The 57,671-nt window shown below is 43.9% G+C and carries 47 protein-coding genes, 2 tRNA genes and 3 rRNA genes (2 of these 52 running past the window's edge); 13 read left to right on the top strand and 39 right to left on the bottom strand.

Translation table 11 applies throughout. The annotated features are described in order from the left end of the window. The 6 genes from cysN to cysJ all read right to left on the bottom strand — a co-directional run. Positions 1 to 1,318, bottom strand: the 5' portion of a protein-coding gene (gene cysN, locus HFU86_RS15285; protein ID WP_187129605.1) for a sulfate adenylyltransferase subunit CysN. 125 nt of this gene lie to the left of the window's left edge; 1,318 of the gene's 1,443 nt are visible here — the first part of the coding sequence; it begins with the start codon at positions 1,316 to 1,318; the stop codon falls past the left edge of the window. A gap of 24 nt (positions 1,319 to 1,342) precedes the next feature. Continuing rightward, on the bottom strand, positions 1,343 to 2,251 hold the full coding sequence (cysD, locus tag HFU86_RS15290) for a sulfate adenylyltransferase subunit CysD (protein ID WP_036955774.1): 909 nt from the start codon (positions 2,249 to 2,251) through the stop codon (positions 1,343 to 1,345). Positions 2,252 to 2,265: 14 nt separating this feature from the next. After that, positions 2,266 to 3,678 carry a siroheme synthase CysG gene (gene cysG / locus HFU86_RS15295; protein WP_036955777.1) on the bottom strand — a complete coding sequence of 471 codons (1,413 nt, stop codon included), beginning with the start codon at positions 3,676 to 3,678 and terminating at the stop codon, positions 2,266 to 2,268. Positions 3,679 to 3,981: 303 nt separating this feature from the next. Further along, entirely contained in the window at positions 3,982 to 4,716 is a 735-nt protein-coding gene (locus HFU86_RS15300; RefSeq protein ID WP_132496794.1) for a phosphoadenylyl-sulfate reductase, read from the bottom strand. Further along, complete coding sequence (cysI, locus tag HFU86_RS15305; protein WP_132496795.1) at positions 4,713 to 6,458, bottom strand: assimilatory sulfite reductase (NADPH) hemoprotein subunit; 1,746 nt, start codon at positions 6,456 to 6,458, stop codon at positions 4,713 to 4,715. The genes HFU86_RS15300 and cysI overlap by 4 nt, the downstream gene beginning before the upstream one ends. After that, positions 6,458 to 8,263 carry an NADPH-dependent assimilatory sulfite reductase flavoprotein subunit gene (gene cysJ, locus HFU86_RS15310; protein ID WP_187129606.1) on the bottom strand — a complete coding sequence of 602 codons (1,806 nt, stop codon included), beginning with the start codon at positions 8,261 to 8,263 and terminating at the stop codon, positions 6,458 to 6,460. Before cysJ ends, cysI begins: the two co-directional genes overlap by 1 nt. A gap of 265 nt (positions 8,264 to 8,528) precedes the next feature. Here cysJ and queD point away from each other — a divergent pair, with 265 nt between their 5' ends. Then, positions 8,529 to 8,894 carry a 6-carboxytetrahydropterin synthase QueD gene (gene queD / locus HFU86_RS15315; RefSeq protein ID WP_036955790.1) on the top strand — a complete coding sequence of 122 codons (366 nt, stop codon included), beginning with the start codon at positions 8,529 to 8,531 and terminating at the stop codon, positions 8,892 to 8,894. A 53-nt stretch (positions 8,895 to 8,947) separates the two neighbouring features. Here the strand turns inward: queD and queE are convergent, their stop codons facing one another. Beyond that, complete coding sequence (gene queE, locus HFU86_RS15320; protein ID WP_187129607.1) at positions 8,948 to 9,619, bottom strand: 7-carboxy-7-deazaguanine synthase QueE; 672 nt, start codon at positions 9,617 to 9,619, stop codon at positions 8,948 to 8,950. A gap of 177 nt (positions 9,620 to 9,796) precedes the next feature. Between queE and HFU86_RS15325 the strand changes: the two genes are divergently transcribed. Continuing rightward, positions 9,797 to 11,164, top strand: coding sequence for an amino acid permease (locus HFU86_RS15325; protein ID WP_187129608.1), 1,368 nt, complete (start codon positions 9,797 to 9,799; stop codon positions 11,162 to 11,164). 102 nt (positions 11,165 to 11,266) lie between these two features. On the opposite strand, the gene megL is transcribed toward HFU86_RS15325, so the two are convergent. The 11 genes from megL to gmhB all read right to left on the bottom strand — a co-directional run bounded on the left by megL (position 11,267) and on the right by gmhB (position 22,613). Further along, the gene (megL, locus tag HFU86_RS15330) at positions 11,267 to 12,457 is read right to left on the bottom strand and encodes a methionine gamma-lyase (protein ID WP_187129609.1); all 1,191 of its coding nucleotides are present in this window, start codon (positions 12,455 to 12,457) and stop codon (positions 11,267 to 11,269) included. Between the two features lie 15 nt (positions 12,458 to 12,472). Continuing rightward, on the bottom strand, positions 12,473 to 12,865 hold the full coding sequence (locus HFU86_RS15335) for a hypothetical protein (RefSeq protein WP_154627625.1): 393 nt from the start codon (positions 12,863 to 12,865) through the stop codon (positions 12,473 to 12,475). A 13-nt stretch (positions 12,866 to 12,878) separates the two neighbouring features. Then, positions 12,879 to 14,066, bottom strand: coding sequence for an NAD(P)/FAD-dependent oxidoreductase (locus tag HFU86_RS15340; RefSeq protein ID WP_187129610.1), 1,188 nt, complete (start codon positions 14,064 to 14,066; stop codon positions 12,879 to 12,881). Between the two features lie 243 nt (positions 14,067 to 14,309). Further along, positions 14,310 to 14,843: a DUF1287 domain-containing protein gene (locus HFU86_RS15345; protein ID WP_243699010.1), complete on the bottom strand. Its 534-nt coding sequence runs from the start codon at positions 14,841 to 14,843 to the stop codon at positions 14,310 to 14,312. Between the two features lie 116 nt (positions 14,844 to 14,959). Continuing rightward, positions 14,960 to 15,751 (bottom strand): endonuclease/exonuclease/phosphatase family protein, encoded by a 792-nt coding sequence (locus HFU86_RS15350; RefSeq protein ID WP_187129611.1) that lies wholly within the window; start codon positions 15,749 to 15,751, stop codon positions 14,960 to 14,962. Positions 15,752 to 16,362: 611 nt separating this feature from the next. After that, positions 16,363 to 16,478, bottom strand: a 5S ribosomal RNA gene (gene rrf / locus HFU86_RS15355). Between the two features lie 142 nt (positions 16,479 to 16,620). Further along, positions 16,621 to 19,526 (bottom strand): 23S ribosomal RNA (locus HFU86_RS15360). A 201-nt stretch (positions 19,527 to 19,727) separates the two neighbouring features. Continuing rightward, positions 19,728 to 19,803, bottom strand: a tRNA-Ala gene (locus HFU86_RS15365). A 133-nt stretch (positions 19,804 to 19,936) separates the two neighbouring features. After that, positions 19,937 to 20,013 (bottom strand) — tRNA-Ile (locus tag HFU86_RS15370). 65 nt (positions 20,014 to 20,078) lie between these two features. Further along, positions 20,079 to 21,618: ribosomal RNA gene (locus HFU86_RS15375) — 16S ribosomal RNA — on the bottom strand. The 16S, 23S and 5S rRNA genes sit together here with 2 tRNA genes alongside, the layout of an rRNA operon. A gap of 428 nt (positions 21,619 to 22,046) precedes the next feature. After that, positions 22,047 to 22,613, bottom strand: a complete 567-nt coding sequence (gene gmhB, locus HFU86_RS15380; protein WP_132496491.1) for a D-glycero-beta-D-manno-heptose 1,7-bisphosphate 7-phosphatase — start codon at positions 22,611 to 22,613, stop codon at positions 22,047 to 22,049. 169 nt (positions 22,614 to 22,782) lie between these two features. Here gmhB and metN point away from each other — a divergent pair, with 169 nt between their 5' ends. The 6 genes from metN (at position 22,783) to proS (ending at position 28,481) form a co-directional block, all read left to right on the top strand. Continuing rightward, positions 22,783 to 23,814, top strand: coding sequence for a methionine ABC transporter ATP-binding protein MetN (gene metN, locus HFU86_RS15385; protein ID WP_132496492.1), 1,032 nt, complete (start codon positions 22,783 to 22,785; stop codon positions 23,812 to 23,814). Beyond that, entirely contained in the window at positions 23,807 to 24,460 is a 654-nt protein-coding gene (gene metI / locus HFU86_RS15390) for a methionine ABC transporter permease MetI (RefSeq protein ID WP_132496493.1), read from the top strand. Before metN ends, metI begins: the two co-directional genes overlap by 8 nt. Positions 24,461 to 24,551: 91 nt before the next feature. Beyond that, a complete protein-coding gene (locus HFU86_RS15395) occupies positions 24,552 to 25,373 on the top strand; it encodes a MetQ/NlpA family lipoprotein (protein WP_187129612.1) in 822 nt (273 codons plus the stop codon). A 134-nt stretch (positions 25,374 to 25,507) separates the two neighbouring features. Then, positions 25,508 to 25,915 carry an Rcs stress response system protein RcsF gene (rcsF, locus tag HFU86_RS15400; RefSeq protein ID WP_036956388.1) on the top strand — a complete coding sequence of 136 codons (408 nt, stop codon included), beginning with the start codon at positions 25,508 to 25,510 and terminating at the stop codon, positions 25,913 to 25,915. Between the two features lie 7 nt (positions 25,916 to 25,922). Continuing rightward, positions 25,923 to 26,642: a tRNA (N6-threonylcarbamoyladenosine(37)-N6)-methyltransferase TrmO gene (gene tsaA / locus HFU86_RS15405; RefSeq protein ID WP_187129613.1), complete on the top strand. Its 720-nt coding sequence runs from the start codon at positions 25,923 to 25,925 to the stop codon at positions 26,640 to 26,642. A gap of 120 nt (positions 26,643 to 26,762) precedes the next feature. Then, complete coding sequence (gene proS / locus HFU86_RS15410; RefSeq protein ID WP_132496495.1) at positions 26,763 to 28,481, top strand: proline--tRNA ligase; 1,719 nt, start codon at positions 26,763 to 26,765, stop codon at positions 28,479 to 28,481. A gap of 106 nt (positions 28,482 to 28,587) precedes the next feature. Here proS and HFU86_RS15415 read toward each other — a convergent pair whose 3' ends face one another. Next, positions 28,588 to 29,244, bottom strand: coding sequence for a copper resistance protein NlpE N-terminal domain-containing protein (locus tag HFU86_RS15415; protein ID WP_036956383.1), 657 nt, complete (start codon positions 29,242 to 29,244; stop codon positions 28,588 to 28,590). Between the two features lie 324 nt (positions 29,245 to 29,568). Here HFU86_RS15415 and rof point away from each other — a divergent pair, with 324 nt between their 5' ends. Continuing rightward, positions 29,569 to 29,832 carry a Rho-binding antiterminator gene (gene rof, locus HFU86_RS15420; RefSeq protein ID WP_006658392.1) on the top strand — a complete coding sequence of 88 codons (264 nt, stop codon included), beginning with the start codon at positions 29,569 to 29,571 and terminating at the stop codon, positions 29,830 to 29,832. A gap of 83 nt (positions 29,833 to 29,915) precedes the next feature. Here the strand turns inward: rof and tilS are convergent, their stop codons facing one another. The 18 genes from tilS to rpsB form a co-directional block, all read right to left on the bottom strand. Further along, positions 29,916 to 31,283, bottom strand: coding sequence for a tRNA lysidine(34) synthetase TilS (gene tilS / locus HFU86_RS15425; protein WP_187129614.1), 1,368 nt, complete (start codon positions 31,281 to 31,283; stop codon positions 29,916 to 29,918). A 124-nt stretch (positions 31,284 to 31,407) separates the two neighbouring features. Next, on the bottom strand, positions 31,408 to 32,367 hold the full coding sequence (gene accA / locus HFU86_RS15430; RefSeq protein WP_187129615.1) for an acetyl-CoA carboxylase carboxyl transferase subunit alpha: 960 nt from the start codon (positions 32,365 to 32,367) through the stop codon (positions 31,408 to 31,410). Positions 32,368 to 32,379: 12 nt separating this feature from the next. Further along, positions 32,380 to 35,862 carry a DNA polymerase III subunit alpha gene (gene dnaE, locus HFU86_RS15435; RefSeq protein WP_132496497.1) on the bottom strand — a complete coding sequence of 1,161 codons (3,483 nt, stop codon included), beginning with the start codon at positions 35,860 to 35,862 and terminating at the stop codon, positions 32,380 to 32,382. Between the two features lie 29 nt (positions 35,863 to 35,891). Next, the gene (gene rnhB / locus HFU86_RS15440; protein WP_132496498.1) at positions 35,892 to 36,482 is read right to left on the bottom strand and encodes a ribonuclease HII; all 591 of its coding nucleotides are present in this window, start codon (positions 36,480 to 36,482) and stop codon (positions 35,892 to 35,894) included. Further along, entirely contained in the window at positions 36,482 to 37,636 is a 1,155-nt protein-coding gene (gene lpxB, locus HFU86_RS15445) for a lipid-A-disaccharide synthase (protein WP_132496499.1), read from the bottom strand. The genes rnhB and lpxB overlap by 1 nt, the downstream gene beginning before the upstream one ends. Before the next feature lie 52 nt (positions 37,637 to 37,688). Then, entirely contained in the window at positions 37,689 to 38,486 is a 798-nt protein-coding gene (lpxA, locus tag HFU86_RS15450; RefSeq protein WP_132496500.1) for an acyl-ACP--UDP-N-acetylglucosamine O-acyltransferase, read from the bottom strand. 1 nt (position 38,487) lies between these two features. Then, on the bottom strand, positions 38,488 to 38,940 hold the full coding sequence (gene fabZ, locus HFU86_RS15455; RefSeq protein ID WP_006658399.1) for a 3-hydroxyacyl-ACP dehydratase FabZ: 453 nt from the start codon (positions 38,938 to 38,940) through the stop codon (positions 38,488 to 38,490). A gap of 130 nt (positions 38,941 to 39,070) precedes the next feature. Further along, entirely contained in the window at positions 39,071 to 40,108 is a 1,038-nt protein-coding gene (gene lpxD, locus HFU86_RS15460; RefSeq protein WP_108478502.1) for a UDP-3-O-(3-hydroxymyristoyl)glucosamine N-acyltransferase, read from the bottom strand. A gap of 3 nt (positions 40,109 to 40,111) precedes the next feature. Then, positions 40,112 to 40,606 (bottom strand): molecular chaperone Skp, encoded by a 495-nt coding sequence (skp, locus tag HFU86_RS15465; RefSeq protein WP_036956365.1) that lies wholly within the window; start codon positions 40,604 to 40,606, stop codon positions 40,112 to 40,114. 87 nt (positions 40,607 to 40,693) lie between these two features. Next, positions 40,694 to 43,108 (bottom strand): outer membrane protein assembly factor BamA, encoded by a 2,415-nt coding sequence (gene bamA / locus HFU86_RS15470; RefSeq protein WP_132496501.1) that lies wholly within the window; start codon positions 43,106 to 43,108, stop codon positions 40,694 to 40,696. Between the two features lie 41 nt (positions 43,109 to 43,149). Continuing rightward, the gene (gene rseP, locus HFU86_RS15475) at positions 43,150 to 44,502 is read right to left on the bottom strand and encodes a sigma E protease regulator RseP (protein WP_187129616.1); all 1,353 of its coding nucleotides are present in this window, start codon (positions 44,500 to 44,502) and stop codon (positions 43,150 to 43,152) included. A gap of 8 nt (positions 44,503 to 44,510) precedes the next feature. Further along, positions 44,511 to 45,377 (bottom strand): phosphatidate cytidylyltransferase, encoded by an 867-nt coding sequence (gene cdsA / locus HFU86_RS15480; RefSeq protein ID WP_154599812.1) that lies wholly within the window; start codon positions 45,375 to 45,377, stop codon positions 44,511 to 44,513. A gap of 6 nt (positions 45,378 to 45,383) precedes the next feature. Continuing rightward, on the bottom strand, positions 45,384 to 46,136 hold the full coding sequence (gene uppS / locus HFU86_RS15485; RefSeq protein WP_036956360.1) for a polyprenyl diphosphate synthase: 753 nt from the start codon (positions 46,134 to 46,136) through the stop codon (positions 45,384 to 45,386). Positions 46,137 to 46,317: 181 nt separating this feature from the next. Next, the gene (ispC, locus tag HFU86_RS15490; RefSeq protein WP_132496504.1) at positions 46,318 to 47,511 is read right to left on the bottom strand and encodes a 1-deoxy-D-xylulose-5-phosphate reductoisomerase; all 1,194 of its coding nucleotides are present in this window, start codon (positions 47,509 to 47,511) and stop codon (positions 46,318 to 46,320) included. A gap of 149 nt (positions 47,512 to 47,660) precedes the next feature. Continuing rightward, a complete protein-coding gene (gene frr, locus HFU86_RS15495; protein ID WP_036956356.1) occupies positions 47,661 to 48,218 on the bottom strand; it encodes a ribosome recycling factor in 558 nt (185 codons plus the stop codon). Positions 48,219 to 48,326: 108 nt separating this feature from the next. Then, positions 48,327 to 49,055, bottom strand: coding sequence for a UMP kinase (pyrH, locus tag HFU86_RS15500; protein WP_006814045.1), 729 nt, complete (start codon positions 49,053 to 49,055; stop codon positions 48,327 to 48,329). 206 nt (positions 49,056 to 49,261) lie between these two features. Then, the gene (tsf, locus tag HFU86_RS15505) at positions 49,262 to 50,113 is read right to left on the bottom strand and encodes a translation elongation factor Ts (RefSeq protein ID WP_036956353.1); all 852 of its coding nucleotides are present in this window, start codon (positions 50,111 to 50,113) and stop codon (positions 49,262 to 49,264) included. 134 nt (positions 50,114 to 50,247) lie between these two features. After that, on the bottom strand, positions 50,248 to 50,973 hold the full coding sequence (gene rpsB, locus HFU86_RS15510) for a 30S ribosomal protein S2 (RefSeq protein WP_036956352.1): 726 nt from the start codon (positions 50,971 to 50,973) through the stop codon (positions 50,248 to 50,250). 675 nt (positions 50,974 to 51,648) lie between these two features. Here rpsB and map point away from each other — a divergent pair. The 4 genes from map (at position 51,649) to HFU86_RS15530 (ending at position 56,974) form a co-directional block, all read left to right on the top strand. Beyond that, positions 51,649 to 52,446, top strand: a complete 798-nt coding sequence (gene map, locus HFU86_RS15515; protein ID WP_036956350.1) for a type I methionyl aminopeptidase — start codon at positions 51,649 to 51,651, stop codon at positions 52,444 to 52,446. Positions 52,447 to 52,552: 106 nt separating this feature from the next. Next, positions 52,553 to 55,192: a bifunctional uridylyltransferase/uridylyl-removing protein GlnD gene (gene glnD / locus HFU86_RS15520; RefSeq protein ID WP_187129617.1), complete on the top strand. Its 2,640-nt coding sequence runs from the start codon at positions 52,553 to 52,555 to the stop codon at positions 55,190 to 55,192. Positions 55,193 to 55,252: 60 nt separating this feature from the next. Next, complete coding sequence (gene dapD / locus HFU86_RS15525) at positions 55,253 to 56,080, top strand: 2,3,4,5-tetrahydropyridine-2,6-dicarboxylate N-succinyltransferase (RefSeq protein WP_132496506.1); 828 nt, start codon at positions 55,253 to 55,255, stop codon at positions 56,078 to 56,080. 507 nt (positions 56,081 to 56,587) lie between these two features. After that, positions 56,588 to 56,974 (top strand): DUF3461 family protein, encoded by a 387-nt coding sequence (locus HFU86_RS15530; protein WP_036956344.1) that lies wholly within the window; start codon positions 56,588 to 56,590, stop codon positions 56,972 to 56,974. Between the two features lie 62 nt (positions 56,975 to 57,036). On the opposite strand, the gene HFU86_RS15535 is transcribed toward HFU86_RS15530, so the two are convergent. Continuing rightward, positions 57,037 to 57,489, bottom strand: coding sequence for a flavodoxin (locus HFU86_RS15535; RefSeq protein ID WP_132496507.1), 453 nt, complete (start codon positions 57,487 to 57,489; stop codon positions 57,037 to 57,039). Positions 57,490 to 57,512: 23 nt separating this feature from the next. After that, on the bottom strand, positions 57,513 to 57,671 hold the end of the coding sequence (gene truC / locus HFU86_RS15540; protein WP_187129618.1) for a tRNA pseudouridine(65) synthase TruC. Its footprint extends 600 nt past the window's final position; only the last 159 of its 759 coding nucleotides appear in the window; its start codon lies off the right edge, out of view; it ends in the stop codon at positions 57,513 to 57,515.

The raw sequence follows: 57,671 nt of genomic DNA on the forward strand, positions 1-57,671 counted from the left end.
GAACTAGCCCTGCCCCCACCGTCACGTTTGTTAGCCTATCAATCAAAATCATCCCACCGGTATCCCCATTATTTTGGTAATTTTCCAGTAGTAACGGTTCATCGAATGAAAACTCCACCAAACCTATGCCGTTCAATGGCAGTTCAGTGGCCACTTTCTGAGTTAAGTTATTCACATCCACTTGATACTGAATGTTTTCAACTTTTCCTCGGCTTCGCTTGCCTGCCACTTTAATATCCACTTGTTGACCTTGCACCAGCGGCTGTTCTGACATCCACACCACATCCACTAATGCATGCTGACTCGCAAGCAGCTCCTCATTTTCAGCGACAATTAAATCGCCGCGACTGATATCAATCTCATCGTTTAGTACTATCGTAATCGCCTCACCCGCAATGGCTGAAGGCGGATTACCGGAAAATGTCACAATCTCTTTGATGGTTGAAACGCTTCCCGAAGGCAGCACTTTCACTCTTTGCCCTACCTGTACAATCCCCGATGACACGGTGCCACTGTAGCCACGAAAATCTAAGTTTGGACGATTCACATATTGCACAGGAAAACGCAATGGCTGGTCAGCGGCCGTCTGAGTGACTTGCACCGTTTCCAGTAACGACAATAACGTTTCCCCTTGATACCATGGCAAATTCTCGCTTGGCGATACGATATTATCCCCATCCAGTGCAGAAATTGGCACAAACCAGACGTTTAAATCTACCGGAAGTTGCTGCGCAAATTGCTGGTAATCTTGCTGGATTTTATCAAACACGGACTGACTATAATCCACCAGATCCATCTTATTCACCGCGACGATCAAATGGCGGATCCCCAAGAGCGTACTAATAAAACTGTGACGTCGCGTTTGCTCTTGAATGCCTTTTCGAGCATCGATCAGCAGAATAGAGAGTGAGCACGTTGATGCACCTGTCGCCATATTGCGAGTATATTGTTCATGTCCCGGGGTATCCGCGATGATAAACTTGCGTTTTTCCGTCGAAAAATAGCGATATGCCACATCGATGGTGATCCCCTGCTCGCGTTCAGCCGCTAATCCATCCACCAGCAATGCCAGATCCAATTTCTCGCCTTGAGTTCCTATCCGCTTACTGTCGCTTTGTAAAACTGACAATTGATCTTGGTAGATTTGTTGAGTGTCATGCAGCAAGCGTCCAATCAAGGTACTTTTCCCATCATCCACATTGCCACAGGTAAGAAATCGCAATAATCCCTTATGTTGCTGAGCCTGCAAGTAAGCTTCTACGCCACCTTGCTGTTGAATTTGATGCGCCATTGCGTCGTTATACGCTAATTCAGCCATGATGTTGCTCTCCTCACCGATTGATTAAAAATAGCCTTGGCGCTTTTTCAGCTCCATAGAGGCGGATTGGTCACTATCAATCAAACGCCCTTGGCGTTCACTGGTGGTGGATAGCAACATCTCTTCGATAATTTCAGGTAGTGTGCTGGCATTCGACGGCACAGCCCCCGTCAATGGCCAGCAGCCTAATGTCCGAAAACGTACTTTTTTCTTGGCGATGACCTCTCCCGCTTTTAGCTCTATACGCCCATCATCCACCATGATTAAGGTGCCATCACGCTCAATCACAGGACGTTCATCCGCAAAATAGAGTGGGACAATATCGATGTTTTCTAAGTAGATATATTGCCAAATATCCAGCTCAGTCCAATTGGATAATGGGAAGACGCGGATACTTTCCCCTTTATTAATTTGCCCGTTGTAATTATGCCAAAGCTCCGGCCGTTGGTTCTTCGGATCCCAGCGATGCGAGCGGTCACGGAATGAGTAAATTCGTTCTTTTGCGCGTGATTTTTCTTCATCACGCCTAGCACCACCAAACGCAGCATCAAAGCCATATTTATCTAGCGCCTGCTTTAAACCCTCGGTTTTCATGATATCTGTATGCTTAGCGCTACCATGAACAAACGGATTGATACCGAGACGCTCCCCTTCAGGATTTCGGTGGATCAATAATTCAAAACCGTATTTTTTCGCCGTCTCATCACGGAACTGGTACATTTCACGAAATTTCCATCCGGTATCCACATGCAGCAAAGGGAAAGGGATCGTCCCAGGGTAAAATGCTTTTCGAGCCAAATGCAGCATCACGGATGAGTCTTTACCAATGGAATAGAGCATCACAGGGTTAGCAAATTCCGCCGCCACTTCACGAATAATATGAATACTTTCCGCTTCTAATTGCTGTAAGTGGGTTAATTTTTTTTCGTTCACGATTTACTCCTCGATTAAGCCAATTCCAGCACGGCTGAGCGCCATTGGATGGTTTCTGGTTGCTGACCAAACCACGCCAGCTGTTGATGTAATGCCGCCACTTCACCAATGACAATTAATGCAGGCGCTGGCGCTTGCTGAGCCAATGACTCCAATTCATGCAACGCTCCCACAATCACTTTTTGATTTTGCCGAGTTCCACAACCAATCACAGCTACGGGGGTATCTCGATGACGTCCATATTGAATAAGCTGCTGGCGAATATTGGCGGCTGTCACAGTGCCCATGTAGATAGCCAGTGTTTGGTGACCGCGAGCTAATGCTTGCCAGTCCAACTCTGCTCCTTCTTGTCGGCAATGTCCGGTAATAAAGGTAATACTCTGAGCGTGTTCTCTGTGGGTCAGCGGGATCCCCGCATAAGCCGCCGCACCAATAGCGGCGGTGATACCGGGTACAACTTGAAAAGGAATGTTGGCCTCGGCAGCAACTTGCAACTCTTCGCCACCACGACCAAAAATAAACGGATCCCCGCCTTTTAAGCGCACTACCTTTTTGCCTTGCTGGGCATAGTTGACGATCAATTGATTAGTTTCCTCTTGGGAAACGCTATGATTTCCTGCTCGCTTACCCACACAGACTTTGTCTGCATCACGGCGAACAAGATCAAGGATTTCCGTGCTCACCAGATGGTCATACAGCACCACATCCGCATTTTGCAGAACTCTCAAGCCTTTAAGTGTTAACAGTCCCGCATCACCCGGTCCTGCTCCCACTAAGGTTAACTCCCCTTGGTTATCCGGCTTCGCTAGCTGTTGCTCCAGCTGCTTTTCTGCATCATCCAGCTGCCCGCTTTCCACCAAAGAGGCAAAGCGCCCGCTAAAACTCAATTCCCAAAAACGTTTACGCTCACTGAGCTTGGTCAAATTCTGTTTTACGCGCTCACGCCAGCGCCCTGCAATCTCCGCCATTTTTCCCAACGATGTTGGCAGCAAGGTTTCCAGTTTTTCCCGTAATAATTTTGCTAACACAGGCGCGGTGCCACCCGATGAAATCGCCACCATAATGGGAGAACGGTCGATAATCGAGGGAACAATAAAGGAACAGAGGGGCTGGTCATCCACCACATTGACAAAAATATGGCGCTGCTGCGCATCATGAAAAACTTTCTCATTGAGCGCTTGGTCATCCGTGGCAGCAATCACCAAGTAAGCATCATCAAGGTGATAAGCTTGATAAGGTTGCTGTACCCAGTGCAATTGTTTTTGTTGATAAGCCAACTGCAAGCTTTCGCAAAGTTCAGGGGAAATCACCACCAGCGAGGCATGGGCTTTCAATAATAATTCGGCTTTACGTGCGGCGACCACACCGCCGCCAATCAAGACAACTTGTCTTTCTCGCACACTCACAAATAAGGGTAGGTAATCCATAAATCGCTTCCATCCAACATTTTAATTATAAGAGCAATGAAATTGACTATATGGCGTGAATTGGTCACTTTGAAATGACAAAAAAGCATGAATAGGAACAGAAAGGCATAAGCTAAATAAAGTGGGAAAAACCCAGTAAATTAAGCCTATCTTCCGCGATTTGACTTAAATAAAAAATAAAGGGACACCCTTATTTTAGATAAAGGCATCCCTTTGTTATTACACAAATAAATTAACTTTCTACTTATTAGTAATGTAAGTAATTAATTATTTAAACGAAATCTTTAGTTTTTTAAAAAAGCATTAATTTTCATGTAGCCCGCATTCACGCTTTAAACCAAAGAAACGAGTTTGCTCTTCACTCATCCCGGGTTCCCATGGACGACTGGTATGAGTATCTCCCACCGATAAATACCCTTTTTCCCATAATGGATGGTAGGGTAAATTATGTTTGGTCAGATACTGATAAACCTCTTTATTATTCCAATCAATCACTGGCAGAATTTTAAAAATCCCGCGCCCAATACTCAGCACGGGTAACGCCGCTCGGCTCGCCGATTGTTCTCGTCTTAATCCTGAAAACCAGCTTTGCGCCTCCAATTCATGCAGCGCCCGCGTCATAGGCTCCACTTTGTTTAATTGGTTATAACGCTCAATTCCTTCAATCCCTTGAGTCCACAATTGCCCATGAATGGCTTCTTGCCAAGCTGGGCTGGTTTCCGCTCGATACACTTTCAAGTTTAAGTTTAACCGTTCCGTTAACTGCTCAATAAACTGGTAGGTTTCAGGAAACAGATAACCCGTATCCGTTAAAATCACAGGAATATTGGGGACCACTTGCGTGACTAAGTGCAGCGCCAAAGCACCTTGGATGCCAAAGCTTGATGACAACACGAATTCAGCAGGAAGATGTTCAACCGCCCATTCAACGCGAGCTAGCGCAGTCATTTCTTCAAGTTTCGCGTTGAATTCCGCTAAATAAGCAACTTGAGCCTGTTTATCTAACGGCTGAACTTGCGCTAATTGAAGTCGGCTCATACCGCCTCCTTGACCTCGTAAAAGTCGATAGCTGAGTTGAGTACCGGCTTCACGACGTTAGCGCGGATCAGGTAATCACCAAAACCTTCATTCGGTTGACGTTCAGCCGCCCAGCGACCAATCAGCTCATCCATGATGGCTAAAATCTCTGCGCTGCTGATATTTTCCTTATACATTCTAGGGATACGCGTACCGATGCGATTTCCGCCTAAATGTAGGTTATAACGATCGAGGGCTTTACCCACCAATCCCACTTCCGCCAGCATCGCGCGACCACAACCATTTGGGCAGCCTGTTACACGTAAAACAATATGCTCATCTGCCACGTGATGCGCCGCCATGATGTTTTCAACTTGCGTGACGAACTCCGGCAAAAAGCGCTCCGCTTCTGCCATCGCTAGCGGACAGGTTGGGAAAGAGACACACGCCATCGAGTTTTCACGCTGACGCGTCACTTCATTGCTCATCAAACCGTGCTCAATAGCAATTTTCTCTATTGCCGCTTTGTCTTCTTCCTCAATCCCCGCCACAATTAAGTTCTGATTGGCTGTCAGGCGAAAGTCCCCTTTATGGATTTTAGCGATCTCGGCGACGCCGGTTTTTAACGGTTTATCCGCTAAGTCGATTAAGCGCCCATTCTCCACAAATAAGGTTAAATGCCAGCGGTTATCAATGCCTTTTAACCAACCAATTTGGTCGCCACGCTCCGTAAATTGGTAAGGACGAATAGCGTCAAACTGCACGCCAGCTCGTTTTTCCACTTCCGCTTTAAACACCTCAATCCCAACTCGCTCAAGGGTGTATTTGGTTTTGGCATTTTTACGATCAGTCCGGTTTCCCCAATCACGCTGCGTAGTGACAATCGCTTCAGCAATTGCCAAGGTTTTATCTAAGGGAATAAAACCAAATTCACTGGCAAGACGTGGGAACGTGTTGGTATCGCCGTGGGTCATCGCTAAACCGCCGCCCACCAGCACGTTGAAACCAATCAATTGCCCTTTTTCAGCAATCGCCACAAAGTTCATATCATTGGCATGAAGATCCACATCATTCAATGGCGGGATCACCACCGTGGTTTTAAATTTCCGAGGAAGATAGGTTTGCCCTAAAATCGGCTCTTCATCGGTGGTCACAATCTTTTCTTTATCCAACCAAATTTCAGCATATGCACTGGTGCGAGGTAGTAAATGCTCAGAGATTTTTTTCGCCCATTCATAGGCTTGCTGATGCAATTCAGACTGCACAGGGTTAGACGTACACAGTACGTTACGGTTAACGTCATTGGCGGTAGCTAACGCATCCAGCCCAACATGGCTGAGCATTTGGTGTGCCGGCTTCACATCCCCTTTCAGAATACCGTGAAACTGGAATGTTTGACGGTTGGTGATGCGAATACTGCCATACAGCGTGTGCTCAGAAGCAAATTTATCAATATCGAGCCACTGTTTCGGGGTAATAATGCCCCCCGGTAAGCGGCAACGCAGCATCATGGCATGACGCGGTTCTAGCTTCTGCTCTGCTCGCTCTGCGCGAATGTCTCTGTCATCCTGCTGATACATGCCGTGAAAACGGATCAGCAAGAAGTTGTCTCCGTCAAAACCGCCTGTTAAGCCGTTTTTGAGATCGTCTTTGATAGTGCCTCGTAAATAGTTACTTTGCTGCTTCATCCGCTCGCTGTCAGCGAGCTTTCCTTCAACCACTAAGGCCGGCTGAGGTGCAGCTTTTTGATGTTCATTGCTCATTAATAAACGTCCCTCTGATAACGGCGCATCACACGCAGCTCACTTAAAAAGTCATCCGCTTGCTCTTCATCCATGTGCCCGTGCTCGCTGATGACATCCAATAATGCTTGTTCCACATCTTTCGCCATGCGATTTGCATCCCCACACACATAAATATGTGCGCCTTGTTGGATCCAGTCCCACACTTCGCTACCTTGTTCGCGCAATTTGTCTTGCACATACACTTTTTCAGCCTGATCCCGCGACCACGCTAATGAAATATGGGTCAGCAAACCGTCTTTGACATAACGCTGCCATTCGACTTGATATAAGAAATCGTCAACAAAGTGCGGATTGCCGAAAAACAGCCAGTTTTTACCTTCGCTACCGTCGTTATCACGTTGTTGTAAGAAAGCGCGGAATGGGGCAATACCCGTTCCCGGGCCAATCATAATCACGGGCGTATTTGAGTCTGCGGGTAGGCGGAAATTATCATTATGTTCAATAAACACCCGCAGTTCGTCGCCTTCATTGAGACGATCCGCTAAGAAACCGGAAGCACCGCCTGTTCTTGGGCGTCCATCAATCTCATAGCGCACAACCCCGACGGTAGCATGGACTTCATCCGTCGCTTCTGCCTGTGAAGAAGAAATGGAATACAAGCGTGGCGTTAATGGTCGCAGTAAATCCACAAACTCTTGCGCACTTGGTTGAGCTGCCGCTTGGCGTACCATATCAACGATAGGCGTAGTCTGTGCGTACTGCATAATGGCGGGCTTATCGCTGATCAAGCCTAATAAGCTATCGTCTTTGGATAACTGAGCGTATTTTTCGACGATCAAATGGGTATTTTGGGTAAGTTCCAGTTGGTAAGTTAACGCATCACGCAGCGAATGGCGCTGTTGACCAATAAATACGTCTTCATCCCCTTGTAGCCATAACAGGCTAATCAGCTCATCCACTAACGCAGGGTCATTATCAAACCACACGCCTAGTGCATCTCCCGGCTGATAGCGTAAACCAGAATTCCCCAAGTCAATTTCAATATGACGCACATCTTTGTCCGATCCGCGCCCCGTGATCTTTTGGTTACTCAATAGCGAGGCGGTTAATGGCGCCGTTTTGGTGTATGGGGAAGAATCGAGCTGATTCACACTGCCAGATTGAGTATTGATGAGCTGGCTATCTGACTGAGCAGGTACTCGCGCTTTTAAAATCTGCGTCAAAGAGCTTACCCACTCGTCTGCCAATGTTTGATATTCAACATCCGCATCGACCCGAGGAAGCAACGCACTCGCCCCGAGTTTCGCAAACTGGCTATCGAAATCTTTTCCTGCTTGGCAAAAATGCTCATAAGAAGAATCGCCAAGTGCAAAAACCGCATAATGGGTGGCTGAGAGATCGGGGGCTTTCTTCGAGTTCAAATATTTATGTAATGCTACTGCCTCTTCGGCTGGCTCCCCTTCACCTTGGGTGGATGCCACAACGATCACCACTTTTTCTTGGTTGATCTGCTTAAACTTGTAATCGCCAGCATTGACTAAATTGGCACTGATTTTCTCACTCAGTAGCTTTTCTCGAAGCTGCTCAGCTAAACGACGCGCATTACCCGTTTGGGAGGCTGAAATAATGGTCACGGTTTCTTGAGGCGCATTGCTTGCAGGAATAGATTCACTTTGCGCACTGTTTTGATTCACCATTCCCCACAAATAGCCAGATAACCAAGCCAGTTGATGGGATGAATAATCCCCCACTGCGGTTTGTAAGCGCCCTAATTGCTCCGTCGAAATCGGTAATGCTGATAATGGAGGTTGCTTGTTTTGCATTATTTTGTCACTCCAACGTGATCCATCATTGAATAGTCAATAAAACGTTATATATGCCATTCTCTATCCCAAATGAAGATAAAGGTTATAACAGCCATAACTAGGAAGATAAGAAACTATAGCCATAACTAATAGCTAAAAATCCTAAAGAAAATATTCGATGATGAATATCGAATAAAAAGATTAGCCAGAAATCGATAAATAACGACATTTTGAGTAAAAATAACAGTAGAATACGCTACTAAACATTAGTAAGGAGAAATTTATGAGCACAACCATCTACAAAGATTTTCACTTTGAAGCAGCCCACCGCCTTCCTCATGTACCCGAGGGGCATAAATGTGGTCGCCTGCATGGGCACTCTTTCATGGTGCGCTTAGAAATCACGGGTGAAATTGATGCGCATACGGGATGGATCATGGATTTTGCTGATGTGAAAAGCGCCTTTAAACCTATCTATGAGCGTCTAGACCATCACTATTTAAATGAGATTGAAGGGTTAGAAAACCCAACCAGTGAAGTACTTGCTCGCTGGATTTGGCAGCAAACCAAGCCACTGTTACCACTATTAAGCGCCATTACGGTTAAAGAAACCTGCAATGCAGGCTGTGTGTATCGCGGAGAAGCCTAAGTCAAATAGGTGCTGAGCTGTAAGTTATCACCTACAGCTCAAAGACATAATGATTACTGAATATTTAAATATTTATGGGTTTGAATGGATAGCCGCCAGTTGCGTTGGATGCAGGTATCAATACATAGCTTCGTCGCTGACACTTTTTGGCTAATAGGCTGAAGCGCCACAATCGGTGGCTCCCCTTGAGTTCGCAAAGATAATAGCTGATCAAGGGCTTCAATATCCTTTTCACGCGCTACAGGATGCTTGATTTCATTGGCACGATTAATCGCCTGTTCGAGTACTTGCAATCCACCTTTCATACCCACTTTCGGCGAGACAGTGACCCAGGTATTTTCAGTGCAGATGATTGGGTAAGTGCCGCTGGTTTCAATCTGGCATTGAAACCCATTCGCTTCAAGGGATTGCGTTAAGTTCGTTAAATCATAAATGCACGGCTCTCCACCCGTTATCACAATGTGTTTTGCGGTATAGCCGTTTTGTTGCATCAGTTGGATTAAGCTTTCGGCATCGGACATTGCCCATAAATCACTGTCTTGTGTTTTTAATGCAATATCACCCAATGTGGATTCCTTCGCGGGCTCTTTGTCCCAGGTCTGTTTGGTATCGCACCAACTACAGCCAACTGGACAGCCTTGCAAACGAATAAAAACAGCAGGGACGCCAGTAAAAACACCTTCCCCCTGTAAAGTTTGGAAGATTTCATTAATTGGGTATTTCATATTGCTCCTAGAAGATTCCATTTGGCGCATATTATATTGCAGATATCTATCTCGCGGGCAATGCACTTTGTGATAATGTAGTCACCCTGCGTTCAGGAAAGTACGTCAACTCAAACAACGAAACCGAAACAATATTCGGTACAATATTTCGAAATAAAGTCAATGACAGGAAAAGACATGCAAAGTAGTGAACAAAATCAACTCAGAAAGGGGCTGAGTGTCCGGCACATTCGCTTTATGGCCTTAGGGTCAGCGATTGGTACTGGGCTATTCTACGGTTCTGCGTCTGCGATTCAGGCAGCAGGTCCTGCGGTGTTACTTGCCTACATGTTAGGTGGTGCCGCTGTATTTATGGTGATGCGTGCCCTCGGCGAAATGGCGGTCCATCATCCAGTTCCTGGTTCATTCTCTCACTACGCAAGCCATTATATGGGTCCTCTAGCGGGTTTTTTAACAGGCTGGAACTACGTATTTGAAATGCTGGTTGTCTGTTTAGCCGATATTACGGCCTTCGGGATGTACATGGGCTTCTGGTTCCCGCATGTCGACCAATGGGTATGGGTATTGAGTATCGTACTATTTATTAGCGCCCTCAATCTTTGCCACGTTAAGATTTTCGGTGAAATGGAATTCTGGCTATCGATTATTAAAGTCAGCGCCATTATTGCCATGATAGTCGGTGGTGCCTTCTTGATGATCTACGGTTTTGGCCAAGAAACGAGCCATGAAGTGGGCATCCAAAACTTATGGGAGCATGGCGGCTTTATGCCAAATGGCATTGAAGGGGTGATTGCCTCTCTCGCAATAGTCATGTTTGCTTTTGGTGGGATTGAGGTGATTGGTATTACGGCAAGTGAAGCGCAAAATCCTGAAAAAACCATTCCAAAAGCTATCAATGCGGTGCCTATCCGTATTCTATTATTCTATGGATTAACGCTGTTTATCCTGATGTGTATCTATCCATGGAACCAAATCGGTCAAAACGGTAGCCCGTTTGTCCAAATCTTCGATAGTTTAGGCATTCAATCTGCAGCCAATATCCTGAATATCGTAGTGATCACCGCAGCAATCTCAGCTATCAACAGTGATATTTTTGGCGCAGGTCGCATGATGTATGGTATGGCTCAAGATGGGCAAGCACCGAAAGTCTTTACTAAACTGACCAAAAGCGGTGTGCCATGGGTGACAGTGCTGGTGATGTCCATTGTGATGTTATTAGGGGTTTATCTGAACTACCTGTTACCAGAAAAAATCTTTGTGATCATCGCGTCAATTGCGACCTTCGCAACGGTGTGGGTCTGGTTAATGATTTTACTGTCACAAGTGGCAATGCGCCGCAAGATGAGCCAAGAAGAAATCAAAAAACTGAAATTCCCTGTACCGTTCTGGCCTGTAGGTCCAGCAATCACCATCGCATTTATGGTGTTTGTTATCGCTTTATTAGGCTTCTTTAAAGATACGCAAGTGGCGCTGATCGTAGGCTTTGTGTGGGTGGCTTTACTCAGTATCACTTTCTTTGCGATGCGTTATTACCAAAAACGTTGATCCCTTTTCATTAAGAGATCAATAAAACAGCCCTACATCGAACAGATCTAGGGCTGTTTTTTTAATGATTTTTGATTTTATGGAACCGTTAGTTCTACTACATCACGCTGACGCAAGCGCCTGTTCAATATCTGCAATTAACTCATCGACATTTTCTAAACCAATAGATAGTCGAATCAGCCCATCACTAATGCCATATTGCAGCCTTTCTTCCGGTGTATAGGTCGAATGAGTCATACTGGCAGGATGCTGCGCTAACGACTCACAATCCCCTAAACTCACCGCTCTAGAGAACAGTGCTAAGTGGTTTAAGAACCTCTTGCCAGCTTCCAGCCCCCCTTTTAGCTCAAATGCAATCATGCCTCCGGCTAATTTCATCTGCTTTTGGGCTAACTGGTACTGCTCAAAACTCGGCAACCCCGGGTACATAATGGTAGCGACTTTTGGGCTCACTTCTAAATATTCAGCAATTTTCTGTGTACTCTGGACTATCCTATCCATACGAACAGACAAGGTTTTCATTCCTCGAATAATCAGGTTAGCGTCATGAGGAGATAAGCATGCCCCCGTCATATCCTTCAACCCCACTAATCGAATTAGTTTTGCGTACTCTGCCGTTGTGGCTACCGCTCCCCCCATAGCATCCCCATGACCATTCATGTACTTGGTCAACGAGTGCAGCACAATATCCGCCCCCAATGTCAGTGGTGTTTGAATATACGGCGTGCAATAGGTGTTATCGACTGCCACTAAGATATTATGTCGATGAGCGATCTCACTCACCGCAGCAATATCCACCAAACGCATGTTCGGGTTAGCGGGTGACTCAAAGAATATCATGCGCGTTTTTTCCGTGATGGCTTGAGCGACACTATCTGGATCACTCATATCAATGTGCTTAATTTTCACACCAAATCGAGCCAACCCATGATGAAAAAAGGCATAAGTACAGCCATAAACCGTTAAGTCCACTAACAGTTCATCACCCGGATTTAATAATGTCCAAAATGTGGCAGTGATTGCGCCCATACCTGACGAGAACACAATTGCCGCCTCTCCCTCTTCAAGAGAGGCAATTCTATTTTCCAATAGATTTAATGTTGGGTTATTAATTCGGGTATAAATATAGCCATCTTTTTCACCACTAAAACAGGCTGCGCCCTCTTCGACACTTTTAAATACATAAGTCGATGTTTGATAAATTGGCGATGCCAATGAACCTAAATGATCTTGTGCATTATAGTGACTATGAATTGCCCGTGTTTCGAAAGAACGTTTTATATCTAAACTCATACCACCTCCGAAAAATTACCCTCCTTGGGATTGAGATAATCGAGAACCGACAATTTGCATCGTTCGCAAAAGCGTCGTAATTCCACGCAATGTATTTGGATCTTTTAATAATCCATACACTGAGCGAAAGTTAGGATTTTTACTATCATGTATTCCTTCCATTTTTGCCATATTGTAGGCAGTACCTAATTCCCATACAGGCACTAAAGTATCTTCAAAAGAATTTGATAATCGTTCTACAGTACTGTTATCTAATATATCGACAAGGTCAGACACTAGTGAAAGCAGATCCACAATATTGTCTAAGCGATTTAAATGTAATAACGGCGCTAATTTTTCAGCAAGATGATTACCGGATTCTGAACTTAATAGTTCAACCAGTTTGCTTTGACTTTCATTATTCGACATTTTTAAATCCTTATTAAACTAAGCCACGGATTGCTGCCCAATAAATACCTCTATTGAAGCCATTTCTTAGTAATCCACCGAGTTTCGTTGGCGGAGTCGGAATAACATCATGCTTGTAATCATATTGCAAAGGCATACCCGCCGTTAATCCCATTTGAGCAACAGCCTGTACTCGACCATCATAAATAGCCGCTGGGTAGCCATAAATTAACTCGCCACAAATATTATCAGCGATAATTGCTGCTTGGTTGTGGCAGCTACCACCCGCTTTACTAATTGGTAAGTCAACTGTGTCACCAATAACATAAACGCCTTCAATACCATAAACTTGCATAGTTTCATGATCAGTCGGTAACCATCCTTCTCCATTATTGTGTTCACTTAATCCAGTATTTACGACCGCCTCTACTGCAGTAATAGGAGGAGTGCTAATTAATAAATCGAAAGGCTGCTCATCACCTTCTTTGGAATAAGCTAATTTCTTATCTGGGTCGACTTTATTTAAAGTAAACCCTCTTTGAGCTTTAATATTTCGAGAAACAAACACTTCAGGAATGACTTCGCAAACCGGCTGTTGCATGAATAAACAATTGCGCAGTAATTGTGCAACTGTAGGATAAGTATAAACAATTTCAATATTATCTCTAACTCGACGTTTACGTAAAAACTCATCAATCATGAGTGTTGTTTCCATCGGCGCTATACCACACTGATGGGGAACGTTTGGTGTTTCAGGAAATGAAACGGTAATAAAAATACGACCTTTTTCAATCTTAGATAATTGATCGGCTAATTTACGCGAGGCATCATAGGCATAAAAATGGTTACCCATTTCCTTTAATCCTTCAATACGCTCAGGTCTAGGGATACACCCTGTAGCAACAACTAAATAATCATAGTGATATTTTTTATTATTTCTTGAGTGTAATTCTTTATTTTTAAAATCAAATGAGTCAACTTTATCAATGACTAATTCAATTTCTGGTCTTAATAATTCACGCTCAGGTCGGCTTAGTTCTTCTTTAAAGAACATATTAAAAGCCACATACATAAATGCAGGTTTATAATAATGTATCGGATTATCTGTTATTAACGTTAATTTTATCTTTTGAGAAAAAATGTCTTTATTAAGTTTTCTAGCCAAAATATTAGCTAACATGGTACCGCCAGTACCACCACCCACAATAACTATATTTTTCATGATTTAAAATCCTTAAGAAATAAAACAGCCCGATAAATAAAACCTGCTCATCGCCGTGCTTTACACTTAATAAATATAGTTTAATGCCAATAACAACCAATACAATAAATTGCATATAATTCGAGAATCAACAAAAAAAACTAATCACTTTGAGATATTAAAACGCTTTCTCTGGTAAAAGAAAAGTGAAGCATTCATAAGTGATAAAATTAAATTTCATTGCAGCTCATTGAAAGAAAAACACTAATATGAATAATGTCCAACTATCTTCCATTTAAACAAGACATCCTCAGCAACTTGTCCATATCCAATATTGTGCATCACTAAGTAATATCGACTATTCGACGCTTTGATGGATGTCACAATTCCTATATGTGGACGGCCGTTATCTAAACGCCATGAAACGATATCACCGGGTAAATAATCCTCCCCTTTTAACGTAATAGGTTTAACAGTACCTTTTCGTGCAAAAAAGGTTTCTAAGTTAGGTACTCGCCGATGATCAATATTGGTATCAGGCTTACGAAGCCCCCACATTTTTTGACTTGGATATTGGCTAAAGTTTTTTTTAATATCTTCATGAAGCTGTTTTTGAAGATCAATACCCAACTTACGATAACTGCGGATCACAACATCAGAACAGACACCATAATGGCTGGGAACATCCCCATTAGGGTAATCTATCTGGCGATAAGATGAATCATAAACAACAAGGCGAGGTAATTGTTCGGCTTGTTTTGCCAACTCAGGGTTACTTTTTCCTAATGCATAGGGCATGCAAAATAGTAAAGCGATAGATAGTAATCGTTTCAAGGTATGAATCCCCATAAAATAGAGAATAAAATCTACAATAATTACAGGGATAAATAAGGTGGGATAATCTTAAAAAGGTATTACTTAGTTAATTTAAATTGGGTAATGATAGGATTATGATCTGACGCATCAGTCTGTAATACGTGGCTTTCCTTCAGTTTTAAGCCGCGGTAAAACATAAAGTCTAATGGACGACCAAACGCTTTTGTCCGTAAATCTGAATTGTAGAGAACTTCCTTCAAGCCAACTGAACGAATAAAGCGCTTCAATGCATTTACTCGCTGACGGCTCCATGCATTAAAGTCCCCCGCGAGAATAACGGGACCGACATGTTTGCTAATATGAGAACCTAATTTGCTCAATTGCTTCGTATATACATCAACCCCAAAACTAAAGTTGATTGCATGTACATTAGCGACCATTAAATGCTTACCATTAGGCAATGGATAAACTGTGATCAAAGCCGATTTAGCTAGACGTAATAGCGGCTCTTTTTCCCGTAATGGACAACAATAAATAGGGTGAGCTGTCGCGAGAGTCATTACCCCTGATGGATGAGGAGAAAAAGGTAAGGCAGGGACTTGATCAGCAATGAGTTGATGAGATGCCGCAAAATTAACTAACTCTGGGGACATTTGAGCTTCTTGAAGCAAGAGTAATTTCTTTTCTTTGACGAGCTCTGCTAACGTAGATTTCCAATTGGGTCGCTGCTGCTTATAAATATTCCAGCTAACCACGTCCAGCGTTTCGCCCGCAGGAAACAGAGGAAGACCTATAGGAAGAGAATCTCCCAGCATATGGATTGGCATAGGCTGAATACGTTTTGCAGGCTCGCCCGCAATGTACCGAACAGAATAGGTTCTTTTAGCCACGTACCGGATTCCCTACGAAATTGATAACAACAGTATTGCTGCCAACTATGCTAGTTTGGCATTGGTTTGACTGACTCACGTACAGTATATCAAATATCTTACCGGTAATCTTACGGAACTTATTATTCCTTTTTGCGACCTTTCTAAGTCAGTCTGACTATCTCCATCAAATTCTCTATCATTCACCGTGATAAATATGCTAGATAACGGCTTAACAAAGGAAAAAGGGGCGTGTAATGGAGGTATTCTTTGCTGTTTGGTTAGGATATAAAGTAGATAGGGCTCATATGACGGTCGATTTTCACTCAATATGTAGGATAACTTCATTACTGATAATGGTTATTGACAATGAAAGCTCCGTTTATAAGGCGGGAAGCCAGAGCGATATTCGGTCTTTTGTCTTGAATAATGATTTTCGGGTGGTAGTTTTTGCATAGTGGCCTTTAAATACAGGCATCCAGAGAGTAAGAACAACGAAATTAGTGAGATCTGAAGGGGGCTGTTTCGATAATCGCGCTTCAAAGGATGACTACCTTGCCTTTTATCACCTATTTTTTAGGCCCCCAAACGTAAAAAAGCCACCCAATGGGTGGCTTCTCGGCTAATTTAATGTCTGGCAGTTCCCTACTCTCACATGGGGAGACCCCACACTACCATCGGCGCTACGGCGTTTCACTTCTGAGTTCGGCATGGGGTCAGGTGGGACCACCGCGCTATTGCCGCCAGACAAATTCTGTTTATTCCCGTCTAAGTTTTTTCTTAAACCAGAACTTCAATCCTGAACAAGCTGTGTGTCCTTCACCTTTCGGCTTCTCACTTGCTTTGAAAATCAACTCAATCTCTCATCCCAAAAACACCTTCGGTGTTGTCAGGTTAAGCCTCACGGTTCATTAGTATTGGTTAGCTCAACGTATCGCTACGCTTACACACCCAACCTATCAACGTCTTAGTCTTAAACGTTCCTTTAGGACCCTTAAAGAGTCAGGGAAGACTCATCTCAAGGCAAGTTTCCCGCTTAGATGCTTTCAGCGGTTATCTCTTCCGCACTTAGCTACCGGGCAATGCCATTGGCATGACAACCCGAACACCAGTGGTGCGTCCACTCCGGTCCTCTCGTACTAGGAGCAGCCCCTTTCAATCTTCCAACGCCCACGGCAGATAGGGACCGAACTGTCTCACGACGTTCTAAACCCAGCTCGCGTACCACTTTAAACGGCGAACAGCCGTACCCTTGGGACCTACTTCAGCCCCAGGATGTGATGAGCCGACATCGAGGTGCCAAACACCGCCGTCGATATGAACTCTTGGGCGGTATCAGCCTGTTATCCCCGGAGTACCTTTTATCCGTTGAGCGATGGCCCTTCCATACAGAACCACCGGATCACTAAGACCTACTTTCGTACCTGCTCGAGCCGTCACTCTCGCAGTCAAGCTGGCTTATGCCTTTGCACTAACCGCATGATGTCCGACCATGCTTAGCCAACCTTCGTGCTCCTCCGTTACTCTTTGGGAGGAGACCGCCCCAGTCAAACTACCCACCAGACACTGTCCGCACCCCAGATAATGGGGCTACGTTAGAACATCAAACATTAAAGGGTGGTATTTCAAGGTTGGCTCCACGCAGACTGGCGTCCACGCTTCGAAGCCTCCCACCTATCCTACACATCAAGGCTCAATGTTCAGTGTCAAGCTATAGTAAAGGTTCACGGGGTCTTTCCGTCTTGCCGCGGGTACACTGCATCTTCACAGCGAGTTCAATTTCACTGAGTCTCGGGTGGAGACAGCCTGGCCATCATTACGCCATTCGTGCAGGTCGGAACTTACCCGACAAGGAATTTCGCTACCTTAGGACCGTTATAGTTACGGCCGCCGTTTACTGGGGCTTCGATCAAGAGCTTCTCCTTACGGATAACCCCATCAATTAACCTTCCAGCACCGGGCAGGCGTCACACCGTATACGTCCACTTTCGTGTTTGCACAGTGCTGTGTTTTTAATAAACAGTTGCAGCCAGCTGGTATCTGCGACTGGCTTCAACTCCATGGGTAAACCACTTCACCTAATGCCAGCGTGCCTTCTCCCGAAGTTACGGCACCATTTTGCCTAGTTCCTTCACCCGAGTTCTCTCAAGCGCCTGAGTATTCTCTACCTGACCACCTGTGTCGGTTTGGGGTACGATTAATGATAATCTAGAGCTTAGAGGCTTTTCCTGGAAGCGGGGTATAAGCTACTTCGCCACCGTAGTGACTCGTCATCAGACCTCAGCATATAGTGAACCGGATTTGCCTAATTCACCTGCCTACATCCTTAAACCGGGACAACCGTCGCCCGGCCAGCCTAACCTTCTCCGTCCCCCCATCGCAATTATCACCAGTACGGGAATATTAACCCGTTTCCCATCGACTACGCATTTCTGCCTCGCCTTAGGGGTCGACTCACCCTGCCCCGATTAACGTTGGACAGGAACCCTTGGTCTTCCGGCGTGCGGGTTTTTCACCCGCATTATCGTTACTTATGTCAGCATTCGCACTTCTGATACCTCCAGCATGCCTCACAGCACACCTTCACAGGCTTACAGAACGCTCCCCTACCCAACAATATTTACATATCGCTGCCGCAGCTTCGGTGCATAGTTTAGCCCCGTTACATCTTCCGCGCAGGCCGACTCGACCAGTGAGCTATTACGCTTTCTTTAAATGATGGCTGCTTCTAAGCCAACATCCTGGCTGTCTGAGCCTTCCCACTTCGTTTCCCACTTAACTATGACTTTGGGACCTTAGCTGGCGGTCTGGGTTGTTTCCCTCTTCACGACGAACGTTAGCACCCGCCGTGTGTCTCCCGTGATAACATTCTTCGGTATTCGTAGTTTGCATCGAGTTGGTAAGTCGGGATGACCCCCTAGTCGAAACAGTGCTCTACCCCCGAAGATGAGTTCACGAGGCGCTACCTAAATAGCTTTCGGGGAGAACCAGCTATCTCCCGGTTTGATTGGCCTTTCACCCCCAGCCACAAGTCATCCGCTAATTTTTCAACATTAGTCGGTTCGGTCCTCCAGTTAGTGTTACCCAACCTTCAACCTGCCCATGGCTAGATCACCGGGTTTCGGGTCTATACCCTGCAACTCATTCGCCCAGTTAAGACTCGGTTTCCCTACGGCTCCCCTATACGGTTAACCTTGCTACAGAATATAAGTCGCTGACCCATTATACAAAAGGTACGCAGTCACACCATAAAGGTGCTCCCACTGCTTGTACGTACACGGTTTCAGGTTCTATTTCACTCCCCTCGCCGGGGTTCTTTTCGCCTTTCCCTCACGGTACTGGTTCACTATCGGTCAATCAGGAGTATTTAGCCTTGGAGGATGGTCCCCCCATATTCAGACAGGATAACACGTGTCCCGCCCTACTCGTCGAGTTCACAACACTAACACCTTCGGATACGGGGCTATCACCCTTTACTGCCGGCCTTTCCAGCCCGTTCTCCTGATGCTAATGCTGATTAAGACTCTGGGCTGCTCCCCGTTCGCTCGCCGCTACTAGGGGAATCTCGGTTGATTTCTTTTCCTCGAGGTACTGAGATGTTTCAGTTCCCTCGGTTCGCTTCGTTTGACTATGTATTCATCAAACGATAGTGCAACGAATTGCACTGGGTTTCCCCATTCGGAAATCGTCGGTTATAACGGTTCATATCACCTTACCGACGCTTATCGCAGATTAGCACGTCCTTCATCGCCTCTGATTGCCTAGGCATCCACCGTGTACGCTTAGTCGCTTAACCTCACAACCCGAAGGTGTCTTTACCAACTGACCCGACGGTCAATTGAACACATTCACGTTGAGATTTTTGAGAGACTCTCACATTGTTTAAGCGATAAACAATGTGCGTTGTTTTCAATTTTCAGCTTGTTCCAGATTGTTAAAGAGCATAATTATTCGCAATAGACTATTTCTAATCTATTCTGAATAATCAGAAAGTTTATGGTGGAGCTAAGCGGGATCGAACCGCTGACCTCCTGCGTGCAAGGCAGGCGCTCTCCCAGCTGAGCTATAGCCCCATAAAGGTAATTCCAGTATCGATTATCCTTTATATGATTTCTCATTATAAAGTCTTTTTTCTTAGGCAAGGCGTGGGTTAGCGAAGTTTACATAAGTAAACGAGCTGAGCCACAACACAGCATAAGAGAAAAGTGGTAGGCCTGAGTGGACTTGAACCACCGACCTCACCCTTATCAGGGGTGCGCTCTAACCACCTGAGCTACAAGCCTATCGATACCGTTACTCTATTTCATCAGACAATCTGTGTGAGCACTTCACAAGTACACTTCAATGGTAAGGAGGTGATCCAACCGCAGGTTCCCCTACGGTTACCTTGTTACGACTTCACCCCAGTCATGAATCACAAAGTGGTAAGCGCCCTCCCGAAGGTTAAGCTACCTACTTCTTTTGCAACCCACTCCCATGGTGTGACGGGCGGTGTGTACAAGGCCCGGGAACGTATTCACCGTAGCATTCTGATCTACGATTACTAGCGATTCCGACTTCATGGAGTCGAGTTGCAGACTCCAATCCGGACTACGACGTACTTTATGAGTTCCGCTTGCTCTCGCGAGGTCGCTTCTCTTTGTATACGCCATTGTAGCACGTGTGTAGCCCTACTCGTAAGGGCCATGATGACTTGACGTCATCCCCACCTTCCTCCGGTTTATCACCGGCAGTCTCCTTTGAGTTCCCGACCGAATCGCTGGCAACAAAGGATAAGGGTTGCGCTCGTTGCGGGACTTAACCCAACATTTCACAACACGAGCTGACGACAGCCATGCAGCACCTGTCTCAGAGTTCCCGAAGGCACTAAAGCATCTCTGCTAAATTCTCTGGATGTCAAGAGTAGGTAAGGTTCTTCGCGTTGCATCGAATTAAACCACATGCTCCACCGCTTGTGCGGGCCCCCGTCAATTCATTTGAGTTTTAACCTTGCGGCCGTACTCCCCAGGCGGTCGATTTAACGCGTTAGCTCCGGAAGCCACTCCTCAAGGGAACAACCTCCAAATCGACATCGTTTACAGCGTGGACTACCAGGGTATCTAATCCTGTTTGCTCCCCACGCTTTCGCACCTGAGCGTCAGTCTTTGTCCAGGGGGCCGCCTTCGCCACCGGTATTCCTCCACATCTCTACGCATTTCACCGCTACACATGGAATTCTACCCCCCTCTACAAGACTCTAGCTGACCAGTCTTAGATGCCATTCCCAGGTTAAGCCCGGGGATTTCACATCTAACTTAATCAACCGCCTGCGTGCGCTTTACGCCCAGTAATTCCGATTAACGCTTGCACCCTCCGTATTACCGCGGCTGCTGGCACGGAGTTAGCCGGTGCTTCTTCTGTTGGTAACGTCAATCGCTGATGATATTAGCATCAACGCCTTCCTCCCAACTGAAAGTACTTTACAACCCTAAGGCCTTCTTCATACACGCGGCATGGCTGCATCAGGCTTGCGCCCATTGTGCAATATTCCCCACTGCTGCCTCCCGTAGGAGTCTGGGCCGTGTCTCAGTCCCAGTGTGGCTGATCATCCTCTCAGACCAGCTAGGGATCGTCGCCTTGGTGAGCCATTACCTCACCAACTAGCTAATCCCATATGGGTTCATCCGATAGCGCAAGGACCGAAGTTCCCCTGCTTTGCTCCTAAGAGATTATGCGGTATTAGCTACCGTTTCCAGTAGTTATCCCCCTCTATCGGGCAGATCCCCATACATTACTCACCCGTCCGCCGCTCGTCAGCGAGAAGCAAGCTCCCCCTGTTACCGCTCGACTTGCATGTGTTAGGCCTGCCGCCAGCGTTCAATCTGAGCCATGATCAAACTCTTCAATTAAAAAGCTTGATGCTCAAAGAATGTTACTGTCGTTTGATTTCCGAAGAAACCAAATTACCTATTAGTTCATATATATGAATTAACGTGTTAGTCACTCTTCAAGACTTAAAATCAAATATTTTTTTGATAGTGTCCTGTGAGTGCCCACACAGATTGTCTGATAAATTGTTAAAGAGCGGTGCGACTTAATCTTTTGATTATCGACTCTAGGTCGTTGTCGCGAGGTGTCGTATACTACGTTTTTTATTTAGAAAGTCAAGCGATTATTTTCAACTATTTTCTTTCTTCACCTCTGTTATCACGGGGCTTCGAGGTTTTCTTCGAACCGGTTTGTCGTGACAACGGATGCGCATTATAGGGAGCTCCCAAAATCTCGCAAGTGTTTTTTTTAAAATAATTTCCAAGTGCTGATTTATCACCCAAAATGGTTACTTTGTGATGCTTTTTAAGGCTTTTGGCAGGTCTGCAAGGCTATTAATCACCAGATCTGCACTCGCAATAGCGTCATCTGTAACAGGTTCGCCGCTTTTTACTAACACATTTGTACCCACAAGAGCCGCTTTACCCGCTTGCATATCTGCAAGTTTGTCGCCAACCATAATAGAAGAAGCCATATCAATGTTTAAAAATTGTTGGGCATCTAAAAGCATTCCTGGTTTTGGTTTGCGGCAATTACATTCTTGCTTATATTCTTCTACTGTTGCATCTGGGTGATGAGGGCAGAAATATATACCATCTAAATCAACACCACGGTCGGCTAGAGACCAATCCATCCACTCAGTCAGCGTCATAAACTGGTCTTCGGTATAAATACCACGACCGATACCAGATTGATTAGTCACGACAACTAATGCATATCCCATCTTTTTGAGTTCAATCATGGCTTCAATAGCGCCTTCGATAAATTCGAAGTCATCAATTTGATGTACATAACCATGGTCGATATTAATTGTGCCATCTCTATCTAGAAAGATTGCTGGAATGCCTTTGCTCACTGCTTTACTCCTCAAACTGAAATGGTTTTTAGTATCTCACGAAAAGAAATGAAATGAGAATAGAATAAATCCATCAAACTTTATTGACTTAGACGTCTAGACGCCTTAACATCCAATACAAGTTAGATACAGTATCTTGAATATAATTCGTCAGAGAATAGAAGATAGAATGATAAAGCTCTCAAATATTAATAAAGTGTTCCAGCAAGGAAACCGCAATATACAGGCACTGACTGATATCAGCCTGCATGTTCCTGCTGGTCAAATATATGGTGTCATTGGTGCATCCGGCGCAGGTAAAAGTACCTTAATTCGTTGTGTGAATATGCTGGAGCGTCCAACATCAGGGCAAGTCATTGTTGATGGACAAGATTTAACGTCTCTGCCAGAGAAAGAAGTTACGAAAGCACGCCGTAGAATTGGCATGATCTTTCAGCACTTTAACTTATTATCTTCGCGCACTGTGTTTGATAACGTGGCACTGCCACTAGAATTAGACAATACACCGAAAGAATCCATTAAACAGCGCGTTAATGAATTATTAGAGTTAGTCGGCTTATCTGAAAAGAAAGATGCTTATCCAGCAAATCTTTCTGGTGGTCAAAAACAGCGTGTGGCTATTGCCCGCGCCTTAGCTAACTCACCAAAAGTATTACTGTGTGATGAAGCAACAAGTGCACTAGACCCAGCAACGACACGCTCTATTTTAGAATTATTGAAAGATATCAACCGTCGCTTAGGTTTAACCATCTTATTGATCACCCATGAAATGGATGTGGTGAAACGCATTTGTGACCAAGTGGCAGTGATCAGTGGTGGTCAGCTTATTGAGCAAGATAAAGTGAGTGAAGTTTTCTCTCACCCTAAAACGCCAGTTGCTCAAGCATTTATTAAGTCAACGTTAGTTATCGATATTCCAGATGACTATAAAGAACGTTTACAACCAGAATCGGGTAAAGATCTCTCCCCGTTATTGAAACTGGAATTCACAGGGCAATCGGTAGATGCGCCATTAATCTCAATGGCCGTACGTAAATTTGATATCGATATTAATATTTTAAGTTCTCAGATTGATTATGCCGGTGGCGTTAAATTCGGTGTGATGCTGGCTGAATTACACGGCTTAGAAAATGGCATTGAGTCCACTATTACATTTTTGAAAGAGCACCATGTGAAAGTTGAGGTTTTAGGTTATGTCTGAGGGAATGATTTCACTGCTTATTTCAGGAACGATTGATACCATTATCATGACTTTCGTTTCTGCAGTTTTAGGTTTTATTTTAGGTATCCCGACAGGCGTCCTACTTTATGTCACTCGTCGTGGGCAAGTAATGGAAAATACCGTTCTGTATAGCGTTATTTCTGCTGTCGTGAATGTATTCCGCTCAATACCGTTTATTATTTTATTAGTCTGGATCAGCCCTTTTACCAAATTCATTGTGGGTTCTGCGATTGGTATCGAAGGTGCGATTGTTCCATTAACTGTTGGCGCAATTCCGTTTATTGCTCGAATGGTTGAAAACGCATTATTAGAAGTGCCGAATGGTTTAATTGAAGCATCACGCGCTATGGGTGCAACTCCGTTACAGATTATCCGCAAAGTATTACTGCCAGAATCTTTACCGGGGTTAATTAACGCAGCAACCATTACATTAATTATGTTAGTCGGTTATTCCGCAATGGGCGGTGCAGTAGGTTCCGGTGGGTTAGGACAAATTGCAATGCAATATGGGTACTATACTTATAATCCATTAGTTATGAATACCGTTCTGGTTCTATTGATTGTCTTAGTATTCATCATTCAGTTCACAGGTGAATATCTAATGAAAAAAGTGTCACATAAATAGTCCGTAATCTAGATAGTCAGAAACAATAGCAGCGCCAAAAAACGCTACACAGTAGTTAAGGTGCTATAAATAGTGTCTAAAGGGGTAAATTATGTCTATTAAGTTAAAATCAATTGCAGTAGTTGGCGCGCTGTTAGGAACATTAGCTCTCGCTGGCTGTGGTGAAAAACAAAAAGATCCAAATAGCATCAAAGTCGGTGTGATCATGGGCAAAGAGTTTGAAGTTGCTGAAGTTGCACAAAAAGTTGCTAAAGAAAAATATGGTCTGAATGTTGAATTAGTTTCTTTCAATGACTTCGTACTACCAAACGAAGCATTAAGCAAAGGTGATATTGATGCTAACGCATTCCAACATAAACCTTATTTGGATCAGCAAATTAAAGACCGTAACTACAAATTAGTTCCTGTTGGAAATACCTTCATTTATCCAATTGCAGGATATTCTAAACAAATTAAATCCATTGATGAATTGGCTGACGGTTCACAAGTTGCCCTGCCAAATGACCCAACTAACTTAGGTCGTTCATTACTGTTACTGCAAAAACAAGGTTTGATTAAGTTAAAAGATGGCACAGGTTTAATGCCTACCGTGTTGGATGTTATTGAGAATCCAAAAGGCTTAAAATTTGTTGAATTAGAAGCGCCACAGTTACCACGTGCTCTAGATGATCAAAAAATTGCATTGGCTATCATCAACACAACTTGGGCTAGCAGTGCAACACCAAAACTGACTCCAGCAAAAGATGGTCTGTTTGTTGAAGATAAAGATTCTCCATATGTGAACATTATTGTGGCTCGTGAAGATAATAAAGATAGCGAGAATGTGAAGAAGTTTATTCAAGCATATCAATCTAATGAAGTGGCAGAAAAGGCCAACGAAGTTTTCGATGGTGGAGCAGTTAAAGGCTGGTAAGCTTTTCTCTTAAAAAAAATGTGTATAAAATGCTAGGTGACTTTATGTCACCTAGTTTTTTTGTATCATACCGACAAGCATTAAACCGATTACATAATTAATGCGCTAGCGCAGATAATAAAAAGGTAATATTTATGAGATTGTTTTTGCTCGCCCTCGCTACATTTGTTTTAGCTGGGTGCGGAATTAATCAATACACCAGTCCAAGCATGAATAAAGGGTTTTCGAGCATGAAATTATCGAAACCTTTACCTGTCGAAACTGAAGAAGATGTCAGTGCAGAAAACATTAAATTAATGAACAGCCCTGAAGAATTATTAGGAATGCCATTTCGTGACTTAGGTATTGTATCTGGTGAGTCATGCAGAAAAAATGCAAAGAGTCCCCCTATTAACCTTGATTCAGCTAAAAACAGTATGTTGACGCAAGCCGCTTATATCGCTGCAGATGCAGTGTTATTACATCAGTGCCAAACCAAATCAGCACCGGGTTGTTACCAAGCAACGGTATGTGAAGGTAGCGCACTTAAAATTGTTGAATAATCAACTTATGCAATCTTTTCAATTTAATGTTATCGGGCATATCGAATCCCCTTATAAAGAAAAGTTTGCTATTCCTCGCCAGCCTGGGCTGGTTCAAAACGGCTTTGGGCGTTTGCATTTACATCCGCCATACAATGACCCCAATGCCGTTAGAGGATTAACTCAATTTAGCCATATTTGGGTGTTGTTTGTTTTTCACCAAACGATGGAAGGTGGCTGGAAATCGCTAGTACGCCCTCCCCGCTTAGGTGGTAACGATAAAATGGGTGTGTTTGCCACTCGTTCAACATTTCGACCAAACCCGATTGGGATGTCGTTAGTTGAATTAAAAGGCGTAACTATCGAAAACAACCAAGCCATTCTTGAACTCGGTAGCCTAGATTTAGTTGATGGCACGCCAGTGATAGATATCAAACCGTATCTGCCTTTTGCTGAAGCTATCACAACTGCCAAAGCAGGTTATGCTCAAGAAGCACCATCAGAAGATATGCAGGTTATATTTAGCGCGCAAGCTCAGCTTGAATGTGATAAATACCTATCTCGCTATCCCGGATTAGCATCTTTTATTGAGCAAGTATTAAAGCAAGACCCACGTCCTGCCTATAAGAAACAATCCAATGAAGCCCGTGATTATGCGGTTCATTTATTAGATTTCAATGTGCGCTGGCGAGTGACTAATAATATCACTGAAGTGTTTGCCATCGAACGTAATGAAAAATCGCGTTAACCTCTTTTGACAAAGCATCGTCACTGGTAGACTAGCTGTTTATTCCGCTGCTTAGCAGCTTTAAATTATTGGGTAGGCATAAGCCCTACCATAATTTGTTGTTCTAATGGAACCTATACAATGCGTACTAGCAAATATCTGCTCTCAACTCTAAAAGAGACCCCTGCGGATGCAGAAGTTATCAGCCACAAGCTGATGCTGCGTGCAGGGATGATCCGTAAACTTGCTTCTGGTCTGTATGACTGGTTACCCACTGGCGTGCGTGTTCTGCGTAAAGTTGAAAACATCGTTCGTGAAGAAATGGAAAATGCAGGCGCTATCGAGGTATCTTTACCCGTCGTTCAACCTGCTGACTTATGGCAAGAAAGTGGACGTTGGGAACAATATGGCCCTGAGTTACTGCGCTTTGTAGATCGTGGTGAACGTCCTTTTGTTTTAGGCCCAACCCATGAAGAAGTTATCACTGATTTAGTGCGTAACGAAATCACTTCATACAAGCAATTACCATTGAATTTATTCCAAATTCAAACCAAATTCCGTGATGAAGTTCGTCCTCGCTTCGGTGTAATGCGTTCTCGTGAATTTATCATGAAAGATGCATACTCGTTCCACACAAGCCAAGAGTCATTGCAAGAAACTTACGATGCAATGTACCAAGCTTATAGCAAAATTTTCACCCGTATTGGCTTTGATTTCCGTGCAGTACAGGCAGACACCGGTTCTATCGGTGGTAACGCTTCTCACGAATTCCAAGTCTTAGCACAAAGCGGTGAAGATGATGTTGTCTTCTCTACTGAATCTGATTTTGCAGCTAATATCGAATTTGCTGAAGCAGTTGCACCAAATGTTCAACGTGCGGCGCCAAGCCAAGAGATGCATTTAGTTGATACACCAAATGCAAAAACAATTGCTGAATTAGTTGAACAGTTCAATCTGCCAATCGAGAAAACAGTTAAGACTCTGATTGTTCATGCCGAGAAAGACTCTGGTCATACTTTAGTTGCCCTGTTAATTCGTGGCGACCATGAACTTAATGAAATCAAAGCAGAAAAACACCCATTAGTGGCAAGCCCACTGCAATTTGCATCAGAAGAAGAGATCCGCAAAGCCGTTAACGCAGGTCCAGGCTCTTTAGGCCCGGTGAAGATGCCAATGCCAATCGTCATTGACCGCAGCGTTGCGGTGATGAGTGACTTTGGTGCAGGTGCAAATATTGATGGTAAACACTACTTTGGCATCAACTGGGAACGTGATCTCCCACTACCGGAAGTTTACGATCTGCGTAATGTGGTAGCGGGTGACCCAAGCCCAGATGGTAAAGGTACCCTGTTAATCAAACGCGGTATCGAAGTAGGTCATATCTTCCAGTTAGGCACAAAATACTCTGAAGCGATGAAAGCTTCTGTGCAGAACGAAGAAGGTCATAACCAAATCGTGACAATGGGTTGCTATGGTATTGGTGTAACGCGTATTGTTGCAGCAGCGATTGAGCAAAGCCACGATGAGCGCGGTATTGTATGGCCTGACGCTATCGCACCGTTCCACGTTGCTATCCTGCCAATGAACATGCATAAGTCTTATCGCGTTAAAGAAGTTGCTGAAAAACTGTATGCAGACCTGAAAGCGCAAGGTATCGATGTTATTTTCGATGACCGTAAAGAGCGTCCGGGCGTGATGTTTGCCGATATGGAACTGATTGGCGTTCCGTACACTATCGTCATTGGTGATCGTAATTTAGATACTAACCAAGTTGAATATAAATCACGCCGCAGTGATGATAAACAGCTGGTTGGTTTAGATAACGTAGTTAGCTTCCTGAAAGAAAAATTAGCTAAATAACCGTTACGTTAACCTAAATACAAAAAGCTCAGAGTTCAGTTTTACTGTCTCTGAGCTTTTTTATTGTCACTAAGCCTTTTTACAATATAACCAAAATGAATTCAGGTTATTTGCAAGAGCGAGTTTTATCAAACTGAATATTCCCTGTAGGAATAAATGCAGAATCAAATTGACCGTCTTCCATTGATGGGCGAATTGAATAGAAACCATCCACTTCTAAATACACTGGCGTACCGCCATCCACATCGGTATCACTATAGGCTTTCTCTAGCTCAATACCTGACGTTGCATATTTACGCCCAGAACCACATTCAGTAAATACAGCGGCATCCGCCATATAACGATATTCGCCACGCTTTTTACTTGGAGTGACCTGTTTTAAGGTATGGTTCATTGAGCTCTCAATCGCTTTGCCTTCTAAATCTAGCAGTGTGATTGACTGGTTATCAGGAGATTGTGCAAAGTATGTACGTTCTGCTTTTGAGTTAGTTAATGTTAATACATTTTCCGTGCTAGACCAGTTCCCTGTTTCATGGAACATTTGGTTCCCTTCACGGGTTTCTAAATAAAGCAGTTGCTCAACATAGCTACCATCTGGATTCACTAATAATGTTGCTTCAATACCCGAACAATCCGCACAAGGAAGTACACCACTATAAACATGGTCTACAGGCGCAAAATTTGCTTCATTGACACTGCTTTGACAGCCGGATAATGCCACAGCACCCGCTGAAATAAGAGCTAATAAAAGTACTTTCTTCATTATAATTCCCTTCAGATCATTCAATTATCACTGTTTCGCTTATTAATACATCATAACATCTCAACGAATAAAAAAATAAGGTATGCAAAAGTTTACAATCGGATAAATAACCAGCTAAAGATATCAGTTTAGTGAATAAGAATTTTCCTTTTCCCACGTCACTGATTATAGTTATTAAATTACTATGCTATTATCGAGCGAAGCACTTTTGATTTAGCTTTTTATTTCATCGGTAAATGCTTAGTCGATAAATGCTAGTGTTTTTAGATAATACAAACATGTTCAAGGCGGCAATAACCGCCACTAACACAGTGGTGAGGGAATATGTCTACAGATAATGAATATCAACCAATCAATTGTGATGATTACGAATATCTAGAAATCGCATGCCAGCGTCAATTAAAGCTGCAAATTAAGCTTAATGACGGCGAGAATATTGAAGGGCAAGCCAGTGATTTGCTCCTACGAAAAAAAATTGAGTACCTCGTCCTGATTACGCAGGAAGGAACCAAGGAGCTACGACTGGATATTATCTCATCCTTCAGTCATCCTGAAATCGGCACTATCGTTGTCGACCACTCTCACTAACACTCGTTTTCTGAGTTTCTTCTATGCCCCTTATGATAGTCACAGTCATAAGGGGTTTCTAATTTTTGGATAGTCTATGCAGCTTATTCGCAGGAAAATTCATTGGTATTTATCCAATGTTCGGAATTTTGCCAATCAATAGCAATCCCAATATTATCTTCCCCTACAAATCCATCAGGAGTAATAAAACATCCCACGGCACAAATTAGTGTTTCATTATAGTAAATGAGCGGGGTTCTTTCTCGCATCCATGGAGCAACACCCAATTCTTGCCAAATTTTCTTGCTGCTACGTGAACGATGGCGACCGACAATATTTAGTGAGCCTTGCAATCCAAAGCGAATTGTCACTTTCTCCGTTTCTTGTGGTGGGCGGATCTGCCCTTCTCCATCCATCACAACCAGTGTTCCCAGTGATTCAGGTAAGAGATAAGCCTCTGGATAATTCCACTGATACTGTTTTCCCATCAGGTTATTAATGCGCTTAACCACCCACAGAGCTCCTTGATAACGGCGAATTTCCACATCCCCTAAGCGACAGATAGGTTCCGCATCCTGCCGAGCAAGTGCCACTTCCTGCCAAATCCGTTCCAATTGATTGAAAGGCGGCATAGCGAGTTGGTGAAGACCAATCCAGCGACGGATCAAAGCGTTACGCTTGGCAACTGAACAGTGGATAAGCCCATCAATATACAGTCCACCACGATAATCGATGATGTCATCAAGTGAATCTTTCAGCAGCTCGTCCAGCAGCGCCTCTTGTTCTGCACATAATGATGCACTTCGGGAAACGGCATTGGCAAAATGTGGCCAGCGTTCAGATAATCTTGGCATAATATGCAAGCGCAGGAAGTTACGATCATAGCAGTCATCTTGATTGCTATCATCTTCAACCCAAGGAAGTTGATACTCCGCCCGATAGTTTTCTAATTCATGGCGAGAAATAGAAAGCAGAGGACGTAATAGAACTGTTTTTCCATTTTTCGCTTGAAAAGGAAGTGACTCCGGCATTGCTGAAAGCCCTGCTGGGCCGCTTCCTCGCTTCAGAGCCAGCATGAATGTTTCAGCTTGGTCATCAAGATGCTGAGCTGTCACCATAATTTCATCGTCGAGTAGCTCATCACGATATGCCTGATAACGTTCGGCTCTTGCTGCCGCTTCAACACCAATCTGAGTGCTATCCACCGTCACATGCTGGCAAATAAACGGGATATCCCATTGTTGGCATAATGAAGCACAGTGAGCTTCCCATTTATCCGCTTGAATATTTAAGCCATGGTGAATATGAATTGCGCGAATTTCTAATGACGGTAACTCATTGAATTTTAGCTGATAAAGAGCATGTAGCAATACCGTGGAGTCGATACCACCACTGAATCCAACCAGAATTTTTCGATAGCTTCCGATTTTTTCTCGAACTGTTGCGAGAATATGCTTTGAGGATTTCGCCATTATCTTCTCTTTATTCCACTCACTTCTTAATTCAATATTATATTAAAGATAATAAAAAAACGGGAGCTGGCTAAACAGGCTCCCGTTTCAAAATAGGCTGGATTGCACTTAATAGGTTAGCTAATTAGCAGTAACCATATCCCATCAGACGTTGGTAACGACGATTTTTCAATGCTTCTTCATCCAGAGCTTCTAACTCATTCAAGTCTTGCGTGATTTGTGCTTTCAGAGATTCCGCAATTTCATCGTAGTTACGATGAGCGCCGCCCAGAGGTTCAGGGATCACGCTATCAATCAGCTTCAGCTCTTTCAAGCGAGGTGCCGTAATACCCATCGCGTCAGCCGCTAGTGGTGCTTTATCAGCACTTTTCCACAGAATAGATGCACAACCTTCTGGTGAGATAACGGAATAAGTGCTGTATTGCAGCATATTCACTTTATCACCCACACCAATCGCTAATGCGCCACCTGAACCGCCTTCACCGATCACGGTACAGATCACCGGAACGGATAAGCGAGACATTTCACGTAAGTTACGCGCAATCGCTTCGGATTGACCGCGCTCTTCTGCACCAACCCCCGGATATGCACCCGGAGTATCAATAAACGTAATAATTGGCAGGTTAAAACGCTCAGCCATTTCCATCAGACGCAGTGCTTTACGGTAGCCTTCTGGTGCTGGCATACCAAAGTTACGGCGAATTTTCTCTTTCGTTTCACGACCTTTTTGATGACCAATAACCATCACAGGGCGCCCATCTAAACGAGCTAAACCACCAATAATCGCTTTGTCATCGGCATACGCGCGATCACCCGCTAATTCTTGGTAATCTGTAAAAATGCGAGAAATGTAATCCAAAGAGTATGGACGACGTGGGTGACGAGCGAGTTTAGCAATTTGCCAAGCCCCCAGATCAGAGAAAATCTTACGTGTCAGTTCAACACTTTTTTCACGTAAACGAGCAACCTCTTCATCCAGGTTGACTTCTAAGTTGTTATCTTGACGGCTAACTGCGGTTAGGGAATCGATTTTCGCCTCTAATTCAGCAATCGGCTGTTCAAAATCAAGAAAGTCCAGACTCATAATATTCCTATTTTAGTCAAATTCTAATTCTACCTGCTCACTACCCAGCAGAGTTCGAAGGTCGTTCAGAAGGGGATCCACGGGTGTTACACGCCAAACAACGCCAAACTTAAGCTTAGCTCTGGCATCATCCTTCTGATAATACAAGTGAACCGGTATCGTGCCTGAACGGTGAGGTTCAAGCGCATTACGAAGCCGATTCAGTAATTGATCGTTAATCTGTTTATCGGACAGTGAAATTGCAAGGCCGCGCGCATACTTTTCCCTTGCTTCTCCGATATCCATCAATTCGCGCACTGTCATTTTATTACCACCATTGAAATCATCAAAGCTGACCTGACCGGTGGCAATTAAAATATTGTCTTTTTCCAACATATGTTGGTATTTATCCAGCGCATCTGAAAATAACATAATATCCAGACGACCGGAACGATCATCGAGTGTGCAAATCCCAATTCGGTTTCCACGTTTGGTTGTGATCACTTTGGCAGAGAGCACTAAACCTACCACAGTTGTCACTTGACCACGAGGGGTTGGGTTCACATCTTTCAATCTCAAACCATTTGTATAACGCTCTATCTCACTTAAGTATCGCGTTATTGGGTGACCTGTCAAATAGAGACCCAAAGTTTCACGCTCACCTTCTAGCACGACTTGCTCAGGCCACTTCGGCACACTCGCGTAAGAACTTTCAACCTGCTCAGGGGCTTCTGCAAGCACCCCAAACATATCCCCTTGCCCGATAGCTTCTGCTTTCGCATGCTGATCTGCCGCTTTTAATGCGTCTTCAAGGGATGACATCAACGCCGCTCGGTGAGGACCTAAATGATCGAATGCCCCTGCCATGATCAGCTTTTCCATCACTCGGCGGTTAATCTTTTTAATATCCACTCGAGCACAAAGATCGAAAATTTCTTTAAAGATACCGCCTTGTTGGCGAGCTTCAATAATCGCTTCGATTGGGCCTTCACCAACGCCTTTAATTGCACCGATGCCGTAAACTATCTCACCTTCATCATTCACATGGAAGTGATATAACCCACTATTGATATCTGGTGGCAATACTTTCAAGCCCATACGCCAACATTCATCTACCAGCCCGACTACTTTTTCCGTGTTATCCATATCTGCAGTCATTACTGCAGCCATAAATTCAGCCGGATAGTGGGCTTTTAGCCATAATGTTTGGTACGAAACCAGCGCATAGGCAGCGGAGTGTGATTTGTTAAATCCATAACCGGCGAATTTTTCCACCAAGTCAAAGATTTTCATCGACAACTCACCATCTACCCCATTTTTGATGGAACCTTCCTCAAAAACGGAGCGCTGTTTTGCCATCTCTTCAGGTTTCTTTTTACCCATCGCACGACGCAACATATCCGCACCACCGAGGGTATAACCTGCTAAAACCTGAGCAATCTGCATAACCTGTTCTTGGTATAGGATAATACCATAAGTTGGCTCTAGAACAGGTTTTAATGATTCGTGCTGCCAATTTACATCAGGATATGAGATCTCTTCACGACCATGTTTACGGTCGATAAAGTTATCTACCATCCCCGATTGCAGCGGACCTGGGCGGAATAAAGCCACCAGAGCGATCATATCTTCAAAACAGTCAGGTTGCAGGCGTTTAATCAGATCCTTCATTCCTCGGGATTCTAATTGGAATACCGCCGTGGTTTCCGAACGCTGCAACATATCGAAGCTTTTCTTATCCTGTAAAGGAATAGCTGCAATATCAATCGGTTCTAAATTTTTCTTGGCTCGACGGGCATTGATCATCTCCAATGCCCAGTTAATAATGGTCAGCGTACGCAGACCTAGGAAGTCGAATTTTACCAAGCCAGCATATTCGACATCGTTTTTATCGAATTGTGTAACGGGGTTATTGCCTTCAGCATCGCAATAGAGCGGTGCAAAATCCGTAATTTTAGTTGGTGCAATAACTACCCCACCGGCGTGCTTACCGGCGTTACGTGTTACCCCTTCAAGCTTACGCGCCATATCGATTAGCGCTTTAACCTCTTCATCTGCTTCATAAATTTCAGGCAGCTGCGGTTCTGCTTCAAAGGCTTTTTCAAGGGTCATTCCCGGATCAGGGGGAACGAGTTTAGAAATTCGGTCAACGAAACCATAAGGGTGCCCCAGCACCCGTCCCACGTCACGAATAACAGCTTTTGCCGCCATCGTACCAAAGGTAATAATCTGGGATACCGCGTCTCGCCCATACATTTGAGCAACGTGATCAATAACTTGGTCACGTTTTTCCATGCAGAAGTCAACGTCAAAGTCTGGCATTGAAACCCGCTCTGGGTTCAAGAAACGCTCAAACAGTAGGTCAAGTTCAAGTGGGTCTAAGTCAGTGATTTTTAGTGCATAAGCCACTAAAGAGCCCGCACCTGAGCCTCGCCCTGGACCAACAGGAACACCATTATCTTTCGACCACTGGATAAACTCCATTACGATCAAGAAGTAGCCAGGGAATCCCATTTGGTTGATAACATTAAGTTCGATTTCTAAACGTTCATCATATTCAGGGCGTCTTTCTGCTCGGACTTTTTCATCTGGGAATAAGAATTTAAGGCGCTCTTCCAGACCTTCTTTTGAACGCATGACCAGAAAGTCTTCCGTTTCCATATCCCCAGTCGGGAATTTCGGTAGGAAATATTCACCAAGACGAATAGTGACGTTACAGCGCTTAGCAATCTCTACACTATTTTCTAATGCTTCAGGGATGTCGGCAAACAGCTCGCACATCTCTTCTTCAGTACGTAAGTATTGCTGAGGACTATAATTTTTTGGACGCTTCGGATCGGCTAACGTGAATCCATCATGAATAGCGACACGAATTTCATGGGCATCAAAATCGCTGCTTTCAATAAAACAGACATCGTTAGTTGCCACTACAGGCAGACCACGCTGAGTTGCTAATTCGACAGCAGCATGTAGGTAGCTCTCTTCATCAGGTCGCCCAGTACGAATAAGCTCAAGATAGTAAGCATCAGGAAAGTGGGTTTGGTAGAACGCTAAGCTCTCATCCACTAATGCTTGGTTACCGCGGAGTAGAAACTGCCCCACATCCCCTTTTCTACCGCCTGATAGTAGGATCAAACCCTCTTTATGTTTGACGAGCCAGTCACGATGAATCGTGGGACCAATTACGCCATAACCTTTTTGATAAGCTTCGGAGATGAGTAAGGTGAGGTTTTGATAGCCTTCGTTGTTGCGAGCCAGAACCGTTAAGTGAGCAACCTCATCACCAAGTTGCTCACTTTCCATATAAAAATCAGCCCCAATGATCGGCTTGATACCTGCACCATGAGCCGCACCATAAAACTTCACTAACCCACAAAGGTTAGTAAAATCCGTGATGGCAAATGCAGGCATGCCCATGGCGGCGACTTTTTTCACTAATGGAGCGGTTTTCGCCAGCCCATCAATCATGGAGTAGTCACTGTGAACACGTAGATGAATAAAACGAGGAGAAGCCATTAACTTTATACCTATTTTTCTTATGCCGACTATTTAATGTCTAACGCACGTCTTACAGGCGCGAAGCTTTTACGGTGAAACTCGGTAGCGCCAAACTCAGCTAATTTTTCTAAATGATACGCTGTAGGATAGCCTTTGTGTTTCGCAAAACCATATTCAGGGAACGCTTTATCAAGCTCGACCATTTCTCTATCTCGAACCACTTTCGCCAGAATTGATGCAGCGCTGATTTCTTGGACTAAACTATCACCTTTGACAACAGCCTGTGATGGCATGGTCAATTTAGGGCAGCGGTTGCCATCCACTAAGACGAATTCTGGTTGAATTGAAAGGCCTTCTACCGCTCTTTGCATTGCCAACATAGTCGCATGCAGTATGTTGAGTTGGTCAATTTCCTCAGGTTCTGCACGACCAATACACCAACACAGTGCTTTTTCTTTGATCTCATCGAACAGCTTTTCACGCTTTTTTTCGCTGAGTTTTTTCGAGTCGGCAAGTCCTGCTATCGGGTTATTAGGATCTAAAATAACCGCTGCAGTCACTACAGCGCCGACTAAAGGTCCACGCCCCACTTCATCAACGCCAGCAATTAAGTTGGCTTTCGGGTATATAAATTCCATTATTTTCTAACCAAATCTAATACAGCATCAGCGGCTTGTTGGTCTGCATCACAACGAATGAGTTGATGCAATTGTAAGAAAGTTTCCTTCAGCGCGTCCACTTGCTCTCCGCCCTCCAGCAATGGAAGTAACTGGTCGGCAAGTTGCTGTGGCTGGCACTCTTCTTGGAGTAATTCTTTCACGATTTCTTTCCCTGCCAATAAATTTGGCAAAGAAACATAAGGCGTTTTGACTAAGCGCTTGGCAAGCCAGAATGTGAAAGGTTTCATGCGATAACCTACTACCATTGGGCATTTGGTTAGCATACATTCTAAGGCAGCGGTGCCAGAAGCAAGTAATGTCGCATCTGCTGCGGTCATTGCATCGCGAGCCTGTCCATCCAGAATATGAACATTCAACTCTGGAGCAACCTGTTGTTTTATCTCATCGAATTGCTGGCGTCGTTTCTGATTTACCAGAGGCACAACAATATGTAGATCGGCAAAGTGGCTACTTAATAGTGTAGCGGTTTTCAAGAAATCAGCACTGAGCATTTCAACTTCAGAATGGCGACTTCCCGGTAACAATGCTAAGCATTTTGCAGTCGCAGGGATATTTAAACGCTCACGCGCAGCCTGTTTATCAGGATTTAAGGGGATTGAGTCCGCCATGGTATGCCCGATAAAACGGCAAGGGACATCAAAACGGTCATAAAATGCTTTCTCAAACGGGAGAAATGCCAAGACTAAATTGGTGGAACGGCCAATTTTGAATACGCGCTTTTGGCGCCATGCCCAAACAGATGGGCTGACATAATGAATGGTTTTAATGCCCTTTGATTTTAAGCGACCTTCAAGGGTGATATTGAAATCAGGCGCATCAATACCAACAAACACATCAGGTTGTAACTCAGTAAAACGCTGAGTTAAATCTTTACGGATGGATAATAAACGAGGTAAACGACCAAGGACTTCAACAATCCCCATGACGGCGAGCTCTTCCATTTCATACCAAGCTTCGCAACCTTCTGCTTGCATGAGAGGACCAGCAACACCGACAAAACGGGCATTGGGAACTTGTTGTTTTAAGGCGCGGATAAGCCCTGCGCCTAAGATATCACCAGAAGTTTCTCCGGCAACAAGGCCAATAGTAAGTGGGCGGTTGCTATTCACCAAAATTCGCTCCTTATTAAAGGCCTTTTCTTGTGTTCATCTACAGCAGCAAAAATTAACGAATAATTCCGCGCTTAGATTGTGCTGAGTCTTCTAAGAAATCACTAAATACTTTGACGTGTTCGTCAGTTTTTGCCATTTCAGCAATTTCTTCACGCGCTTCTTCTAAAGACTTCCCTGAGCGGTATAACGTTTTGTAGGCGTTACGAATAGCGTGCAGAGATTCTTTTTCAAAACCACGGCGTTTTAAACCTTCAAGGTTTAAACCAAATGGAGTTGCATGGTTGCCCTGTGCAATAACGTATGGAGGTACGTCTTGTGCAACACCAGAGCATCCACCGACCATTACGTGCGCACCAATCTGACAGAATTGATGCACCGCAGTCATGCCACCAATAATAGCGAAATCACCAAGAGTGACGTGACCACCTAACGTTCCGTTATTCGCGATAATACAGCGGTTACCAATGATGCAGTCATGCGCAATATGGACGTTAACCATCAGTAAGTTATCATTACCAATTTTAGTTAGGTCGCCACCTTGTGTGGTTCCTCGGTGGATAGTCACACTTTCACGGATGCGGTTACGGTCGCCAATCTCAACGCGAGTTGGCTCACCTTGGTATTTCAGGTCTTGGTTAATTTCACCAATCGAAGCAAATTGAAAAATAACGTTGTCGCAACCAATTTTCGTGTGTCCGTTTACAACAACGTGAGATTTCAGCTCAGTACCTTCACCAATTTCAACATTAGCGCCGATATAGCAAAAAGGACCAATGCGTACATTGGCACCAATAACAGCTCCATCTTCTACAATAGATGAGGGATGAACATAGGCAGTTTTGTCAATCATATCAGACCTCACGACGACGGGCGCACATCATTTCTGCTTCGCAGGCCACTTCTCCATCAACTTTTGCTACACCTTTAAAACGTGCAACACCGCGACGTTCTTTGATAAATTCAACTTCCAGGATCATTTGATCTCCTGGCAGAACTGGACGTTTAAAGCGTGCGTTATCAATCGCTGCAAAATAATACAGTTCGCCGGGTTCAAGTTTGCCTACGCTTTTAAATGCAAGGATACCCGTAGCCTGAGCCATTGCCTCTAAAATTAAAACACCCGGGAAAATTGGTTTGCTAGGGAAATGTCCCTGAAAGAATGGCTCGTTAAAAGAGACGTTCTTTACCGCGCGCAAAGATTTACCTTCTTCAAAATCCAATACACGGTCAACCAAAAGGAATGGATAACGGTGCGGAAGTAGTTCTAAGATTTCTTCTATATTCAGAGTATGATTATCACTCATCGAAATACTCTTCCTGTCTATTAATGCTATTTAATTAATGAATCGGCCCGCTTTAACTCAATAGCGAGTTAACAGGCAGGCCGGAAAAAACGTAACTCAAGAAACTATTTTAGCTTGAATTACCAAATAATTACTGATTTTTTTGATTTTGGCTATCTAATTCACGTTCAAGTGTTTTTAGACGCTTATTCATCTCATTGATGCTTAAGACTAAAGCTGCGGTTTTACGCCATGCTTTATTCGGCTGTAAAGGAATACCGGAAGAGTAAACTCCTGGCTCAGTAATTGGTCGCATCACCATTCCCATACCTGTTACGGTAACCTTGTCACAGATTTCCATATGACCATTGATAACACTGGCTCCGCCAATCATACAATAGCGACCGATTTTTAAACTACCAGCCATAATGACGCCACCCGCAACTGCGGTATTATCGCCTATTGTTACATTGTGCGCAATTTGGCATTGGTTATCGATGATAACGCCATTGCCAATGACTGTGTTATCTAATGCGCCACGGTCAATTGTTGTACACGCGCCGATCTCAACACGAGATCCGATGATCACGGTACCTAATTGCGGGATCTTGATCCAATTACCACGATCATTGGCATAACCAAAGCCATCAGAACCGATCACTGTACCTGACTGGATTAAGCAACTTTCCCCAATCTCAACATGATGGTAAACACTGACATTCGCCCATAAACGGGTGCCTGCACCAATGCGGGTATTTTTACCAATAAAACAACCTGCACCAATCACAACGTTATCACCTAGCACAACGCCACTTTCGATAACGGCATTCGCGCCAATTGCTACATTCTGTCCAAGCTGGGCATCATCAGCAATGACCGCTGACGCATGGATATTCTCAGCAGGGGCTGGAGTGGTATCCATAATTTGCGCCATGTGCGCATAAGCAAGGTAAGGATTATCTACAACCAGTGCAGCAACCTTACAAGCACTCAGATCTTTTTCAGTTAATACCACAGCCGCAGCTTGGCAATCTGCCAACTTATCGCTGTAACGGCTATCAGATAAAAAAGTAATCTGCTGATTGTTCGCTGAATACATCGGTGCAATACCGGTGATGACGATATCGCCATCACCGTGTAACTGTGCATTCAACTGCTGAGCGAGGTCAGCTAATCGAATTGAAGACATCTATTATTTAACCTGTTTTTGAACCTGACTGGTGATATCGATACCATCTTTTGCATACGCAACTGCGTTTGCATCGATAACAACATCATAGCCTTCTTTCGCTGCAACAGATTTAATAGAATCTTGGATACGGCTCAGGATTTTATTACGCTCTTCAGCTTGACGACGACGATTGTCTTCTTCAAATTTCTGAGCTTTCTCAGCGAACTGGTCACGTTTAGTGATTAATTCCTTTTCCTGCTTTTCACGATCGCTAGTGCTCATAGTCGCGCCGTCACGACGCAGCTTTTCTACGCGTGATTGCAGATCTTTTTCCAGATTCTGCAGTTCAGTAGCACGGCTTTTGAATTCACTCTCAAGCTGTTTAGCAACGGCTTCACGAGCAGGCATGTTCTGGAAAACTTCGCCAACATTAACGATAGCGATTTTTTCAGCATACGCACCCGCAGACATTGCTAAAGCAATACTTACACCCGCTGCACACAACAATTTTTTCACACTAAACTCCTTAACCCATTCTTATGGCTGGAAATTTTGGTAGCCCTCATTATTTTATGAGGGCTGATTTCGATAGAGACTGAATTATTACCAAGTTCTACCAATATTAAATTGGAACTGTTCTGATTTGTCGCCTTCGTAATCCTTGATAGGTTGCGCATAGGAGAAGACCAGAGGCCCAAGTGGCGAAATCCATTGTAAAGCAATACCCGTAGAAACACGGACGTTAGTTGCTGTACCGTAGTCAGGCATACCTGCACGCCATGCTGGGTTAATACTGTTCCAATTGGTATCCCATACGGTTCCCGCATCAACAAACAGAGACGTACGGATCGTATTCGCATATTTCTCGTCGATAAATGGCGTTGGTGTAATCAGCTCAAATGAACCTGCATACATCGCGTTACCACCAACCGCATCGCTTGATGGGCTACCTGGCTCAGGACCATCTTTGCCATCTACATTCTTCAGATATACAGCTTTCGGACCGATGTTATTCGAACGGAAACCACGGATGGTGCTAGAGCCCCCTGCATAGAAGTTCTCATAGAATGGCATTTGTTTGCTACCAATACCATCACCATAACCCGCCTGCGCACGACCTAACACAACCCATGTTTCATCATCATTCAATGGGAGATATTGGGCTGTATCAAAACGCAGTTTGTAGTATTCGTTATCAGAACCTGGGATTGTCACTTTACCTGAAACGCTAGTTTTGTTACCCGATGTTGGGAAGAAACCACGGTTTAAGGAGTTATACGTCCAACCTAAGTTCAGTGTAAAGTCATCCGCTCTGAAGCTTTCTTTGTTACGACCATCTTTAGTTACCGGTGGGTTTTCACCCATAGATTGTAGATAGTCCCACATTGCAGCTTGCGCACGCATGTCAGACAGGTCGTTATGAACATAACCCGCACCAATACGGAAGGAGTTATTTTCATTGAATGGGAAGCTTAATGTGCTATCTAGACCATACGTTTTGTTGTTATAGCCAGATAAGTCCGCATCTTTCGCACTAAAGTCGTTATAGAAAATACGTCCCCCCAGACTCACACCGTTAACAGTGAAGTAAGGGTCTGTCATTGAAAACTCGACGTTTGTTGAGTAGTCATTTCGGCTAGCGTTAATGCCAACCGCATTACCTGTACCCAACCAGTTATCCTGAGTTACACCAACTTGGAAGCTAACGCCACTTTCAGTACCGAAACCAACACCAAAGTTCATTGAACCGGTGTTACGTTCTTTAACCTTATAGATAACATCAACTTGGTCTGGGCTACCCGGAATACGCTGAGTTTCAACATCAACAGTTTCGAAGAAACCAGTACGGTTCAGACGCTCTTTACCTAATTCAACTAAATCGTTACCTAACCAAGCACCTTCCATTTGACGCATTTCACGGCGTAAAACGGAATCTTTACTGGTATCGTTACCTTGGAAACGAATTTGGCGAACATAGAAACGGTTACCTGCATCAACGTTAACATGCAGCTTAACTGTCTTATCAGCGTCATTAATTTCAGGCTGAGTCATTACGCGCGGATAAGCGTAACCATAACGACCAAACAGGTCTTTAATTTGGTTTTCCATCTGAGTCACTTGCGCACCATTGTATAACTCACCTGGTGTAATAGTGATCAGCTCTTGGATATCCGCTAAATGCTCTGCCGTATTACCATTAACGTCCACACCAGAAATCTTATATTGATCTCCTTCAGTGACATTAATCGTAATGTAGATATCTTTCTTATCTGGTGTCAGGCTCACTTGCGTTGAGTCGATATTGAAACGTGCATAACCACGATCAAGGTAGAAACTGCGCAGGGTTTCTAAGTCACCCGCCAATTTTTGTTTTTGATATTTTTGGTCAGCCGCCAGGTTCCACCATGGCACATCGTCACGCAATTGGAGCTTATTCACCAATTCCGCTGTTGAGTAATTTTTATTACCCACAATGTTGATCTGCTGGATTTTTGCAGACACGCCTTCAGAGAACACAAATTTTAAATCCACACGGTTACGTGGTAATGGCGTGACCACCGCTTTTACTGTCGCGTTGTATTTACCAACACTGTAATAAAAGTCCTCTAAACCTTTTTCAATATTCGCAATTTTAGTGCGGTCTAATGCTTCACCCACACGGACATTGGATGCTTCCAAGTTCTGCTTTAGCATGTCATCTTTTACAGATTTGTTACCTGTAAAAGTGATACTCGCGATGGTTGGTCGTTCTTTAACTTGAACGATCAGCGTATTTCCATCACGCAGGACCCTAACATCTTCGAAGTTACCTGTAGAGAATAGCGAACGTATCGAACGACTAATATCTTCGTTATCGATTGAATCCCCGACCCTGACAGGCATGTTCAATAATGCTGCACCAACGGCGACGCGTTGTAGACCTTCGAAACGAATGTCTTTAACTACGAATCCGTCTGAACCGTATGCAGTGGCGCTACCTAAAAGCAGCGACGCTATGAGCAACTTTTTCATCGCCATCGTTGTTATGCGTATTCCTTACTGGTCCCAAGCTTACAAAATTAGAAGCGAGAGAAATCATTAAAAAGTGCAAGTCCCATTAACAGAATCAATGCCATTGCACCAATTCGAAAACTAAAGTCTTGTACTCGCTCAGACACTGGACTCCCTTTAATTTTTTCAATTAATAAGAAGAGTAAGTGCCCCCCATCTAACACAGGCAATGGAAATAGATTGATGATGCCTAAGTTCACGCTAATCAGCGCAATAAACATCAGATAATATACCAAGCCTGACTCCGCCGAAACCCCCGCACCTTTTGCGATAGATACCGGCCCGCTCAAGTTATTGAGTTTGACATCCCCAACAACCAGTTTACCCATCATATTGACTGTCAGTTTCATTAACTGCCAAGTCTTGTCGCTAGCTTGAAACAGTGCAGATACAGGGTTGTATTGCTGCACCATTTTATATTCATCAGCTAGCGGTAATACAGTTAGTTCGACACCTGCAACACCAAAACGCTCACCTTTTTTACCTTCTTGAACATCAGGAACTAAGGTTAAATCAATTAATGTCGAATCACGTTGTACGGCTAATTTTAATGGTGTCCCCGGATTATTTCGGATTATTCTCGTCACTGGATTCCAAGTATCCAGTAGCTCTCCGTTGACACTAATAATTCTATCTCCCGGTTTTAAACCGGCACGCTCGCCCGCTAAGCCTTCCGTCACTTTATGGATGACAGGGTCAACCTTCGCAGACACTGGCATAATCCCTATTGATAAAATAGGGTCCTGCTTTTCAGGGTCAAACTGCCATGCGCTTAAATCCACTGTTTTAGAAACCGGCTCATTATATCCTTGAGGTAAAACTTGTGCAGTAAATTCCCTATCACCAATTTTACTCACTAGCGCTAAACGAGCTGAATTCCAATCAGGTGTTTCGATACCGTCTATCGATTTTAGTTCCATCTGAGGCTCAAAATTTGCCTCAGCAGCAATGGAATTTGGCTTAATGCTATCAATGACTGGGCGAACAGATGGAATCCCAATCATAAAGACAATCCAGTAGACAACAATAGCAAGCAAAAAGTTCGCAAGAGGCCCCGCGCTAATAATGGCGGCACGTTGCCCAACAGTCTTATTATTGAAAGCTAAATGACGGCGTTCTGGGCTTACTTCACCAACACGCTCATCGAGCATTTTGACGTAGCCACCAAGCGGGATCAGCGCTAAAACAAACTCTGTCCCATGTTTATCGACTTTACGCCATAGCGTTTTACCAAACCCTATAGAGAACTTTTCAACGTAAACACCGCAACGGCGCGCGACCCAATAATGTCCAAATTCGTGCACCGTAATCAGCACACCAATCGCAATAATAAACGCCGCTAAGCTCCAAATAAATCCCATTAATCTTCCTAAAGACCAAAACCGTTAAAAACTAACAAATTCAGCCCTGCAAATACAGGGATTGCCGCAGTTAGGCTATCAATTCTATCGAGTATTCCACCGTGACCTGGAATTAAATGACTACTGTCTTTAATACCGGATTGGCGCTTAAACATACTCTCTGTTAAGTCACCAAACACAGATACTACAACAACAATAATTGAAGTCACTAGTAAATAATCTGGCATTGCTGGGATTGGCGCATATAAGCTAAATAACCATGAAATAATTCCAGCAGTAATTAAACCACCGATTAACCCTTCCCATGTTTTACCTGGAGAAACTTTTGGTGCCATTTTATTGCGACCAATAGTACGTCCAAACGCATAAGCACCGGAGTCTGCACCCCATACCAATAACATAACGTAGAGCAGCCACCATGCCCCTACAGAGGTATCTGCTTGGTAACCAATGGTTCTTAATACCATCATGCCGCTATAGAAAGGCACGATAGTTAATACACCAAACAGTAAGCGAATGATGACCGATTTACCCCATGAGGCAGAGGCTGGGTATGTCACAACCAATAAAATGGCGGCAATCCACCAGATTAAACCCGCCCATAGGCTATATAAAATAAACGGAGAACTTGAAAGAGCGGTCATGTCTGGTAAAGAAAATTGAATTGCGAGTAATACCGCCGCAAATACAACCGCTAAACCGATGCGTTTAGTTTGTGAATGCCATCCAGCAAATTGAGCCCATTCCCATGCGCCCAACGCACAGACAGCTATCACCACTAAACCGAAATTTGCTGGGGACAGTAAAAAAAGTGCAGCAATAACAATTGGAATTAAAATCACCGCAGTGAGTAAACGATACTTCAGCACATCCATCCCCTTTTATTTGACGAGTTCGTCATCTGATTCTGCTCCACCATAGCGCCGTTCTCGCTTGCTAAAAGCATCGACTGCATCCTGAAACACCATTTCATCAAAATCTGGCCATAAAACGTTGGTGAAATAAAATTCCGCATAAGCAACCTGCCATAACAAGAAATTACTAATGCGATGTTCCCCACCCGTACGGATCACCAAATCAACACACTCTTGGTCATGCATACAAACATGGTCGCTAATCGTACTTTCAGTTACGTCATCAATAGATAACTCACCACGACTCACTTTTTCATAAACTTGTTTAACGCTATTTACAATATCCCAGCGTCCACCGTAGTTAGCGGCAATATTCAGCTGTAAACCGGTGTTACCTGCTGTTAATGCTTCCGCTTTATCAATTCTTTTTCTTAAGGTTTCACTAAAGCGACTAACATCACCAATAATTTTCAGTTTTACGTTATTTTTATGCAGGTTTTTGACTTCATTATCTAATGCAAAAACAAACAGATCCATCAACGAACTGACTTCTTTTTCTGGTCTTTTCCAATTTTCACTGCTGAATGCGTAAAGTGTCAGGGAACGAATATTATTCTTTACTGCAAAACGCACAGAACTACGTACAGATTCAACACCTGCTCGATGACCAGTAATTCTGAATTTTCCTCTCTGTTTTGCCCATCGCCCATTACCATCCATAATGATGGCAACATGCTTAGGCATCATAGAATCAGAGAGATTTTCACCACTAGAGTTCATTAAATGTTAATCCTTGTCTGTACTACTTGGGAAATCCGGCTCAATCATAACTCTTATGATTATAATTGCTGATAAGACACATCCTTAATATGCTTATTGTTGATAAGCTTTCTATTCTCAACACGCCACATATTAAAGATATATTATAGTTATCAGCAACTAAATAAATCACATATCAAGATTAAAATTCTTGAGCAATTAGCTGAGCTGCTTCACGACGAGCACAAGCATCGATTTCTAAGACCTCATCAATAGACGTGGGTTCCGAAAAATCTAATTTATCCATAATCTTGTGATTGATTTTTGCAATATCCGTAAAGCGAATTTTCTCTTCTAAGAATGCACCGACAGTGATTTCATTCGCACCATTTAATACAGTCGTCGCCGCTTGCCCTTGGTGACATGCATCGATAGCCAGTTTCAGGCAAGGATAACGTTGGTAATCAGGCTCCACAAAAGTCAGCGAAGATAACGTAGTGAAATCCAATGGCTTAGCACCCGACATAATACGCTGAGGATAGGCCATGCTGTACGAAATTGGTGTACGCATGTCCGGTGTTCCTAACTGGGCGATAACACTCCCATCACGGTAACGAACCATAGAGTGGATCACAGATTGAGGGTGAATAATCACTTCCATCTGCTTTTCGTTCGCATTAAAGAAATAGCAGGCCTCGATATATTCTAGGCCTTTATTCATCATAGTTGCAGAGTCTACTGAGATTTTGCGACCCATTGACCAATTAGGATGATTACATGCCTCATCAGGTGTCACCTGGTCAAAATAAGATAAAGGCGTGTCTCTAAATGGTCCGCCAGACCCAGTTAATACAATGCTGGAAATCCCTGAGGCCATCAGGTCGGCAAAGCCTAAATTCAATTGAATCTCTTCAGGTAAGCTTTGGAAAATCGCATTATGCTCGCTATCAATCGGGAAAACTGTCGCTTGATGCTCTCGAATCGCATTAAAGAATAAACGGCCACTGGTGATCAAAGACTCTTTATTCGCTAATAATATTCTTTTCCCTTTGCGGATTGCTGACAACGTTGGGAGTAGCCCCGCCACGCCAGTAATAGCAGACATCACTTGATCCGCATCATCTAATCCAGCAAGTTCAATAGCGGATTCTGTACCGGATAAAACTTCTGTTTTGCAGTTATTTTCCGTCAAAATAGTGCGTAACGCTTTCGCTGCGCTTTCGTCAGCCATTGAGACATATTTAGGATTAAATTCAAGGCACTGACTTGCCATCTCAGTCACGTTTTTACCTGCGACTAATGCAAGAATTTGGAATTTATCAGGATTTTGACGAACAACAGAAAGTGTACTTGTACCGATTGAACCTGTAGAACCCAGGATAGTAAGACGTTTCATAGTGATCAGATACTCTGTATTAATTCAATACTGAGATTATATCAGCTTAGCGATAAGAAAGGATTGTTTAATAGAAATGATAAATAATAAAGCCATGCTAAAGCACACTTTTAAAAAATGTGTTCAGATGGCTTTATTATCAAGATGGATTAAAACTCCATCAGCTCCGCTTCTTTCTGAGCTAATGCTTCATCCACTTTTTTGATGAAGTTATCAGTCAGCTTTTGGATGTCATCCTGTGAACGGCGCTCGTCATCTTCACTGATTTCTTTGTCTTTCAGTAAAGCTTTAACTTTATCGTTCGCGTCACGGCGGACGTTACGAATTGCGATACGACCTTGCTCAGCATCACCACGAACCACTTTGATTAAGTCTTTACGACGCTCTTCCGTTAATGGAGGAAGTGGAACGCGGATAACAGTACCTGCTGAAGATGGGTTCAGACCTAAGTCAGACGCCATGATCGCTTTTTCAATTGCAGGTGACATGCTACGGTCAAAAACAGAAATTGCTAATGTACGTGAATCTTCAACAGTCACGTTAGCTAATTGACGCAGAGGCGTTGCTGAACCGTAATATTCAACAGAGATGCCGTCTAACAGGCTTGGAGAAGCGCGGCCAGTACGAACTTTGCTGATTTGACTTTTTAGTGCTTCAAGGCTCTTTTCCATACGGTCTTGAGCATCTTTTTGGATTTCGTTAATCACGTTATCAACCCTTAAGAACTTGTTATTAAAGGCCGCAAAGCAGCCTCGCTTAAATTGTCTGAATTTATGTTAGATAATACATTCAAACTCAGGTCATGTCTCTGAGTATTAATTGTGAGAAATCAGAGTTCCTTCGTTTTCACCCATCACAACACGGCGTAATGCACCTGGCTTATTCATGTTGAAAACACGAATTGGCAGGTTGTGATCGCGTGCTAGCGTAAATGCAGCTAAATCCATAACTTTCAATTCACGCTCAAGAACTTCTTGATAATTCAGGTTTTCATACAGAACGGCATCAGGATCTTTGGCAGGATCTGACGAGTAAACGCCATCAACTTTTGTGGCTTTCAGTACAACATCAGCTTCAATTTCAATACCGCGTAAGCAAGCTGCTGAGTCCGTTGTGAAGAATGGATTTCCTGTTCCCGCAGAGAAGATAACCACACGGCCGTGACGCAGTAAGCTGATAGCTTCAGCCCAGCTATAGTTGTCACACACGCCATTGAGTGGAATCGCAGACATCAGTCTTGCGTTTACGTATGCACGGTGCAGCGCATCACGCATTGCCAGACCATTCATCACGGTTGCCAGCATACCCATATGGTCACCAACAACGCGGTTCATGCCTGCTTGTGCCAGACCGGCACCACGGAACAAGTTACCACCACCAATAACCACACCGACCTGTATACCCAGTTCTATAAGTTCTTTGATTTCCTGAGCCATACGATCTAAAACGCTAGCATCGATACCAAAACCTTCTGCACCTTGTAGAGCCTCGCCACTTAGTTTAAGCAGAATACGCTGATAAACGGGTTTTGCATTGGTTGCCATGAGTTGTGTCCTAACAGGTCATTATTGGAGTCATACATATAGAGCCTCGCTCTATATGCCGAAAAATATATTTGATACAGAATGCTACACAAAAATAGTTCAAGTTGCAGGAAGTTGAGTCGCTACACCAAAGGAGGCGAATACATGCAGCTTGAAATATGCAGTGTATTAAAGAAAGGCCGCCAATCGGCGGCCCTTTTCGTTGATTACTTGCTCATTGCAGCAACTTCTGCTGCGAAGTCAGTTTCAACTTTCTCGATACCTTCACCAACTTCAAAGCGGATGAAGTTAGTTACGTTAGCACCTTTTTCTTTCAGTAAGTCACCAACAGATTTGCTTGGATCCATTACGAAAGGCTGGCCAGTCAGAGAGATTTCGCCAGTGAATTTGTTCATGCGACCGATAACCATTTTTTCAGCGATTTCGCGTGGTTTACCAGATTGCATAGCGATGTCTAACTGAATTTGGTGCTCGTGAGCAACAACGTCAGCTGGAACGTTTTCTGGAGTCACATATTCTGGCTTGCTTGCAGCAATGTGCATAGCGATGTGTTTCAGCAGTTCTTCATCTGCGCCTTCGCCAGCAACCAGAACACCGATACGAGCGCCGTGCAGGTAGCTACCTACTTGTGCGCCTTCCAGGATAGCAACGCGACGGATATTGATGTTTTCACCAATTTTCGCAACTAAAGCTGTACGAGCTTCTTCGAATTTTGCTTTCAGAGCGTCGATGTCAGCGTTTTTATCAGCAACAACAGAAGCTAAAACTTCTTTACCGAATGCTAAGAAACCAGCATCTTTAGCAACGAAGTCAGTTTCGCAGTTCAGTTCGATCAGCGCACCAGTTTTACCGTCGTTGAAAACTTCAGTCAGGATAACACCTTCAGCAGCAACACGGCCTGCTTTTTTAGCGGCTTTCGCTTGACCTGATTTACGCATGTTGTCGATTGCTAATTCGATGTCACCGTTAGCTTCAACTAATGCTTTTTTACATTCCATCATACCTGCGCCAGTACGTTCGCGCAGTTCTTTTACCAATGCAGCGGTAATTCCAGACATGTGATTTATTCCTCGATATGCCTCACGGGACTTTCCCACAAGGATAATTCTGATTCACAGAGACAAAAGGGGCCTAAGTAGGCCCCTTCTAACCAATATATAGCAATACCTGGTTAATAAGGGCTTTTGCCTTATTATTCAGCTTCTACTAAGCTTTCTTCTGCTTGAACAGCCAGATCTTGTGAACGACCTTCACGAACGGTGTTTGCAACAGCGCCCAGATACAGTTTGATTGCACGGATTGCATCGTCGTTACCAGGGATAACGAAGTCGATACCGTCTGGATCAGAGTTAGTATCAACGATAGCGAATACTGGGATACCCAGGTTGTTAGCTTCTTTGATAGCAATGTGTTCGTGGTCTGCATCGATAACGAACAGAGCGTCTGGTAAACCGCCCATATCTTTGATACCGCCTAAGCTGTTTTCTAACTTACCAAGTTCACGAGTACGCATCAGCGCTTCTTTCTTGGTCAGTTTGTCGAAAGTACCGTCTTGTGACTGAACTTCCAGATCTTTCAGACGTTTGATTGACTGACGAACAGTTTTCCAGTTAGTCAGCATCCCACCTAACCAACGGTGGTTTACGAAATATTGATCACAGCTTCCAGCAGCTTCTTGAACGGCTTCGCTTGCAGCACGTTTAGTACCAACAAACAGAATCTTGCCTTTACGAGAAGCAATTTTAGTCAACTCAGCCAGAGCTTCGTTGAACATTGGAACAGTCTTTTCCAAGTTGATGATATGAACTTTGTTACGAGCGCCGAAAATGAAAGGTTTCATTTTAGGGTTCCAGTAACGAGTCTGGTGACCAAAGTGAACGCCCGCTTGTAACATATCGCGCATGGAAACAGTTGCCATTTTATACCTCTGTATATAAGTAATTGGGGTTATGCCTCCACGAATCCCATGCTACCGACTCTATAGCTGCGTCTAAACGCATAAGAGCACCCCGGCGCACGTGCCGATTCGTGTGTGTTATTACACAATTGAGTTTTAGTTTACGCACATCCAATCGATGCCTTTAAGATTCACTCACTAATCCAAATTAGATTAAAAAATGAGATAAAGAGAAAAATATGGATTGCCGGCGCGCTTTATACCATAAAATGCAGTTGTAATCCAATAATTGTTGTTTTTTTCGCTGATAAAAACTAAGTGTATTATTCAAATATCAATGAATTTTGCCCGTCGCAAAAGAGCCTCCGTGCAAATATGGAGCAACAACAAAGCGATAGCGAAAAATGGTCAAGGCAAAAAATTCACAATCAAAAATCGACTGGCATTTTTGACAATTTGTGCTCTAGAAAGCTCAATTTGAACAAACCACGCCTAAGGCTTGGCTTACCCTGTGCTCCATTATCTGTTTTTAATCTAATTGTGGGCATCTAAACATATCGCCTACTAGTTGGCAGAAAATGCGGTGACTGTTACCATACTCAGCATCAACGGTAAAAATGTCGCAACAATTGCCCATTTCCAAACCCTTTTTTTAACATGTCGCAAATTCCTTGCTGACATATATGGACTGAACTCATGGCTATTATTATCAAAACTGAAGAAGATATTCAGAAAATGCGTGTTGCTGGTCGCCTAGCAGCTGAAGTGTTAGAAATGATCGCACCGCATGTTGTGCCGGGAGTCAGTACAGGTGAATTGGATCGCCTTTGCCACAAACACATTGTTGAGCAACAACAAGCGATCCCAGCCTGCCTTGACTACCATGGTTTCCCTAAGTCTGTTTGTATTTCCGTGAATGATGTTATCTGCCACGGTATTCCAAGTGACGATAAAATTCTGAAAGATGGTGATGTGGTTAACATCGACGTCACTGTCATCAAAAATGGCTTCCACGGCGATACTTCTAAAATGTTCATCGTCGGTAAACCGACTATCCAAGGTGAGCGCCTGTGCCAAGTGACTCAAGAGAGTCTGTATCTGGCAATCCGCATGGTTAAACCAGGTATCCGTTTACGCACTATCGGTAAAGCCATTCAAGAGTTTGTTGAGAAACAAGATCTGTCAGTAGTTCGCGAATATTGCGGTCACGGCATCGGTGAAGGTTTCCACGAGGAGCCACAAGTGCTGCATTATGATGCAGATGACAGCGGCGTTGTGCTGCAAAAAGGCATGACCTTCACTATCGAACCAATGGTAAATACCGGTGATTTCCGTATTCGTACCATGAAAGATGGCTGGACAGTCAAAACTAAAGACCGTGGTTGGTCTGCACAGTACGAGCACACCTTAGCAGTGACTGACAACGGCTGTGAAATTTTAACTCTGCGTAAAGAAGAAGAGCCATTTATTTCTGCGGTTCTGATCAACGAATAATCGGATTTCAAGCTCCTCCTTGGGGGAGCTTAGTTTTTCTGTTCATCCCCCCTAAAAAAACGTAAGCTGATCATAATTTCTGTATGGCTCTCAACACGGACAGATGATGATGACGGCACCTTCAAATAGCTATTTATCCCCCACGCAATTCCAGCCTTCCGATCTTGAACTCTCAACGCTTCGGCAACACGTTGATCAATTTGATGCTTGGTTAGAATCTGCATTTCACCAAGGGCAAAATGTCGTGGATTTACTCCGCGCCCGCAGTGACTATCTTGATGCCTTACTCACCAAGCTTTGGCAGAGTTACCATTTTGACCAATGTTCAGAGATGTCGTTGATTGCCGTCGGAGGCTATGGTCGTCATGAGCTACACCCGCTATCAGACATTGACATTTTAATTCTCAGCCAGCAACCGCTTCCTGAAGAGATTGCAGCTAAAGTCGGTCAATTTATTACCTTACTGTGGGATTTGCGTTTTGATATCGGGCACAGTGTTCGCTCATTGGAAGAGTGCATTGAAGCAGGAAAACAAGACTTAACCACGGCGACCAATCTGATTGAATCGCGCTTAATATGTGGTGACATCGCCCTATTCTTAAGCTTACAGAAAACCATTTTTAGTGATGACTTTTGGCCTTCCAACACGTTTTTTGCCGCAAAATTAACCGAACAACAAGAGCGCCACCAGCGTTATCACAGCACCAGCTACAACTTAGAGCCTGATATTAAAAGCAGCCCAGGCGGATTACGGGATATTCATACCTTACTGTGGGTAGGTCGCCGTCATTTTGGTGCGACAACTGTCGATGAAATGGTTGGCTTTGGTTTCCTCACTGAAGAAGAGCGCCAAGAGCTCAAAGAGTGTTTATCATTTTTATGGAAAATCCGCTTTGCCTTGCATTTAGTGGTCAAGCGCTATGACAATCGCCTGCTGTTTGACCGTCAATTTAGTGTTGCACAATCATTAGGTTACACCGGTGAACGCAACCAACCTGTCGAACGCATGATGAAAGATTTCTATCGCGTCACTCGCCGCGTCAGGGAATTAAATCAAATGCTGCTGCAACTGTTTGATGAAGCCATTTTGGCATTAAATCCTAATGAAAAACCGCGCCCTATTGATGAATATTTTCAACTGCGTGGCAACTTAATCGATGTGATTGACGAAATGCTGTTTATTAAGCAGCCAGAAGCTATTTTGAAAATGTTTTATCAAATGGCTCGCAACCCCAATATTGAAGGGATCTACTCCACCACATTACGTCAATTACGCTTTGCACGGCGCGATCTGAAAGTCCCATTATGCGAAATTCCTGAAGCTCGCCGCATGTTTATCAAAATTTTACGCCATCCAAGAGCTATCAAAGGGGCTTTTGTCCCGATGCACTTACACAGTGTTCTCAGCGCCTATACGCCACTTTGGAGCAATATTGTCGGGCAGATGCAGTTCGACCTATTCCACGCCTATACGGTGGATGAGCATACTATTCGCGTCTTACAAAAAATCGACAGTTTTACGCAGGAAGAGAATCGCCGCGAACACCCACTATGCGTTAGTGTTTACCCTAAAATTTTACAACCCGAACTGCTGCGATTAGCGGCGATGTTTCATGATATTGCCAAAGGGCGCTCAGGGGATCACTCCGATCTCGGTGCTGAATTTGTCTATGAATTTGCTCTTCAACATGATTTTACAACCAAAGATGCCGAGCTTGTCGCATGGCTGGTGAAAAATCACTTATTGATGTCCGTGACCGCCCAGCGCCGAGATATTCAAGACCCGGATGTGATCAAACAGTTTGCCGGGGAAGTTAAATCGACAGCGCGCTTGAATTACCTGATGTGCCTAACCGTTGCCGATATTTGTGCCACCAACAGCACGTTATGGAATAGCTGGAAGCAAAGTTTGATCCGTGAGCTTTATCTTTCTACCGAACATCAACTCAACCAAGGCATGCAAAGCACGCCCGATCTTCGTGAACGCATTCGTCATCATCGTTACCAAGCGCTATCGCTACTTCGACAATCGCACATCGATGAAGAGCAGCTCAACTCTCTGTGGTCACGCTGCCATGCGGATTATTTCTTGCGCCACACGCCGACTCAACTGGCTTGGCACGCCAATCACCTGCTCAAACATGATTTAACCCAGCCTTTGGTGTTAATCAGTACTCAACCGAAACATGGCGGAACAGAAATTTTTATCTGGTGCCACGACAAAGCGCATTTATTTGCAGCCGTTGCCAGTGAGCTGGATAGACGCAACCTCAGCATTCATAGCGCTCAAATTTTTACTAATAAAGATAATATGGCGATGGATACTTTCGTGGTACTCGAACCTAATGGCTCGCCACTTTCGAAAGATAGATATGAACACATTCGTAAGGCGCTGTTACTGGCAGTTCAACAACCTGAAATTCCATTACCAAAACCGCGAACTCTCCCTGCGAAGCTACGTCATTTCAGCGTACCAACCAAAGTGAATTTTCTACACTCCAATAATGACCGTCGTACCTACATGGAGTTATTCGCGCTTGACCAACCCGGATTGCTCGCCAAAGTGGGGCACATTTTCGCTCAAATGGAGATTTCTTTATATGGCGCCCGCATCACGACTATTGGCGAAAAAGTAGAAGACTTTTTTGTATTGGCAGATAGAGAACACAAAGCGTTAGATAAAAATATGCAACAAGAGTTATCAGAAAGGTTGACAGAAGCCCTTAAATCGAAGGATAAAATATAGTGCCAGTCTAATTTATGGCATGTTACCTGACTGAGAACCATTGAAGGAGAAACAGCATTAATGCAACAATTACAAACAATTATTGAGCAAGCATTCGAAGATCGCGCATCCATTACCCCGAATACTGTCACACCAGCAGTCAAACAAGCCGTGATGGAAACCATCGCTTTATTAGATAGCGGTAAACTGCGTGTTGCAGAAAAAATTGCGGGTGTTTGGGTCACTCACCAATGGCTGAAAAAAGCAGTTTTATTATCTTTCCGTATTCATGATAACCAAGTCATCGAAGGCGCTGAAAGCCGCTATTTTGATAAAGTTCCAATGAAATTTGCGGATTACGACAAAGCTCGCTTTGAACGCGAAGGCTTCCGTGTTGTTCCACCAGCAGCTGTACGCCAAGGAGCTTATATCGCCAAAAACAGTGTATTGATGCCATCTTACGTCAATATCGGTGCGTATGTTGATGAAGGAACAATGGTTGATACATGGGCAACAGTCGGTTCTTGTGCCCAAATTGGTAAAAACGTTCACCTTTCTGGTGGCGTCGGCATTGGTGGTGTTCTGGAACCATTACAAGCAAACCCAACAATTATCGAAGATAACTGCTTTATCGGCGCACGTTCTGAAGTCGTTGAAGGCGTAATTGTTGAAGAAGGTTCCGTGATTTCCATGGGTGTTTACCTGGGTCAAAGCACCAAAATTTATGACCGTGAAACGGGCGAAATCTTCTATGGCCGCGTACCTGCGGGCTCTGTTGTCGTTTCCGGTAACTTACCGTCCAAAGATGGTAGCTACAGCCTGTACTGCGCCGTGATCGTGAAAAAAGTCGATGAAAAAACCCGCGGTAAAGTCGGCATCAATGAGTTACTAAGAAGTATTGATGAGTAAGTATAGAGCAGTGATTGACTCGTAAGTTACCGAATCAATTACTCATCAAACTCGAAACTCTCACCTCCCCTTACACTTTAAGGGTTGCAAGGTGTAAAACGCGAAGCTACCCCGAAGCGCATGTCCATCTGCGAATCGGGTAGCCGAGTGTACTTAGCCATTGTTCCACTGATCCATTGATTCACAATGGAAAATCCTGCACCTCAAGCATAAACCTCTCGTTAAGTCAGCAGAAGCCTCTGGGTTATAGATAGATAACGCAAATAATAAAGCAGATTCTATTACAAACAGAGGTTGGTCAAACTGGATTAATCGCGCATAATATGACCGAGAATTTACAGCCCTTGGTCAATTAGCTGCTATTATTAGATGGTTGTTTTGTAACTCATCATTTTATAAGCAATTAGGGCTCAGTAAATGGTTATAAAAAGAGACTGCCTTGTTTATAGCCCTTATTTATAACCCTAAAAGTCATCGACACAGTCCCTTACGATTAAGCGAGCTAACATGTACGATAATTTGAAAAGTTTAGGTATCAGCAATCCGCAAGATATCGACCGCTATTCCCTGCGCCAAGAAGCTAATAACGATATTTTAAAAATTTACTTTCGCAAAGATAAAGGCGAGTTTTTCGCTAAAAGCGTGAAATTTAAGTACCCACGCCAGCGTAAAACTGTTGCAGCAACTGATGGCAGCAACAACTTCAAAGAAATTAACGAAATCAATACTAACTTACGTTATGTGATTGAAGAACTAGACCAAATTTGTCAGAACGACCAAACAGATGTTGATTTAAAACACAAAATTTTGGATGACCTGCGTCATTTAGAACACGTTGTGTCCAATAAAATCGCAGAAATTGAAGCGGATCTCGAGAAACTTACTCGTAAATAGTCCAATTCCTCACTGCACTGTAAGCCGACCTGTTTACAGTGCAGATGCATAAGGCTCGCGATTTACAGCAAATCCGCCCAAGATTGTAACCACACTTTGGCGAACTCTTCCGGCTCTTCAACTTCAGTGGCATCAATAAACAGTACATCGCCAATACGGCTGCCAGATTGCTCAGCTAATAACTCATCAAACTGTTTACCCGCTCCGCAGAAGTTCTCATAGCTGCTATCACCTAAGGCAATCACGCCATATTTCAATTCAGGCTGATAGCCGACAACATCTTTAATTTCATAAAAAAGAGGCGCAATGGTATCCGGAATGTCACCTTGTCCGGTAGTGGAAGTGATCACTAGTGCAATGCCTTCCCCCGCATTATAGACTTGCCAATCCGCTAGCGTTGGCTCCTCAAACACTGCCACTTCATGGCCTTGCTGTTCGAAGATCTCTTGCGCCACTTCCGCAACCGCTAATGCGTTGCCATACACCGTCCCGACAAAAATTCCGATTTTGGACACCACGTCCTCCTTATAAAAGTCTATCAAACAGGATAATCAATCACATTAATATCGAGCTTTGAGACAGTATCACCCCATCCAAATTGCTCAACTAATGATAGCCATTGTGCATCCCATGGCGCGACTAACGATATTTTTTCTTCTGTTATAGGGTGAATAAATATTAGCTGGCTAGCGTGCAG

Source organism: Providencia sp. JUb39, from assembly GCF_012272845.1.
In the GTDB taxonomy this organism is placed as follows: Bacteria; Pseudomonadota; Gammaproteobacteria; order Enterobacterales; family Enterobacteriaceae; genus Providencia; species Providencia lanzhouensis.

Coding starts and splice junctions, on each gene's coding strand:
- lpxA (WP_132496500.1), bottom strand. CDS start 38,486: ATGATTGACAAAACTGCCTATGTTCATCCCTCATCTATTGTAGAAGAT.
- pyrH (WP_006814045.1), bottom strand. CDS start 49,055: ATGGCAACCAATGCAAAACCCGTTTATCAGCGTATTCTGCTTAAACTA.
- queD (WP_036955790.1), top strand. CDS start 8,529: ATGAGCACAACCATCTACAAAGATTTTCACTTTGAAGCAGCCCACCGC.
- cysJ (WP_187129606.1), bottom strand. CDS start 8,263: ATGCAAAACAAGCAACCTCCATTATCAGCATTACCGATTTCGACGGAG.
- HFU86_RS15300 (WP_132496794.1), bottom strand. CDS start 4,716: ATGAGCCGACTTCAATTAGCGCAAGTTCAGCCGTTAGATAAACAGGCT.
- tsaA (WP_187129613.1), top strand. CDS start 25,923: ATGCAATCTTTTCAATTTAATGTTATCGGGCATATCGAATCCCCTTAT.
- tilS (WP_187129614.1), bottom strand. CDS start 31,283: ATGGCGAAATCCTCAAAGCATATTCTCGCAACAGTTCGAGAAAAAATC.
- glnD (WP_187129617.1), top strand. CDS start 52,553: ATGATGACGGCACCTTCAAATAGCTATTTATCCCCCACGCAATTCCAG.
- dnaE (WP_132496497.1), bottom strand. CDS start 35,862: ATGGCTTCTCCTCGTTTTATTCATCTACGTGTTCACAGTGACTACTCC.
- queE (WP_187129607.1), bottom strand. CDS start 9,619: ATGAAATACCCAATTAATGAAATCTTCCAAACTTTACAGGGGGAAGGT.
- cysI (WP_132496795.1), bottom strand. CDS start 6,458: ATGAGCAATGAACATCAAAAAGCTGCACCTCAGCCGGCCTTAGTGGTT.
- fabZ (WP_006658399.1), bottom strand. CDS start 38,940: ATGAGTGATAATCATACTCTGAATATAGAAGAAATCTTAGAACTACTT.
- rseP (WP_187129616.1), bottom strand. CDS start 44,502: ATGGGATTTATTTGGAGCTTAGCGGCGTTTATTATTGCGATTGGTGTG.
- HFU86_RS15340 (WP_187129610.1), bottom strand. CDS start 14,066: ATGAAAAATATAGTTATTGTGGGTGGTGGTACTGGCGGTACCATGTTA.
- uppS (WP_036956360.1), bottom strand. CDS start 46,136: ATGAACTCTAGTGGTGAAAATCTCTCTGATTCTATGATGCCTAAGCAT.
- bamA (WP_132496501.1), bottom strand. CDS start 43,108: ATGGCGATGAAAAAGTTGCTCATAGCGTCGCTGCTTTTAGGTAGCGCC.
- HFU86_RS15530 (WP_036956344.1), top strand. CDS start 56,588: ATGTACGATAATTTGAAAAGTTTAGGTATCAGCAATCCGCAAGATATC.
- map (WP_036956350.1), top strand. CDS start 51,649: ATGGCTATTATTATCAAAACTGAAGAAGATATTCAGAAAATGCGTGTT.
- rpsB (WP_036956352.1), bottom strand. CDS start 50,973: ATGGCAACTGTTTCCATGCGCGATATGTTACAAGCGGGCGTTCACTTT.
- tsf (WP_036956353.1), bottom strand. CDS start 50,113: ATGTCTGGAATTACCGCTGCATTGGTAAAAGAACTGCGCGAACGTACT.
- HFU86_RS15335 (WP_154627625.1), bottom strand. CDS start 12,865: ATGTCGAATAATGAAAGTCAAAGCAAACTGGTTGAACTATTAAGTTCA.
- rnhB (WP_132496498.1), bottom strand. CDS start 36,482: ATGGAATTTATATACCCGAAAGCCAACTTAATTGCTGGCGTTGATGAA.
- dapD (WP_132496506.1), top strand. CDS start 55,253: ATGCAACAATTACAAACAATTATTGAGCAAGCATTCGAAGATCGCGCA.
- accA (WP_187129615.1), bottom strand. CDS start 32,367: ATGAGTCTGGACTTTCTTGATTTTGAACAGCCGATTGCTGAATTAGAG.
- HFU86_RS15395 (WP_187129612.1), top strand. CDS start 24,552: ATGTCTATTAAGTTAAAATCAATTGCAGTAGTTGGCGCGCTGTTAGGA.
- metI (WP_132496493.1), top strand. CDS start 23,807: ATGTCTGAGGGAATGATTTCACTGCTTATTTCAGGAACGATTGATACC.
- lpxD (WP_108478502.1), bottom strand. CDS start 40,108: ATGTCTTCAATTCGATTAGCTGACCTCGCTCAGCAGTTGAATGCACAG.
- rof (WP_006658392.1), top strand. CDS start 29,569: ATGTCTACAGATAATGAATATCAACCAATCAATTGTGATGATTACGAA.
- HFU86_RS15345 (WP_243699010.1), bottom strand. CDS start 14,843: ATGCCCTATGCATTAGGAAAAAGTAACCCTGAGTTGGCAAAACAAGCC.
- HFU86_RS15415 (WP_036956383.1), bottom strand. CDS start 29,244: ATGAAGAAAGTACTTTTATTAGCTCTTATTTCAGCGGGTGCTGTGGCA.
- proS (WP_132496495.1), top strand. CDS start 26,763: ATGCGTACTAGCAAATATCTGCTCTCAACTCTAAAAGAGACCCCTGCG.
- cdsA (WP_154599812.1), bottom strand. CDS start 45,377: ATGGATGTGCTGAAGTATCGTTTACTCACTGCGGTGATTTTAATTCCA.
- cysG (WP_036955777.1), bottom strand. CDS start 3,678: ATGGATTACCTACCCTTATTTGTGAGTGTGCGAGAAAGACAAGTTGTC.
- megL (WP_187129609.1), bottom strand. CDS start 12,457: ATGAGTTTAGATATAAAACGTTCTTTCGAAACACGGGCAATTCATAGT.
- metN (WP_132496492.1), top strand. CDS start 22,783: ATGATAAAGCTCTCAAATATTAATAAAGTGTTCCAGCAAGGAAACCGC.
- rcsF (WP_036956388.1), top strand. CDS start 25,508: ATGAGATTGTTTTTGCTCGCCCTCGCTACATTTGTTTTAGCTGGGTGC.
- ispC (WP_132496504.1), bottom strand. CDS start 47,511: ATGAAACGTCTTACTATCCTGGGTTCTACAGGTTCAATCGGTACAAGT.
- HFU86_RS15325 (WP_187129608.1), top strand. CDS start 9,797: ATGCAAAGTAGTGAACAAAATCAACTCAGAAAGGGGCTGAGTGTCCGG.